This window comes from Rubripirellula obstinata, from assembly GCF_001642955.1.
Classification (GTDB): Bacteria; Planctomycetota; Planctomycetia; order Pirellulales; family Pirellulaceae; genus Rubripirellula; species Rubripirellula obstinata.
The window spans coordinates 1-49375 of record NZ_LWSK01000038.1; the positions used below are offsets into that span (position 1 = coordinate 1).

At 53.9% G+C, this 49375-nt stretch carries 37 protein-coding genes; 16 read left to right on the top strand and 21 right to left on the bottom strand.

Translation table 11 applies throughout. The annotated features are described in order from the left end of the window. Nucleotides 1-693: 693 nt before the first annotated feature. Entirely contained in the window at nt 694-1641 is a 948-nt protein-coding gene (locus RC85_RS11405) for a leucine-rich repeat domain-containing protein (RefSeq protein WP_068262622.1), read from the top strand. Further along, on the top strand, nt 1638-4451 hold the full coding sequence (gene polA, locus RC85_RS11410) for a DNA polymerase I (protein WP_084422576.1): 2814 nt from the start codon (nt 1638-1640) through the stop codon (nt 4449-4451). The genes RC85_RS11405 and polA overlap by 4 nt, the downstream gene beginning before the upstream one ends. 21 nt (nt 4452-4472) lie before the next feature. On the opposite strand, the gene RC85_RS11415 is transcribed toward polA, so the two are convergent. Beyond that, nucleotides 4473-4895 carry an RrF2 family transcriptional regulator gene (locus RC85_RS11415; RefSeq protein WP_068262625.1) on the bottom strand — a complete coding sequence of 141 codons (423 nt, stop codon included), beginning with the start codon at nt 4893-4895 and terminating at the stop codon, nt 4473-4475. Nucleotides 4896-5384: 489 nt separating this feature from the next. Here RC85_RS11415 and RC85_RS11420 point away from each other — a divergent pair, with 489 nt between their 5' ends. After that, nucleotides 5385-6434: an Lpg1974 family pore-forming outer membrane protein gene (locus RC85_RS11420; RefSeq protein WP_235033172.1), complete on the top strand. Its 1050-nt coding sequence runs from the start codon at nt 5385-5387 to the stop codon at nt 6432-6434. A gap of 82 nt (nt 6435-6516) precedes the next feature. Here the strand turns inward: RC85_RS11420 and RC85_RS11425 are convergent, their stop codons facing one another. From RC85_RS11425 to RC85_RS11445, 5 genes are all read right to left on the bottom strand, one after another. Further along, nucleotides 6517-6810 carry a hypothetical protein gene (locus tag RC85_RS11425; protein WP_068262631.1) on the bottom strand — a complete coding sequence of 98 codons (294 nt, stop codon included), beginning with the start codon at nt 6808-6810 and terminating at the stop codon, nt 6517-6519. 291 nt (nt 6811-7101) lie between these two features. Beyond that, entirely contained in the window at nt 7102-7782 is a 681-nt protein-coding gene (locus RC85_RS11430) for a 4Fe-4S dicluster domain-containing protein (RefSeq protein ID WP_068262633.1), read from the bottom strand. 100 nt (nt 7783-7882) lie between these two features. Beyond that, entirely contained in the window at nt 7883-8674 is a 792-nt protein-coding gene (locus RC85_RS11435) for a diheme cytochrome c precursor (protein ID WP_068262636.1), read from the bottom strand. Next, nucleotides 8671-11100 carry a molybdopterin-dependent oxidoreductase gene (locus tag RC85_RS11440; protein ID WP_084422577.1) on the bottom strand — a complete coding sequence of 810 codons (2430 nt, stop codon included), beginning with the start codon at nt 11098-11100 and terminating at the stop codon, nt 8671-8673. The genes RC85_RS11435 and RC85_RS11440 overlap by 4 nt, the downstream gene beginning before the upstream one ends. Next, nucleotides 11097-11381 carry a hypothetical protein gene (locus RC85_RS11445; protein ID WP_235033173.1) on the bottom strand — a complete coding sequence of 95 codons (285 nt, stop codon included), beginning with the start codon at nt 11379-11381 and terminating at the stop codon, nt 11097-11099. The genes RC85_RS11440 and RC85_RS11445 overlap by 4 nt, the downstream gene beginning before the upstream one ends. 134 nt (nt 11382-11515) lie before the next feature. On the opposite strand from RC85_RS11445, the gene RC85_RS11450 reads away from it, so the two are divergent. From RC85_RS11450 to dsrP, 3 genes are all read left to right on the top strand, one after another. After that, nucleotides 11516-12226, top strand: coding sequence for a cytochrome c3 family protein (locus RC85_RS11450; protein WP_068262643.1), 711 nt, complete (start codon nt 11516-11518; stop codon nt 12224-12226). A gap of 70 nt (nt 12227-12296) precedes the next feature. Further along, the gene (locus tag RC85_RS11455; protein ID WP_068262646.1) at nt 12297-13223 is read left to right on the top strand and encodes a 4Fe-4S dicluster domain-containing protein; all 927 of its coding nucleotides are present in this window, start codon (nt 12297-12299) and stop codon (nt 13221-13223) included. Nucleotides 13224-13415: 192 nt separating this feature from the next. Further along, nucleotides 13416-14678, top strand: coding sequence for a sulfate reduction electron transfer complex DsrMKJOP subunit DsrP (gene dsrP / locus RC85_RS11460; RefSeq protein ID WP_068262649.1), 1263 nt, complete (start codon nt 13416-13418; stop codon nt 14676-14678). Between the two features lie 54 nt (nt 14679-14732). Here dsrP and RC85_RS11465 read toward each other — a convergent pair whose 3' ends face one another. The 7 genes from RC85_RS11465 to RC85_RS11500 form a co-directional block, all read right to left on the bottom strand. Continuing rightward, complete coding sequence (locus tag RC85_RS11465; RefSeq protein WP_068262652.1) at nt 14733-16073, bottom strand: hypothetical protein; 1341 nt, start codon at nt 16071-16073, stop codon at nt 14733-14735. A 28-nt stretch (nt 16074-16101) separates the two neighbouring features. Beyond that, nucleotides 16102-16530 carry a hypothetical protein gene (locus RC85_RS11470; RefSeq protein ID WP_084422578.1) on the bottom strand — a complete coding sequence of 143 codons (429 nt, stop codon included), beginning with the start codon at nt 16528-16530 and terminating at the stop codon, nt 16102-16104. After that, nucleotides 16527-17588, bottom strand: a complete 1062-nt coding sequence (locus RC85_RS11475) for a DUF1559 domain-containing protein (RefSeq protein ID WP_068262655.1) — start codon at nt 17586-17588, stop codon at nt 16527-16529. Before RC85_RS11475 ends, RC85_RS11470 begins: the two co-directional genes overlap by 4 nt. 204 nt (nt 17589-17792) lie before the next feature. Continuing rightward, nucleotides 17793-18236 carry a DUF2946 domain-containing protein gene (locus tag RC85_RS11480; RefSeq protein WP_149752599.1) on the bottom strand — a complete coding sequence of 148 codons (444 nt, stop codon included), beginning with the start codon at nt 18234-18236 and terminating at the stop codon, nt 17793-17795. Nucleotides 18237-18486: 250 nt separating this feature from the next. After that, nucleotides 18487-19332 carry a PA4780 family RIO1-like protein kinase gene (locus RC85_RS11490; protein WP_068262664.1) on the bottom strand — a complete coding sequence of 282 codons (846 nt, stop codon included), beginning with the start codon at nt 19330-19332 and terminating at the stop codon, nt 18487-18489. A 130-nt stretch (nt 19333-19462) separates the two neighbouring features. Further along, nucleotides 19463-20962 (bottom strand): endo-1,4-beta-xylanase, encoded by a 1500-nt coding sequence (locus tag RC85_RS11495; protein WP_068262667.1) that lies wholly within the window; start codon nt 20960-20962, stop codon nt 19463-19465. 520 nt (nt 20963-21482) lie between these two features. Next, nucleotides 21483-22916: an IS4 family transposase gene (locus RC85_RS11500; RefSeq protein WP_068262670.1), complete on the bottom strand. Its 1434-nt coding sequence runs from the start codon at nt 22914-22916 to the stop codon at nt 21483-21485. Between the two features lie 392 nt (nt 22917-23308). Here RC85_RS11500 and RC85_RS11505 point away from each other — a divergent pair, with 392 nt between their 5' ends. From RC85_RS11505 to RC85_RS11535, 7 genes are all read left to right on the top strand, one after another. Continuing rightward, the gene (locus RC85_RS11505; protein ID WP_068262673.1) at nt 23309-23794 is read left to right on the top strand and encodes a hypothetical protein; all 486 of its coding nucleotides are present in this window, start codon (nt 23309-23311) and stop codon (nt 23792-23794) included. A gap of 163 nt (nt 23795-23957) precedes the next feature. Continuing rightward, nucleotides 23958-25163, top strand: a complete 1206-nt coding sequence (locus RC85_RS11510; protein WP_235033432.1) for a DUF58 domain-containing protein — start codon at nt 23958-23960, stop codon at nt 25161-25163. Then, nucleotides 25144-27306, top strand: coding sequence for a transglutaminase TgpA family protein (locus RC85_RS11515; RefSeq protein ID WP_068262676.1), 2163 nt, complete (start codon nt 25144-25146; stop codon nt 27304-27306). Before RC85_RS11510 ends, RC85_RS11515 begins: the two co-directional genes overlap by 20 nt. After that, nucleotides 27303-28244 carry an AAA family ATPase gene (locus tag RC85_RS11520; protein WP_068262679.1) on the top strand — a complete coding sequence of 314 codons (942 nt, stop codon included), beginning with the start codon at nt 27303-27305 and terminating at the stop codon, nt 28242-28244. The genes RC85_RS11515 and RC85_RS11520 overlap by 4 nt, the downstream gene beginning before the upstream one ends. Continuing rightward, nucleotides 28244-28810 carry a hypothetical protein gene (locus tag RC85_RS11525; RefSeq protein ID WP_235033430.1) on the top strand — a complete coding sequence of 189 codons (567 nt, stop codon included), beginning with the start codon at nt 28244-28246 and terminating at the stop codon, nt 28808-28810. The genes RC85_RS11520 and RC85_RS11525 overlap by 1 nt, the downstream gene beginning before the upstream one ends. After that, nucleotides 28807-30405 carry a permease gene (locus RC85_RS11530; RefSeq protein ID WP_068262681.1) on the top strand — a complete coding sequence of 533 codons (1599 nt, stop codon included), beginning with the start codon at nt 28807-28809 and terminating at the stop codon, nt 30403-30405. The genes RC85_RS11525 and RC85_RS11530 overlap by 4 nt, the downstream gene beginning before the upstream one ends. Before the next feature lie 130 nt (nt 30406-30535). After that, nucleotides 30536-30964 (top strand): carboxypeptidase-like regulatory domain-containing protein, encoded by a 429-nt coding sequence (locus RC85_RS11535; RefSeq protein ID WP_235033429.1) that lies wholly within the window; start codon nt 30536-30538, stop codon nt 30962-30964. Nucleotides 30965-31355: 391 nt separating this feature from the next. On the opposite strand, the gene RC85_RS11540 is transcribed toward RC85_RS11535, so the two are convergent. The 3 genes from RC85_RS11540 to RC85_RS11550 all read right to left on the bottom strand — a co-directional run bounded on the left by RC85_RS11540 (nt 31356) and on the right by RC85_RS11550 (nt 36663). After that, nucleotides 31356-34541, bottom strand: a complete 3186-nt coding sequence (locus tag RC85_RS11540) for an efflux RND transporter permease subunit (protein ID WP_068262684.1) — start codon at nt 34539-34541, stop codon at nt 31356-31358. Between the two features lie 109 nt (nt 34542-34650). Continuing rightward, entirely contained in the window at nt 34651-35958 is a 1308-nt protein-coding gene (locus RC85_RS11545; RefSeq protein WP_068262686.1) for an efflux RND transporter periplasmic adaptor subunit, read from the bottom strand. 30 nt (nt 35959-35988) lie between these two features. After that, on the bottom strand, nt 35989-36663 hold the full coding sequence (locus RC85_RS11550) for a TetR/AcrR family transcriptional regulator (protein ID WP_200836803.1): 675 nt from the start codon (nt 36661-36663) through the stop codon (nt 35989-35991). An 880-nt stretch (nt 36664-37543) separates the two neighbouring features. Here RC85_RS11550 and RC85_RS11555 point away from each other — a divergent pair. Together RC85_RS11555 and RC85_RS11560 are read left to right on the top strand one after the other, a co-directional pair. Beyond that, complete coding sequence (locus RC85_RS11555) at nt 37544-40723, top strand: LPS-assembly protein LptD (RefSeq protein ID WP_068262692.1); 3180 nt, start codon at nt 37544-37546, stop codon at nt 40721-40723. After that, on the top strand, nt 40716-41135 hold the full coding sequence (locus tag RC85_RS11560) for a diacylglycerol kinase (RefSeq protein WP_068262695.1): 420 nt from the start codon (nt 40716-40718) through the stop codon (nt 41133-41135). The genes RC85_RS11555 and RC85_RS11560 overlap by 8 nt, the downstream gene beginning before the upstream one ends. On the opposite strand, the gene cutA is transcribed toward RC85_RS11560, so the two are convergent. Next, nucleotides 41132-41458 carry a divalent-cation tolerance protein CutA gene (cutA, locus tag RC85_RS11565; protein WP_068262698.1) on the bottom strand — a complete coding sequence of 109 codons (327 nt, stop codon included), beginning with the start codon at nt 41456-41458 and terminating at the stop codon, nt 41132-41134. The genes RC85_RS11560 and cutA overlap by 4 nt on opposite strands. A gap of 129 nt (nt 41459-41587) precedes the next feature. Between cutA and RC85_RS11570 the strand changes: the two genes are divergently transcribed. After that, complete coding sequence (locus tag RC85_RS11570; RefSeq protein ID WP_068262724.1) at nt 41588-42505, top strand: efflux RND transporter periplasmic adaptor subunit; 918 nt, start codon at nt 41588-41590, stop codon at nt 42503-42505. A 921-nt stretch (nt 42506-43426) separates the two neighbouring features. Here the strand turns inward: RC85_RS11570 and RC85_RS26810 are convergent. The 4 genes from RC85_RS26810 to RC85_RS28460 form a co-directional block, all read right to left on the bottom strand. Beyond that, nucleotides 43427-43594 carry a hypothetical protein gene (locus RC85_RS26810; RefSeq protein WP_157593916.1) on the bottom strand — a complete coding sequence of 56 codons (168 nt, stop codon included), beginning with the start codon at nt 43592-43594 and terminating at the stop codon, nt 43427-43429. A gap of 115 nt (nt 43595-43709) precedes the next feature. After that, the gene (locus RC85_RS11580; RefSeq protein WP_149752822.1) at nt 43710-46277 is read right to left on the bottom strand and encodes a ribonuclease E domain-containing protein; all 2568 of its coding nucleotides are present in this window, start codon (nt 46275-46277) and stop codon (nt 43710-43712) included. Nucleotides 46278-46510: 233 nt separating this feature from the next. Next, nucleotides 46511-48763 carry a carboxylesterase family protein gene (locus tag RC85_RS11585; RefSeq protein WP_235033325.1) on the bottom strand — a complete coding sequence of 751 codons (2253 nt, stop codon included), beginning with the start codon at nt 48761-48763 and terminating at the stop codon, nt 46511-46513. Between the two features lie 365 nt (nt 48764-49128). Continuing rightward, a partial coding sequence (locus RC85_RS28460) for a hypothetical protein (RefSeq protein ID WP_238383121.1) occupies nt 49129-49375 on the bottom strand: 247 nt, incomplete at its 5' end.

Consider the following 49375-nt stretch of genomic DNA (forward strand, 5'->3'; position numbering starts at 1 on the left):
GCCGCGAAACCGAGCCAGAGAATTGATGCGGGGCAGCCATCCGGGTGCTCGCGCACCCGGCAGAGAGCTACCGGCCCTCCAGGCCTAACGCCCAGTAACGCAGACATCCGGGTGCTCGCGCACCCGGCAGGGGGCTGCCGGCCCTCCAGGCCTAACGCGCAGTAACGCAGCCATCCAGGTGCTCGCGCACCCGGCAGGGAGCTGCCGGCCCTCCAGGCCTAACGCGCAGTAACGCAGCCATCCGGGTGCTCGCGCACCCGGCAGGGGGCTGCCGGCCCTCCAGGCCTAACGCGCAGTAACGCAGCCATCCGGGTGCTCGCGCACCCGGCAGAGAGCTACCGGCCCTCCAGGCCTAACGCGCAGTAACGCAGCCATCCGGGTGCTCGCGCACCCGGCAGAGAGCTACCGGCCCTCCAGGCATAACGCGCAGTAACACAGCCATCCGGGTGCTCGCGCACCCGGCAGAGAGCTGCCGGCTCTCCGGGCCTAACGCGCAGTAACGTATTTTCCGGACCCAAAACTCTTCGCGGCGTTGGACTTAGCCCCGCAAGATCGTTACATCGAGAAGACCTCGGACACCATCCGAACGATTCAACAGGGAAGATGGCACTGGACTGGTGAGCAACGAACGTCAAACAGTGTAAAAACAACGCATCTCGCAAACTTCCAAACGCTCCGTCCACGATCAACGTCATGCCGCGACCTCAGCAAATTGCACTGCTAGCGATCTGTTTAGCCACTTTCCTAGGAGGCTGTTTTTCACAATCCGATACCGGGCCGACGTCGTACAGTTTACAAACCGACGCGACTGCACCGTTACAGATCGACCAAGTGATTGGAGCGGTCAAAACCGATGACGCTGGTCAATTAATCGAAGTCGATTATCGAAACGTTGCCGCCACCAACGACGACCTGAAACTGATTGCTGGGCAGCGATCGATCAAGGTCATCAAACTGAGCGGCAAGGATGGAAACAGCAAAGTCAATGACAAGGGTGTTGCGGCGCTGAGCGGTTTGCACAATTTGAAAGTGCTTGCACTCGACTTTCTTCCCGTCAGCTCCAACGGAATCGCGGCGATGAAAGCATCGACCGATCTGCGTGAATTGTTGCTCGCCAAGACCGACATTAGCGATCAAGCTTTGGCGACGATCGCGGGGTTTGAAAAGCTGACCAAACTTCGCATTGCGGGAACGGCGATCACGGACAATGGAATTGAAAAGCTTGCGGCGCTGTCCAACTTGAAATCGCTTGATGTCAGTGAATGCCAAGCACTCACCGATGATTCTGCCGCCACGTTTGCGAAACTTACAAACCTACAGCAATTAAACCTATGGCGAGTTCCGATCACCGACGCGGGTCTAAACGAGATTTCAAAACTCAAAAAACTTGAATCGTTGAACTTGGACAACACCAAGGTTACTGACGCTGGCTTGGCATCGATTGGCTCGATGACGAACTTGACGTTTCTGCATCTCGGTTCAACAACGATCACCGACGATGGACTCGTTAATTTGGAATCGCTGGTCAACTTGAAAGATCTGATCGTGACGCGAACCGGGGTGACTGAATCGGGTGTTAAGAAACTGCAATCCAAGCTGCCCGACACCAAGATTCAATTGCAATACGAAGGCGACCAATGAGCACGGCTGAGTTATTTCCTGAAACGCAAAAACTGTTTCTTCTTGATGGCATGGCGTTGTTTTATCGCGCCCACTTTGCGCTGATTCGCAGCCATCGCTACACCAGCGGTGGTCTGTGTACGTCGGGCGTATTCGGCATGACCAACGCCGTGCTGGATATCCTCGCCCGCGAAGATCCAACTCACATCGCCGTCGCCTTTGACACTCGCGAACCGACTCAGCGTCACATCGATTATCCGCAGTACAAGGCACAGCGGGACCAGATGCCCGAGGACATGCAGGCGCAGCAGCCCTTCATCGATCGGTTATTCACCGCGATGCAGATTCCGATCATCAAGATGCCCGGTTACGAAGCCGACGACATCATCGGAACGCTAGCGGTGCAGGCAGCCGACCAGGGATTCCGAACGCTGATGGTGACGCCGGATAAGGATTATCACCAACTGGTTCGTGACGAAGTGTTGATCTACAAACCTGGTCGCAAGGGTGGCGAAGTGGAATTGATCGGCGTTCCGGAGGTGTTGGCGAAGTGGGAAATCGAACGTGTTGATCAGGTGATCGATATTTTGGGCTTGATGGGCGACAGCAGCGATAACATTCCTGGCATTCCCGGTATCGGGCCCAAGACGGCACAAAAACTGATTGCAAAGTACGGGACGATCGAATCGCTGATCGAACATGCGACCGAACTGAAAGGGAAACAACGCGAGCGGGTTGAAGAGAACGTCGAACTGGCGCTGCTGTCCAAAAAACTGGTGACGATCCAGTTGGATGTTCCTCATGATTTGCCGATCGAATCCTTCAAGCGGCAAAAAAATGAAACGAAGGAACTGAAAGAATTGTTCATGGAGTTGGAGTTTGATTCGCTGGGCAAAAAGATGTTTGGCAAATCGTTCTCGTCCGCCACCAACCGAGCTCAGGTGATTCGCGAAAAACGGGAAACCGAAATTCAGGCGACGCTGTTCGATGATCCGGTCGATGAGAAAACGATTGACGACGTCAAGCACGACTACCAAACCGTAACGACGAACGAAGAACGCCAAACGCTGATCGACTTGCTGTTGAAACAAGATTCATTCTGTTTCGATACCGAAACTACTGGGCTGGATCCTCGTGTTGCATCGCCGCTAGGAATTTCGTTCGCGATCAAACCACACGAAGCGTTCTTTGTGGTGATTCCCGAAGATGCCGAACAGTGTGCCGCGATCCTGGATCAGTTTCGTCCGATTTTTGAATCGGAATCGATCAAGAAGATCGGCCACAATTTGAAGTACGACATGTCGTTATTGAAATGGCATGGGATCGATGTGCGTGGCGAATTGTTCGACACAATGTTGGCACATTCGATGAAGGAACCCGAGATGCGGCACGGGTTGGATTATTTATCAACGCTATATTTGAATTACAAGCCGATCGCGACGTCGGACTTGATTGGCCCCAAGCCCAAGACCGCCAAGGATCCGCCGCAGAAAAACATGCGTGATGTGCCGCTGGAAGATCTGGTCAACTACGCGTGCGAAGACGCCGACGTGACCCTGCAAGTCGCCCATGCACTGATTCCTGACATCGAAGAACGCGGCGTCAGCAAGGTTTGCTACGAAGTCGAATGCCCGCTGATTCCTGTCTTGGTCGATATGGAATTTGAAGGAATCCGCTTGGACACTGAAGCGCTCGCGGCATACTCGACCGTTCTAGAAAAGGAGATCGCAGACCTGCAGGCTCGGATTTTTTCAGCCGCGGGCCACGAATTTAACGTCGATTCACCAAAGCAACTTGGCATCGTGCTGTACGACGAATTGCAGCTTGAAGAGAACCCAAAGAAGACAGCGACGGGCCAGTATTCGACTCGTGAAGCCGAATTGGAACGGCTTGCGGGCAAACATCCGGTGATCGCTGATGTTTTGGATTACCGAAACGCACGGAAACTGAAATCAACCTACGTCGATCAATTGCCCCTGGCCGTCAACGAAAAAACAAAGCACGTTCACACTCATTACAGCCAATCTTGGACCGCGACCGGCCGAATGCAGTCGGCTGATCCGAACCTGCAAACGATTCCGGTTCGCAAACAACGTGGTCGCGAAATCCGCGCCGCCTTTGTCCCGCGTGATGATGACCATTTGATCTTGAGTGCTGATTATTCGCAGATTGAATTGCGAGTGATGGCGGAACTGAGCGGTGATCCAGGAATGATGGAAGCGTTCGCCAGCGGCGAAGACATTCACACGGTAACGGCAGCCAAGGTTTACAAAGTTGACGTCGACGAAGTGACTCGCGAAATGCGTGCGAAAGCGAAGACGGTTAACTTTGGAATCATCTACGGAATTTCGGCGTTCGGACTTCAACAACGGCTCAACATTCCGCGTGCGGAAGCGTCTGAATTAATCGCAAACTACTTTGAAAAGTATCCCGGTGTTCAGGACTACATTGACCGCACGATCGCGTTTGCCAAAGAACATGGCTACGTCGCGACTCAAACCGGGCGTCGGCGGTATTTGCGAGACATCAATTCGCGAAGTCGTGGCAGTGTTCAGGCTGCCGAGCGTTTGGCAATGAACAGTCCGATCCAGGGAACCGCTGCTGATATGTTAAAGCTGGCGATGATCCGAGTGCATGAAGCTTTAGCCGACGGAAACTTCAAAACCAAAATGGTGCTAACCGTTCACGATGAAATTGTCTTCGACATGTTGAAGTCCGAACAAGAAACCGTGATGCCAGTGATCGAGCAGGCAATGAAGAATACGCTGGACATGAAAGTTCCCATCGAAATCGAAATGGGCGTCGGCGAGAATTGGTTAGAAGCTCACTAGGACAAGGTTGCGTCGGGCACTTCAATGGCTTTCGCACAGCGGTACGATTGGGCTGGCCGATTCGACCAGGTCTTGAATCGTTACACCGGCAAACGCCTTTTCCGTTGCCTCGTATGCCTTGTCGAGTTCTGCGTGCAGCGGACAAAGGCTACTGTGCGTTTTGAGTCCTAGTGGACACTTCTTAATGCGAGCGATCGGTGCAACAGTGTTGATTACATCCAGTATCGTCACTTTGCTAGTCGCGTGACTCAGCTCATAGCCGCCACCGGGCCCCGGTCGCGATTTTACCATTCCAGCAGCACAGAGATCTTGCAGCACGCGTGTCAGGTAGCGACGCGGAACCTTGGTTTGCTCGGCGAGCAAGTTCGCTGAAACCGGCCGATCAATCTGACTTCCCATGCAAGCAACCGCACGGAGAGCGTATTCAGCGGTTTTGGAAAGCATTCGAGAAAACAGACCAGAAATTCAAGACAAGAAGCAGGACTAAATGAACACCTCACAAAATGCATGCTTGGGTGCAGAACTAAGTTTAGCCCTCAAGGCAAATTTGAGCAATTGCAAACCATTGATAGCGAATCGTAGGTGTGCACTGTGCAGATTTCCGAAATTTCTAATTGAACGTCAAAACCGATTCACCAATTCAGTTTTTCCAGAGCAGCAAATACCTCAGCTAATAATCTACATCTGTGAGTGCAGATAAAGCATTCTGTCGCCCACGATGGGCATCCATTCAGATAGATGGCCAGGGAGGGCCTTATGAACTGTTTCAGGATGATATTTGCGTTTGCTTTGGTCTCCGCGAGCCAAAACCTTTGTTTCTCACAGTCGTGCAATTGTGAATCGCCTTCCCAGTGGCACAACTGTCAGCCGAGAACTGATGTGCGATATGGCCCAACAACTTCCGTTTGGCAGGGTTACCGGGGCGGGCACACGATGCAGCCGGCAGTTCCCTATCAAGGCTACGCAAACTGTTCTGAACCGGAAGATGGCTACTCCACTTGGACGACGCCACCGACATCGGGCTCAGCCCCCATCTGTGCTGATCCAAGTGTCGTCGTCGGCGGCTACGGTTCTGTGATCGACAGTTCGCCAATCTTTACACTCGATACATTTGCCGATTCACTAGGTGGATTCTTTGGCGGAATCGATTTCCTTTGGATGCGAGCGAACTTTGACCAAAACGTCGCGATGATCGTTGACCCGCCGGTCGGAAACACGCTTGTTCCGTTTGACTATGACTATGAACTTTCGCCGCGAGCGTGGCTCGGTTGGCAGTCGTGCAGTGGAACTGGATTTCGTGCAACGTATTTTCGATTTGATCAATCTGCAAACACCGAAGCAGTCACCGCCGTGGCCGGAGCGACTCCGGTGTATCTGTTTGTTTACGGTGCCGGTGGAAACCTGTCCCGCAACGCCAACGCCAACGTCGGCCAGACACTCGTTTCCGATCATTCGTTAACCCTCAATTCGCTCGACTTCGAAGCGACTCAAGTTGTTCGCTGGAAACGCTCTCGCGCCCTGTTCGGACTGGGCGTTCGTATCGCCGACATGCACCAAACTTCTCGAGGCGATGTGTTTAACCCAGACGGATCGCTCGAAGAAACCGTTCGCAATGAATTGAAGTTCCAAGGTGCCGGGCCAACCGCATCCGCACAACTGACCCGTGGAATAGGATCGAGTCCGTTTGGAATCTTTGCAACGACACGTGGATCGTTGCTGGTCAGCGACACGGAACAGCGGATCTACGAAATGAAGGGAGCGTTCACGACTGAATTAGAAGACATCGCGATCCAGCGAGAAGTTCTTGGTAACGTCGAATTTGGAATCGGCGTTCAGTATGGCCAGTCCATCGGCCGCTCGGCTGGAATGTTCTTCCGAGCTGGCTACGAATGCCAACTTTGGCTCGACGCCGGCGGCCCCGTCGATTCCCACAGCACCATCGGCCTGGATGGAATCACCTTCGCAACGGGAGTTCAGTTCTGACGGACGATTTCAATCGAGAACAATCGGTCGAGCGATGATAAAAGCAATTTGTCTTGGAACGATTTGCCACGGTTTCGTTGCGTCATTCGTTTAGAACACTCGGTAACCGGTTGCGAATGATCTTGGTGGTGGGATCGCCGGGCATGATCGTGTCGCACCACATTTCGTTCTCGAACAGGTATCGAATTTGGATCGCGATCGCTTCTTTGGCGGCGAACGCATCGCGTGCTTCGGCGAGTGTGACGGTGGCATCGGTCCGAGTCGATTTCAGTTGCACATGCTTCACATCGGCCCCGTCTCGCAAATCGGCAAACAATTGCAGGACCTGATCGGAAGCCCATTCAGCTTGAAGAATTTCGGGAAGTTCGTCGTTCATGATGTTGCAAAAAAGAAGGTGACGCTGAGTCCCAAGAGGCAGGGGGACGCAGAGAAAAGTGACAGAGATTTCAATGCAAAGACGGATTCTTGAGATTTACTTCATGTTACCAATATCGCAAAACCTCTACGGCTTCGCGTCTATTGCGGCTCTGCGTCAACTTCTCTGCCCACCCACCCCGGGCCGTAAAGAGTTTTCTAACTGTTTAACCGTGTGGGCATCGCCCCGCGCGTCCACGCGGGGCGAAACGCGCGGGGCGATGCCCACGCGGTTAAACGATTTTGGAACCCTTCACGGCGTTCCACCCACCCCGGGCCTCTCAAACGCAGGCATCAGCAGGATCGCATTTTCAGGTGCTGGGCAAACGTAGCGGCAGACGCCACATCCGGTGCAAGTGTCTTCGATGATCGTTGGCTTGCCGTTGGCAACCACAATCGCACCATCGACTGGGCAACGTTCGCTGCAAACGGTACAAGTCGTTGAGTGGTGAGCAAGGCATAGATGCTCGGTCACTTTCGCCGTGCCCATGATCGGCGGAACAGAATCAACCAGCACTCTGGGTTCGCAGGATGCGATGCAGGGAAAGTCTTCGCACATCATGCACGCGGACGTATCGGCATCGATGATGGGCGTCCCCGCGACGTTGCCGAGTCGCTCGGGTGCTTTACGGATCGCGTCGTACGGACATGCCGTGATGCAGTCACCGCACCGAGTGCAGCCAGCAAGAAATTGTGACTCGGCGATCGCACCGGGAGGCCGATGGACGGGAATGGTTCGTGATGGATTCTGGGACAGGTCCGTCGTGCGAACTGGTTCAATCGAAATTCCCTGTATCGCTTTCGCCGGAGTCGCTTTGGTCGGTTCAGGCTTTGGGTAGCGTTTGACGAGCGGAACGATCTTCGAGCCACCGATCAGCTTCCAAAACCGCCCTTGAAGTAGGTCGCGGCGATTGATGGTTGGGCGATCGTTCACAGAACTAATTTATTTGGCAGAAAGATTGGAGGTAGAAAAATAGGGGACTGATTTTGAGCTGAAATGTTTCTACCTTCAATCTTTCTACCAAAAACTCGCATCAGCGACGCACCACATCCAGCGGCGGCAGCATGGGTACGATTTCGGCCTCGGGCATTTGATCGAGAGTCGCCGACGGCGCGTGGCACTGCGTGCAATTGGTTCGCCATGGATGGGTTGATTCCAAGCCAGCCCAACCGTTGGGGCCGCCGTGACAAGCGTTACAGTTTTCTCGCATCCACTGCGAATGCGGAATCGTTGGCGGAGCACCTTGAAAGGCTCGCTTGCCTTGCGTCGGTGCGGGCAGGCCGACAAAGCTAGTTTCGACACTCGCATCGACATCTTGAAACGGTACCGGTGCCATCGGAGCATGACACTGGACACAATTTCCCAGAAACTTGTGCGACATCACGCTAGCTTTCAAACCGGCCATCTGAACACCATTGGAATGGCACGCATAACAAGCCGCGTCGGTTGTGTTTTCGACCGGGTGAGGAATGATGGGTGGCGCGCCGTTGAACGAGCGGCGGGATGCTCGCAGCTTTCCCGATGCTTCCTTCTCTGCTTCGCTCGGTTCAATCTTTGTGTAAAGATCGTAATCCCCACCGGGCAAGGCTTGCGGTTTTGCTTGCCATGACTTTGTCGGGCCCATCGGTGTGCTGGAAATCTCTGAATAACTGACCGCGGGGATCAGCTTTACGTCATTGGCTGCCGCTTGAGACAAATCGCGATCGACCAATGATGACTCGTAAAACCCATCCGGCTGTGGGACGCCATCACCGATGCCGACGAAGTATCCGATCACGGCGACTGCGATCACCAGCGAAAGGAAAACGGTTGTCAATCGATTCATGACTTCACCTTAGCCGCAGCCTTCTTCACAACTCGGGCAGCACATTTTTTGTAGTCAGGCTGTTTTGAGATCGGACAATGTTCGTCCAAAGTGACGTCATTGATCAGCTTGGTTTCGTCAAAGAAGGGAACAAAGATCGAACCGCGCGGTGGACGTCCGCGACCGTCAATCCAAACGGGCAATTCACAAGAGCCACGGCGAGATTCAACGATGACCACTTCGCCCTGACGGATGTTCGCGGCCCTCGCATCTTCCATGTGCATTTCGACGTAACCAGTCGGCATCGCTCGATTGAGTGGTTCCAAGCGCCGCGTCATGGTGCCAGTGTGCCAATGCTCCAGCACTCGGCCCGTACATAGCCACATCGGATATTCATCGTCGGGAATTTCCGGTGGTGGTTCGTATTCGTGGAACCAAATCTGAGCTCGACCATCTTTGCTGGACGAGTGGTAGAAATCAAACTCTTCACCTTCCGCAACAAACGGATCGTCAAACCCTGAAAAACGAAAACGGGTTTCTCGCCATGAACCGTCTTCTTGTTCGACCACTGGCCAACGCAATCCGCGGGCTTTGACGTATTCATCATACGGAGCCAGATTCTTGTGCTTCATCGTTGTGAACTGTCGGTACTCTTCGAACAAATGTTTGTCGACATTGGTGTCGTAGTAGTTATCGAAGTTCCAAATTGGAATTTCCTTGCCCGCATCATCCTTGACCGCAAAGATAAATTCGCCGTCCTTGTCCTTCATTCCCTCGTAACCCATCTCGAACAACTTGTGCGCGATCGCGATCGTCATCCACGTGTCGTCACGAGCCTCGCCGGGTGGATCGACCATCTTGAACCATTGCTGCGTCCGACGTTCGCTGTTGCCATAGACACCGTTTTTTTCAACCCACATTGCGGCCGGCAAAATCAAATCGGCCAATTCGGTGGTCGCCGTTGGATACACCTCGCTAACAATTAAGAACTTGTCATCAAGCGGTTCCTTGTCGTTGAACAGTTTGTTTAGGTTTGGCAGTGTTTGCCCGGGGTTGGTCACTTGAACAAACATCGTCGTGATGTCACCACCATCCGATGTTGGCTTGGTGAACTGATCAAACATTTTCACCGTGTGATATCCAGGCACCGCGTTCACGCTGCCTTCGCGGACGTTCCAGAATTCTTCTGATTGCTTGCGGTGTTCTGGCTTGGCGACGATTCGACCACCGGGCAACGCGTGCGCCAAAGTGCCGACTTCGCGAACGGTACCGCATGCCGACGGTTGACCGGTCAAGCTGGTCGGCGCATCACCTGGTTTCCCAAAGTGACCTGACAACAAGTGGACGCCGTGGACCAGCGTGTTAACAGCCGTGCCCATCGTGTGCTGGTTCATTCCCATGCACCACAACGACGTGATGCGAATGTCAGGATTGGCGAACAGATCGGCCAGCATGCGAAGATCGTCTACCGAAATTCCGGAAAGCTCTTCTACGTGTTCCGGTGTGTACTTGGCGATTCGTTTTCGGAATTCATCTTCGCTAATCGCTTCACCAAACAAAGACTTGCCGCTTTCGGGATGAGCACGAAAGTTGCAATGCTGTTCGACGAACGATCGATCGTAATTGCCGTTTTCGATCAGCAAGTGCATGATCCCCAACGCGATCGGAACGTCGCCGTGAGGTTTCATTTCCAGATAAACATTCGCAGCGTCGGTGGTTCGTGTTCGACGCGTTCCAATGTCGATCAAGCGAACATTTTCGCCACGCGATCGACGATCGGTCACACGAGAAAACAAAACTGGGTGCATTTCCGCTGGATTGTTGCCCCAAGTAATGACCACATCGCACTCGTCCAAATCGTCGTAACACCCGGCCGGTTCATCGACGCCGTAGGTCCCCAAGAATCCGGTCACCGCGGATGCCATGCACAAGCGAGCGTTGGGGTCGATATGGTTGTTGCCCAGCCCGCCCTTCATGAATTTCTGAGCCGCGTAGCCTTCAGGAATCGTCCATTGACCGCTGCCATAAATCGCAAACGTTTCCGGCGAATCGTAGATCCGCTTGGCAACGATCTCGATCGCTTCGTCCCATTCAATTTCCGTTAACTTGCCATCTTTGCGAAGCAAAGGTTTGGTCAGGCGATCTTTGCCGTAAAGAATTCCGCCGACGTGATAACCTTTGACGCACAGAAGGCCTTTGTTGACGTCCGCCGCCTTGTCGCCCGCGATTGCGACGACGCGACCATCCTCGACACCGACTTGGACATGGCAACCCGTACCGCAAAACCGGCATGGTGCTTTGTTCCAGGACAGCCCATCACCATCGGGCAAATCAGCGACACCTTGATCGGCGTAAACGACGGGAAGCGACGCATTGCTCGCGACCATCGAACTGGCCGCTGCCATCGCGGTGGACTTCAAAAAAGTTCGACGCTTAGAGTCCATCATGATTGATCCCTGGTTCGATCGTTCTTGCCGTTTGTTTTTTCGTCGTCAGGGTTGCTACCTATGGGTAGTTCACCATCGAACGCGACCATGGCGACAGCCAAGTCGGTAACGCCAGGCAACTGTTGTAACGTGTTCCATATCTGTTGGTCGCGACGTTTCGTTGCTGAATCGATCATGATCGCTAACTTGCTGCCAGCAGCATCACCCAATTCAATCTCCGGAATGTCCCCAATCGCCTTGATCGTATCCGAGTGTTCCATCACGGAAGATCGAAAAGTCACGACAAGACCGCTGATTGGCACCGAGATACATTCCGAAAAAGAAGTTGTGTTGATCAAAACAGGTGTATCGCTAACCCGCACCTGAATGTATACATTAAACGTCGTCAGTGAAACCTCTCTTTGGAACAGAATTCATGCCACGGATCGCTAACCTGATTTTCGCGGGAATCTTGTGCGTGATTGCTTCCATGATTGTCGCAGCCGTCTTGCAATCAGGCTTTAGAGCGGATTCGCACACCGGGCGTGCCGATGCGTCTCAGTTTATTCAGGAGGGCATCGAGACCCAACGCAATCTTAGGCTTGCAGCGGAGGGAACGGAGTCTCAAGAAACCCCTTTTCCCGTTATCGTTCGCAAGCCGATTGGGCCGCCGCGAATTGAACTGGCCGGTACCGACCCGCAAGGCCGCACCGGCAGTGTCGCTTGTTCGACTTGCCACAGCGTCCGTAAGCCGAACCTTGAAAACAAAACTGTTGCAACGCTGGATGAATTTCACCAGGGCATGGAATTCAGCCACGGCAAAGTCGCGTGCTATGCATGTCACAATCCAAAAGATTCCGACTCGCTACGTTTAGCCGATGGAACATCCGTCGCCTATCAAGATGTGATGACGATGTGTGCCCAATGCCATAGCAAGCAAGCTGAATCCTTTGCCAATGGGGCTCATGGCGGGATGAACGGACACTGGGATTTGAGTCGCGGCCCGCAGATGAAAAACAACTGCATCGATTGCCATGATCCGCATGCACCGAGCTATCCCAAGATGATCGTCGGCTTCAAACCCAAAGACCGCTTTAACGCACCCGTCGAAGATCACCATGACGAAAAGTTGGAGGTAAAAAAATGAGGAACAACCTGGCCCTGAAAGTTTACTACCTCCGATCTTTCTACCAAAACCTCCGCGAGAGTCGCCCTACATGACCAACCATCCCTCGCTACCGATCATCGAAAACTTTTCGCGACGAGCGGCTGTCAAAGGAGCCTTTGCCACGCTTGGCGCTGGTGCATTCGTCGCGGCAATCTCGCCACTCCGACAAGCCGCCAAGAACACGACGGCGGCGGAGTTCATGCAGCAGCATTACACCGAGCTATCGCCCGAGCAAAAGGACGAAGTGATCGCCCGTCTGGAAGCAGAAACGAAAGAGAAATACGGTGCCGATGTAACGATCGGTGACGACCGCCCGATCCCAGGCACAAAGTTTGTCTATGCGATTAATTTAAGCGTTTGCAACGGTAACGGTAAATGCGTGGAAGCCTGCCACCAGGAAAACAATCACGACCGCGCGACGAATCAGTCCTACATTCGTGTTTTGGAAATGCCCAAAGGTACGATGGATATGGAACAAGGTTCCACGACCTATTCAGGCGTGGTGCCCAAGGACGACAAATTCTATTTACCCGTTCAATGCCAACAGTGCGACGAACCACCATGCGTTGACGTTTGCCCGGTCAAAGCGACTTGGAAAGAAGAAGATGGCATCGTGGTCGTTGATTACAACTGGTGCATCGGATGCCGATACTGCGAAGCTGCGTGTCCGTATCACGCGCGGCGTTTCAATTGGAAGGAACCAGAAGTTCCAGCCAAAGAAGTGAATCCCGACCAGAGCTATCTGAGTAATCGGATTCGTCCGGTCGGCGTTGTTGAAAAGTGTACGTACTGCCTGCATCGAACTCGTCGCGGAAAACTGCCCGCATGCTTGGAAGCCTGTCCAACCGGTGCTCGCGTCTTCGGCAATATCCTGGACAAGGATTCCAACATTCGTTGGATCCTGCAAAACAAACGTGTCTATATCCTCAAAGAAGAACTCGGGACCAAGCCAGCGTTTTTCTATTACTTCGATTAAGGGAGAGGAAGTTGACGCAGAGACGCTAGAGGCGGAAAGACGCAGAGGAGAAGAGCGACTGGAGCAACGCAGAGATGCCTGCCTAAGCTAGTGTCTTTTCTTTGCGATGATACCGCCCCACAACCTCTGCGTCTCCGCGTCTCCCCGCCTTTGCGTTAAATCATTCTGCGTCAAATACTCCTGAAAACAACCATGAGCAGCATTCCAGCATCGCCGATCGAAAACGAAACGCACATCACCAGCTATCCGAAATTCATCGGGCGTTCGCTGTGGCTTGCCACCGAAGGGTCGTTCGCGTTTTATGCGTGGATGACAGCCTTGACCGCAGTGTTCTTGGTCGGTGCAAATGCGTGGGCGAACCAAGTTGCCGGCGGAATGATCGGCACCAACATGACCGACCAGGTTTCTTGGGGACTGTACATCGCGAACTTCACGTTCATGGTTGGCCTAGCCGCCGGTGGAGTCATGATGGTGATCCCGGCTTACTTGTATCACGATCGCAAGATGCATGACGTCGTCATCATTGGTGAACTGTTAGCGATCGCCGCAATCGCGATGTGTTTGATGTTCGTGATGGCTGACCTAGGCCGCCCTGATCGGTTTTGGCACATGGTGCCGGGCATCGGAAAGTTTAATTGGCCGATTTCGATGCTGACCTGGGACGTGATCGTCCTGAATGGTTACCTGCTGATCAACATGCATATTTGCGGCTACCTGCTCTACATGAGATTCCTTGGTCGCAAGCCCAACCCAGTCTGGTACGTGCCGTTTGTCATGCTGTCGATTGTTTGGGCGATCTCAATTCACACCGTGACAGCGTTCTTGTATTGTGGCCTTGGTGGACGACCGTTTTGGAACACTGCCCTGCTTGCGCCGCGTTTCTTAGCGTCCGCGTTTGTTTCCGGCCCAGCGTTCATCATCGTTGCGATGATCTTTATTAAGAAACTGACAGGAGTTGGTGGACTTGATCAGCCGATCGGGACGCTAACGAAGATCATTCGCGTAACAATCCTGATCAACTTACTAATGGTTGCATCTGAGCTTTTCACCGAATTTTACACCGGCGGTTCTCATGTCAGTGCAGCGAAGTATCTGTTCTTTGGTTTGCATGGAAAGACCGCGCTGGTGCCGTGGACTTGGACCGCGATCGCGATGAATTTGATCGCGGCGTTATTGTTTCTATGGCCAGGCGTGTTGATGTTTAAGTGGAGACCCGTATTGGTCACCGCTTGTGTGATGGCGTTCGTCGGAGCATGGATCGAAAAGGGCATGGGCCTGATTGTGCCGGGGTTTATCCCCAGCACGTTGCACGAGATTGTCGAATACGTGCCTAGCCAATTGGAATGGAAAGTCACGGTCGGAATCTGGGCATTCGGCCTGATGATTTTTACCATCGCAATCAAAACGGCCTTGCCAACGTTGAAACGCACGGACTTTATCGACAACCAGGACTGATGATCCGTTTCGATATCAAGACGTAGAACGGAATCCATCCCGTTCAATCTTGCCTTATCCACCGATCGCCAACAGTCGCGTTGGTGTTCCGCTTATCGACAATTTCGCTTGCACTGAAAAGTCCGCCAGCGACACAATCCAGATGCTTTGGTCACCTGGATTGGTAATCGCGATCCGGCGTCCGTCGGGTAGCAAAACCGCGTCATGATGACCCGCGTGAGGTCTAATGTCATTGCGTCCGACCGCAATGGTGGTTTTGATAACGGCGTCAGAAAAATCGCCATCGCGATTGGGATCCAAGGCGACCACGATCAACTCGTCGGTTTCCGGCTTCTCTTTGGATTCAGCAAACATGCAAGCCAGCGGGCCGTGGGATCTCGTCTGCATCGGGATCGGAGACATCACTGATTGGCCTTCGGGCAGATCCAGGCTGACTTCGATCAGAGCAGGAATCTGATCGGCCGCATTCAATACGCAAAGCTTCGCTTGATCGCCTTTGCCCGACGTAAAGATCACATGACTTTTCAGATTTGCAAACGCTCCTGTGCGAAGCGGCTTGTCATCGGCGTCTTTTCCAAGCGAAAGATGGTTAACGGTTACCGTTTCTGAATTCGCAGACATTTCACGATCGGCTTCCACCCAACACACACCCTCCGACGGAGCAAAAAATGCTTTGCCGCTGTTGATCGTTGCCCCATGCAGGCCGCCAGTCGGACAAGCAATCGTGTATCGCTGTCCCGAATTTTCACCCAAGCCGATGACGTCGATTCGCCCAGCGTTCTCGCCGACCGGTGCGATCCAGGTCGCATAGGCGACTCGGTCTTCTTCCACCGCCAACGTAATGTGACCGCTACCGCCATCGAAGAACGCTGCAGCCTGCTCAGCCGTTTTCGCTTGGCGAATCGAATCGGCGGATGCAATCGTGAATCCGTTGTTCTTGTCGATGGCTAGCACGAACGATTTTCCGTAGCGGTAGACGTGCGCGGGATTGCCTTGCGTTTCATCGATGATCTGCTGAGCGACCGACGGAGCCTCATTGAACTTCCAATGCGAGTGGTCGCCATGTGGTTCTTCGATTGCACCGCTTTCGATCGCGACCCAACCACTGCCGAATGTTCCTTCGTTATTGTCGTGAACGCCGACGATGATCAAACCGTCGTCGTGTCTCATTTGGACCAACGATTGTTCATCCGGATCCAGTTCTGGAAACTGATCGATGGTTGCCGGGGCCAAGTGAAAGCCTTCTGCGTTCTTCTTTAGATCGCCCCATTGAAGGCTGGCACTGGAATCGTCCTGCCAAAAAAGACGGGCTAAGGTTCTGCCTTGCGCCTCGGCGCTGGTCGCGGTGAAAAGTGCCCCAAACCAAAGGGACAACGTGACTACGGTTTTGAACATGATTAAATCTTTTGTTGAATTTTTGAGACTAAAGTGGCTTCACGGAGCCCGATGGAAGCTCGATTTCTTGAACGAGCTGGCTGCTAAACGGCGGCAGTTCCAACTTGGTTCTGCTGCGTTTGATGACACGCGAATCTAAGATCCATCCACCGTCGCTGACCGATTCCAGAGTCACGAAATACGGACTTGGTTCCGGTGACGGCAGGTCGCGAAAAACAGCTTGGCCGTTGTCATCGGTGATTGCTTGCGATAACACTGGTCCATTGCGATCGCCGTGCAAACCAACTCGAACGTCGGCAAGCGGTCTTCCCTGATAGCGAATGACGACCCTTTCGGATTCGACGTCGCTTTCTTCAGGGATCGGTTCACAACCTGCGATCAAGCAGGGCAACAAAATTCCGATTGCCGCGACCATCATTCCATGGCTGGCTTTGCGAATGTGCGGTTGGAAGATCATGGCAGCGTCACAACCTCGCGTCCGTCTCGTGAAAAGATTGCGTGATACAGGTCACGATCAATCGAATCAGTTAAGAAATGAACGCTGCCGTCGAGCATCGCATGGTGGCTTCCGCCGTTGTGATACGAGCGTGACGAATAGAAACCGCGTCCATGGATTCCGATATCCGGGATTCGCGAGTTCGGTGTCATGTATCCGTTGATGACGGTCGCATACGGGACGCCGCGAATCCAAGATTCGCCTCGGTTACCTCGATAGGATGTAATTCTTGCTGGAAAGATGGTGTCCAGGTCAGGATTCTCGATCAGTGTTCCGCCGTCCAGAAAACCTGGGTTTGGCGCGACGTTTCCTGACGTGCCGCCCCAATTAGCGACGCGGCGATGCGGCCCGGAAGGTGATGGTTCGTTCAATCCACTGGTTTGATCGCCGAGCACTGTTTCGGCCAGCAACACGGTATGGCTAGTTCCATCGAGACAATCCTCGAATCCGGCCCACGAGTCCGTCCACACCATTCCGTCGGTGCGATACCGATCGTCGTAGTGCGTGTCAGTACCGCTGCCGTAGCTGAACATGTAACTGAGCCCGCCCGAGGTTCCCGGTGTACCATCGTTGAAGGTGGTGGAGAAGTTTGGATCCCCGACATCGCTGGGACAAAGGAACGTCGGCACGACCGATTCGACAGCGTTGCGAAGGTCCGGGTTAAAGCGTGCCATCCAGGCCGGGCCAAGCAAAAGCGGTGCATCGTAGTCAATCAAATCGTTCAATCCGGCTTGTTCGATGAACGGCAAAATTCGGGCCTGCACCGAATAGCTGCTCGATCCCGTCATCGCGGGAATCTTCTTGAATGCACTTTCGTAGTTGTGCGTTGCCAAAGCGATTTGCTTCAAGTTATTGCCGCACGACATTCGTCGCGCGGCCTCGCGGGCTGCCTGGACGGCCGGCAGCAGCAGTCCAACCAGAATGCCGATGATGGCAATTACGACCAGCAATTCGACGAGGGTAAAGCCGTCACGGCGTGTTCGATACTTTGTTTTAAGTGTCATGAATTTAAGTGTCATGGGTTTGATAATTCTTAAAGGTGCTTGAGCGCGGAGTGGTAGAAGAGCCCCGCGCATGACGTACGAATCGCTTGACACGGCTTTGGTCGGACCGGTTGTCGAACGACCGCGCACGCACACGCGGGGCAAAGGATGCAGATCGCCATAGAACGGAATGAATTCCGTTTTAAGTTGGGAGTCTGCTACCGAGAAAACTACAGCGGATTAGGCAACAACTGCTGGCGGCCCACGAGAAGGCGGCAATGAAAGAAGGCTTGCGATACCATCCAGACGAGTCGCCAGCACGATACGCTGGCAAGCAGGTTCAGAAATCGGCAGCGTGAAAGAAGCATCGCCGAAAGCACATGGCGTCGCGAGCGACAAACAGATCGAGCAGGAATCTGAATCGTGTGGCGGGCCCGGTTGTTGGGACTGATCGCCTTCGATTGGATTCGCTTCAGCGTTGTCATCCGCTGGTCCACCGTGATGGTGCGAGTGACCGCAACACGCGTGATCGCTAACGACAGTCCGGCAAGCCGTCGCCTTGCATGCGATATCACCGCACGCACCATCTTTGCAAGTTGCAACGTGCAGCCAAGCAAACGCGTGCCCAAGTACCAGCAAGGCACATAGCGACGAAACGAGAAGCTTTTGGCGTAATGAAGCCACGAATCACACAAACGGGAAAAGTTTTCAAACGTTAAAATTGTCCGACCAAAGACTCGCAAATGCAATACGTTTGCAAATGGAACTCAGTTCGTCAATCGCATGACATTCCAAAAAATTTACAAGCGATCAGCGACGAAATGCCATTCACGGTCGAACGTCCCCAAAAAGCTCCCCAAAAGCGAAGTTCACTCGGTCGCGTTTCATGCTTGTATAGAAATTGCACCTTCAAAACTTACGTTTCGGAATGCGATTAACCGTTTTCCATTCGGTCTTGTCTCGCCAACTCTTCTTCGTAGGCGAAATCGATCATGTCCAAGACGGAATCGACGTCGGCGGCTTTGGTTGAGAATTTGAATTTTCCGGTCAGTTTTAAGTCCGGTGTCAGTTCGCTTTTTTCGTGGAGCTCCCACATTTCATCGGCGTAGTGAGTGTTCGCTAAATGCGGTGCAAACTGCGCGTAGTATTGCGTGATGTTGCGAACGTCGCGTTGCAACATTGCTTTCGCATTATTGTTGCCCGATGCATTGACGACCTGCGGAAAGTCGATGATCACTGGACCGGATTCGTCTTGCAGAACATTGAATTCCGACAAGTCGCCGTGAACCAAACCGACACACAGCATCCGCAGCACATAATTCATGACGGTCGCGTGATCCCTGACGGCCTGCTCGGCTGACATGGAAATATCATTCAGCCGTGGTGCCACGTCGCCGTCCCCGTCGGTGATCAGTTCCATCAGCAACACGCCATCAAAGAAACCGTACGCCTTTGGCACTCGCACACCGGAATCGGCTAACTTGTACAACGCATCGACTTCGGCTCGTTGCCACACATCTTCTTGTTGATCGCGACCAAACTTAGAACGCTTATCGATCGCCCTCTGGCGGCGACTGTTTCGGATCTTCCGACCTTCCTGATACTGAACCGCGTTTTTGAAGCTTCGCTTGACCACATCCTTGTAAACCTTGGCGCAGCGAATTTCTTCGCCGCAACGGACCAAAAAGACTTGCGCCTCTTTGCCGCTCATCAACGAGCCCAAAACCTTATCGACAAGGCCATCTTCGATAAGAGGTTTAATGCGCTGAGGGACTTTCAAAATGCTACCGATTCAAGAAGGATCAAAGCTTCTGTAGGAAGGTGAAAAAGATCGTTGCAAAACAACAAGAGAACGCAAGCGGTTGATCGGGGTTTCGTTCTCGGCATCAGACCGGGCGTTGTTTTGAGCTCTATGTCAGAAACTCTTTTCGGACACGAGTCAGGTAGTCGAGCAGTGGTCGCGTGTTGCCTTGTTGGTCGATCAAACCACCATGAGTCATAACATGCGGTTCGGCGTCGCTCCAACTATCCCAAACGATTCCGTGAACGATGTGCTTCGCCAACAAGGTGCGTATCATCGCGCTGGCGACACGTAGTTGTTGAGCCGATGGATCTTCGCTGCTATCCAGATAATTCAATACTTCTGTTGGCGCTGTCGCTTCGCTGTCCGGGCCAATCGCTGCGGGGGCAACCAATTGGACCAACAACGGCATCCCCAATGTCGCCCAGCGGTCGATCATGTGGCCAAAATCGACCGGCGACCGCGGCTGAGTCGCGTTTTCGGCGTAATGCACTCGGCATTCAAGCCCAATACCCGCCATCCCCAATCCGCTGCGGACCATCGCGTCGGCAAATTGCAGTGGCGAAATCCCGTCGCGATCCTTCGCAAGGTATTCACCGAACGGTTGATCGAACGACATGATCGCCGGAGTATTCGGATCCGTTCGCCTGACTGCTTGTAAAATCCCAATCGCCAAACGCATCGCTTGTTCATCATCAAGCGGAAGTGGGCCAGGAGTGTTCAATCCTGTCGCGCAGTTCCAAAGCTGGACCTTGCCACGGAACTTAGCAACCGTCGTTTCGACAAAGTGGACCGCGGCTTTCAACAACGATTCAAAGTCTTCATCAAACAAATACAACCAATGCGGCATCATCCGGGTGCGGAAATCGATCAGCGGGCCACCAACGACGCGCATCCCTTGATTGGTGAAGTACTGGATCGTTTGTTCCGCGTCATCGAAATGAAAACTGCCCGAGTCGGTTTCAATCTCAGACCAACTCAACCGCACCGCAGCGGTGTTGAACGCGGATACGAATGCGTCGGCGTGAGGCGAATCGATGGGCGACGGCGGAATCACTGTGGCCGCCATCAAGGTTCCAATTTGTGGTTCACGTTGTTTGCGATAGGCAATCGACTGCACGCTGTAAGATTCACCAAGATCATTGATCGCGGATTCCAACAACGTGATCGCCCGGATCGCGGCAATCGCACTTCGGTTGGGATCGCCGCGTAATCCGGCAGCCTCCAAAAAGGCGCTGGTGCCCCGTTCAACCAGATCGTCAAATTGGTCAGAAATCGTCAGCCCGGCACGTTGCCATGTGTCCGCCTGGATCCGAGCTCGGTAACACGATCCGCGAGCAAATTCTAGCGGCAATTGGTGCGGTTCATCTGGCAAACATCGCAAGCTGCAGGTGCTGAGCACTCGATTGCCGATCCCTGGAACCGGGCAAGTCATGTGCAGTTTTCCCGAGTTTGAAATCTCGCGAGAAATCGTCAACTGCGATCCGTCGAACTGGTTGCGAGACTGAAAGGGCACCCCTTCGATTCCACAAATGTACGCATCTTTCCACAGCGACCGTTCCACAAAGTCGCGTGCTTCTTCGGGGACATCGAACTTAAACTGCCCCATAGGTCGGTGGCTTGGGTGGATAGCGTGTTGCGTGGCGAAAATGAACGAATTTCGGTCTCTTCAGGTTCCCCTTAGAATAATCGCTGAACCTGTTGGACGCGACCGGTCAGAATACTCGGAGGCTGTCGGCCCTCCGGGCCTATTCGTTTTTCGTTGTACTAACCGGTGGCTTCGCCACCGGCAAAGGGCTGCCGCCACTCCGTGGCTTGGGGCGCCGACCAGGCCCAGAGGGCCGACAGCACGGTGCCGGTGGCGCAGCCACCGGTGTCCTGATACTGGTTGTCGACCAGGCCCAGAGGGCCGAAAGCCCTTTGCCGGTGGCGCAGCCACCGGTATCCTGCTACTCTTTGCCCATAGTCCCGGGAGGGACGACAGCTCGGTGCGCATGCTCAGTACAGCCGGTGTTGAGTACGACGCGCGACATTTGTGGGATGGATGCTCGGATGCTGTCGGCCCTCCGGGCCTATTCGTTTTTCGTTGTACTAACCGGTGGCTTCGCCCTCGTTGTTATACACAAATCTTATGTCACCAACGGCTGGGATTTTGGGCCGAAACTAATCCAGCACGCACTGATATCATGTAGGCGTTCCATTCCTCGCATGGTTGTGTCGGGACCTGGTTCATCATCACGAGCTCGATCGATGTAGCCACCAAGCCGGGCGATCAAGCGAATCATGATCCGCAGCTTCGGTGGTTCGGCAGGTGGATCTTCCTTCATCACCAATTGGTAGACGGGTTGCCATTCATTTGCGCTGAAAACGCTTTCGCAACTAACATCAGGAAACTCTCGACCGATTCGCGTCGTGTACAGCGTCCGCCATGCGACAATCATCGATACCGCCAAGCATCGCTCAAATCTTTCCAGAGTTTCAAATCGACGTGCTTCAATCCGAGCACCTGACTTTAGGGTTCTGAAAAATATCTCAATCATCCAGCGGATGCAGTAATATGACAGGATCAATTCAATTTCTTCTTTCGTTGACACCGGCATGTTGGTCAGCAACATCCAATCGACCGGAACGTCGCCATCGGGGGCGTTGATTTCGTGCGCCCAAACGACGTTGACGGTTGTATCGCTCAGCTTTCGGTCGGGGCGGTGTGGGCTGCGAAGAGTCACGCTTTGAGCGCGAACTTCCACTTCACACTGCCGAGACTCTCGCGGTTGATTTCGTGCTCGCTTATCGCAGTCGAGTTTCTTTTCACGACCGCGAATCGCAATCGTTTTAGTGTACCGGACGTCGCTTTGGCTTAGTTTTTCTCGCAACAGAATCGACTCAGGGTCGTCATCTTCTATCGTCGCGCGGTCGTAACAACCGCGAATGATCCACTGGAAGTTCTCCGGTGAATCCTTATCAGCGTCGATCACTTCAAAAATGTCCGCCTCACTATCGGCGACCGCGACGATCTTGGTTTCGGGATACTGTTCTGCTATCTCTTGAGCGTGCCGGTGGGTTTCGAGCCAACGCAGAGACTCCTTCTCTTCGATGGGAAGTTGCTTGCGGTCTTTGGCTTTAGACGGGCCGCTTTCTCGTGTCCAAAGCTCCGCACAGAGGGTGCCCAGTGGCGTCCCGTTGGGTGTGAAGGCGACCAACGGGTGAAGCAACTCTCCGAAGCGAGCGTTTCCATCGAGTGGCCCGGCTCCTTCGACCTGAACCTTTGGACGTGTCAGGTCGAGTTCGGACGTGTCATGGCCGAGGATCGCTACTTCTTCTTGGCTCAGCCGCTTGTAGGTGGAATCAATATGCGGCTCAAGAATGTTCTCGAATCCCATTCGGTCGTTATCGAACAGACGGTAAGCGGCAGTCGTTTCGTTGTGCCCACCATTGGCCGATGCTGGGATGCTCTTGCTTGGCGTTGCGGCCATCATCGAGAGTACTTCTCGAAGTCGATCATTCAACCGCTTGTCTCCCACATCAGTAGACTCCAATTCCTCGACCACCCAATCGCTGACCATCGCATCGCTCCATCGCGCGTTCTCTGTTGGTAACTTTCACGTCAGCAACAGCTTAGGTGATCGCAGGCCAAACCACAGCCGCAATTCCCGCACGCCAGATTTGTGTATAACAACGAGGGCGTCAGCCACCGGTCCACGGAAAAAGCGAATCCAATAGCCCAGAGGGCGGCAGATTGCCTTCGTTGTGTCGCCCTCTGGGCTAGCGGTTCTTGTCTCAATCATTCCGGTGGCTGATCCCGCCAACCTGTGCTAAAGCCGCATTTCGCTCCACTCAATGCAGCACAACGATTCGCGTTCGTTCCGGTGGCGAACAAAAACAATTGACACGGCGTAAGCAAGCATGGACAATCAGTTTATCCCTGGTCGGACCGCTAAACCTTAACTTGCACGTCATGCGTGAGCGGGATCCGTTCAATAACGCTGGAAACCGACCGTTGAAGTCGTCTCGAATCCTAACCGTTTACATCATTCTGGCTGCGTTGTTATTTGGCAATGTCGCGGGCTGGGTTCACGTCGGATGCTCGGGACATCACTCTGGATGCTGTGCAACCAAGCTGGACAATGCTTGCGCGGAAACTTCCAGCAGTCGTTCTTGCTGCAAGCACGATCATCGTGATGCTTGCTGTTCAAAAGAATCGGAACAGGCCGAAAATCAGGCCAATGATCCGGCCTCGGAACTGCCCGCCCCGCAGCACGATGCTGACCGGTGTGCGATCTGCCAAAACTTCTTTGCTTCGCGCGAAGCGATCATGCTCGAGTACGTTATTACTCAGATCGAGCCGCTGACGATTTGCGATGAAGTGGCTTTCGCAGACGACGTTTTCACGTCGAACCATCTTTCCAGCAGCCAAACGGTACGGGGACCGCCGCGAGTTTGAGCCGAGTGGCCGATCAGTTCTTCCTTTGTAGTGGATCTTGCTAAAGACCTCTGCTGCCGTGGTCTTTTTCAAGATCCAACGTGGATTTTTCTGAGCGGCCAATCGCCCAACTCTCGCGATGTTTCTGACCCCTGTTTTGTTCTCGTACCTAAGGTGCGCTATCATGGCGACAGCCCATGAAGTGCCCAGTTCGGCAAGTTGGTTGTCTCGTTTGATGACGACCGACTTTTGCCCCTGGGCGAATCGTTTTGTGTATTGGTTGAAAGAACCGATTGGTTGGTTCGTTCTTGCGACGGCAGTCAGCGTTCTGATTGGTTTGTACTTTAGCCCGATTGGTTGGACGTTGGCCGCATCGCTGACCGCGATCATGGTTGTGGGCATGGCGTGGCCATTGATCGCGATTCACGTCACGACTTGCCAACTGCATCCCGAAATCGATTGCGTTCACGAAGATGACGCGTGTCGGATGTTGGTGTCGGTTCGCAATCGTGTTCCCGTTCCCGTTTGGGGTTTGGCTGTCGAAGGCTATCTCGATTGCGACAACGACGACGCGATACCGACCGTCGGTTTAGCGTGCGTGCCACCGCTTTGCACCAGCGATTTTGGAATCACGGTCAATCCTTCGCTTCGAGGTCGTTACCCGATTCAAACGCCCCACGTTTCTTGTTCATTCCCGTTTGGAATCTGGACGGCGCGGCGAAACCTAACCACGACCAAGTCGCTAACGGTTTGGCCGAAGGTGTTTCCGATCAGTGGAACTTGCCCGATCGTTGGCGTTGCCAATGCTGAACAGGGCGAAGGAAGCCGCGGTGGCCGGAGCGGCGATTTCGTTGGCGTGCGAGCGTACCGACGCGGCGATTCGGCCAAGCACATCAACTGGGTCGCCTCGGCACGAGTCGATTCGTTGGTGGTCACCGAACGCGGCGGTCCGCAATGCGTCGAATTGGATGTCTTGGTCGATACGTTTTGCCGAGGCACACGAGATCAATTGGCCGACCGAATTCGTGTCGCCGCCAGTGTGCTGGTCAATCTGCATCAGTCGAACGTTCCCATGCGAGTGACGATTGGTTCGCAGCGGTTGCGATTGTCATCCGGCAGCAAAGGCCGCCGGCAGATCCTGGATGCGTTGGCGGACGTTCCGGCCGATGGAAGTGAAAAACCGATCGAGCGGGCCGCGATCGGCCGCCATGCAGTGATCGAGTTTTCGTCGAACGATTCAGGCCAGGAAATCGTACGCATGATCGACCCGCGTGGAGGTCGTCGAGCCGGTGGCCGTTTGCTGACGAAGCAAATTCGTTCAGGCGAAACGTTGGGAACCCAAGTGCGAGAATTCTGGACGGAGGTGCGAGATGCCGATGTCGCCGCGTAAACGAAACGAAACAATTCTGATGGCCATCCTGGCAATCGTCTCGGTCGTTCCGCTGCGGTTCTTCGTTGAATCGCGAAGTTGGTTTTTGGCGGAAATGGGAATGCTGATTGCGTTACTTGCCGTTGCGGAAGTCGTCAAGACTTTCGGCTCACCCGGTAACGCAAAACCGAAACTCCTGACGAGTTCCGCGATAACACTACTCGCCCTCACCCCCGTCCTATTCGCCGTTCTCGCTCGTGCATTTGGATCGCCAATTGCCTTTGAGATGTCAGCATTGACCACGTTCGGATCGACCTCGCTAGCCATCGCATTGTCCGCGACTAGCGATCGCACCCGAGCGATGTCACTGGTGATCAGCGGATTTCTGGTTCTATTCACGACTTCGATTTCTGACGATCCCCGCGCGGTTTGGTTGGCCATTGCGTGGATGACCGTTTGCGTTTGGCACCTGGTGGCAAATCACTGGGAAAGACTCGACCTCTGCTTGCCCGATTCGGTTCGACCCACCATCGGTGTGCGACCGGCCAGCGTCATGTTTGCAGTCGTCTTGTGCATCGTTGGCGGCTTGGTCGTTCGCGATCGTTTTAGCCAATCTAATCGTCTTGCCTTCGGATTCATGCCCAGTAGTGGCGGATCAAAATGGTCCGACCCAGCGGCTCGATCGGGCATCGGAACCGGCGATGCGGCGATCGCAGCGAAAGACCATGCGGAATCGTTTGGCGCGGTCGAATCAGAGATCTTTCTCGAATCCACCGAGTCAACATTATTCGACATGTTTAACGACACGATCGGCGAACCCAAAAAGAAGAACAAATGGGAACGTCGACAAGCGATGAACAACGACAACTTCATTCCGTCGCACGAACAGGCGTCGAAAAGCGAGAAGGGCGGATCGTCGTTTAGCACCGATCGAATGCCGCCAAAGAAGCATCACCATTTTGACGATGCCGTCGAAGCCGCGGTCGTTCAGTGGGACGGTCCAACAGGAATTCGGTTGGCGATGGAACGTTTTGATACGTTCGATGGCGTGGACTGGACGAACACGGCGAACCTAGCCGATGCAACCTTGCAGCGAACCGAAATCGACGACGCGGTTTGGTTCTTTGATCGAAGACTGCAGTCCGCGGTGTTTGAAAACAGCGATGCAGTGCAAGTCAATCTGCTGAAGGTTCTGCGTCTTGATACGACTCGCCTGCCAGCGCCGATGATGACTGCCGGTCTGCACATCAAAGACGTCGATCGTCAAGACTTCTTTGGAATCGATGACGACGGTTCGCTGTTCATGCCCGGTCGCGAAAAAGTGCCTCCGCTGACGGTGGCACACTTGGCTTCGCTTTGCGTGATGGAAGATGAACTGATCGACGGCGCGGCAGACTACGAAGGCTTGAAATCAATCATTCAAGATCTTCGCACCAACTTTACGCTCGACCGAAACAGTTCTACGAACACCGACGATCCTGTCGCCGAGTTTCTTCGCACTCGTCGTGGCGGCGATCATTTGTTTGCGACCGTCGCGGCATTGAAGGCTCGCGAGATCGGGTTCCAGTCACGAATCGTGACTGGTTTCTACGTGCGGCCAAATTCGTTTGACATTGCTGCGGGGCACTCCAACGTGACGCCGGACGACGTTCATGTTTGGGCCGAAATCCGGCTCGAAGATGGTCGTTGGTTCGAGGTTGAACCGACGCCGGGATATCGCGAACCGGTCTACACGCCGTCGATGTGGTTGGTCGCTAAACGCTTTGCTGCCGAGCATTGGACGCACGGCTTAGCGATCGCCGGCGTGTTTGCATTTCTGTTCTTTACCCGCTTGATTTGGATCGAATGGTTGCTGTCACTGGGTTGGTCGTTGTCATGGCCGCTCGGTCGTCAGCGCCAGCTTCGTATCGCGATGGGGATCGTGGAAACGCGAGCGAAACTGATCGGCCAGCAGCGTCCCGCCGGTACTCCCCAACGAGACTGGATGGAGTCATTGGTCGCTTCGGACATTCACCTTCGCGATCGTGTGCGAGAGTTCTGTAATGACGCCGACAAAAGCATTTTCGGTGGCAGTGGTACGATCGACCGCGATCGTTTGAGCGGTGTGGTTCGAGGTTTGAATTCGCGACAGATGAAACAAGTAGTGAATGGTGCAAAGGCATGAGTGTAGTAATGGAAAACGAAACGCAAGCAGCACTGACAACCTTGCGTGAGCAACTTGGTCGTGTCTTGCTAGGTAAGGCCGAACCAATCGAGTTGGTGATCGCGTGTTTGCTGGCCCAAGGACACTTGTTGCTGGACGATCTGCCGGGAACCGGGAAGACGACACTGGCAAAGGCACTGGCCGAATGTTTGGGCGGTCGTTTGTCGCGTGTCCAATGTACGCCGGACTTACTGCCCACTGATGTGACAGGCTTCAACCTATTCAACCAGAAGACTCGCGAGTTCGAGTTCCATGCCGGCCCTGTATTCGCCGACGTTTTGTTGGCTGACGAATTGAACCGCACGACGCCGCGGACGCAGAGTGCGCTTCTGGAAGCGATGGCGGAACGACAGGTGACGATCGATGCCGTTCCGCACCGTTTGTCAGAAACCTTTTTTGTCATTGCGACTCAAAACCCAATCGATTCGCACGGAGCGTATCCGTTGCCTGAGGCTCAATTGGATCGGTTCACGATCAAGCTGCAACTCGGTTACCCCGATCGTGACGCGCAGCTTGGGATTTTGGAAAACGCTTCGCAACCGGACCGAAACAGCGATGAACCGCACAACATTTTGTCGCTTCCGGATTTGCGAAAGATCCAACAACAAGTGCAGTCGATCACGGTTCATCCGCGAGTCCGCGAGTACCTTGTCGATCTGGTCGAGGCGACGCGGAATGACGCATCAATCCAATTGGGCGTCAGTCCACGTGGCATGTTGCATTGGCAACGAATCGCTCAAGCGTGGGCGGTGCTGCAAGGTCGCGACTTTGTCACACCAAGCGACGTGGCCAAAGTCGCCCACCCAGTGTTGTCGGTCCGTTTGCTGACCACGACCGATGACGTTGATTCGGTGATTGATCGAATCATGCAACAGATCCCTGCACCGGAGTACAAGTGATGAAATCTTCTCGTAGCGTAAGTCGCCAAGACTTTCGGATATCAGCCGCGCACTCGATGCCGAAACTCTTGGCGAGTTCCGCTACGTTGTTGGTGGGGCTTATTTTCGGCTGCGGGCCGCAAGACGACGCCCCCAAAGCATCGCACTTCGAGCACGACCATATCGTCGCGTCACACTGGCCGAGCGACCTAGCCGACGCGGCAGTGAAGATTCGCGAGCGTCTCGTTTGGATCGACACTGGCGAGGTGCCTGAACATCATGCAGAAGATGACGACGATCACCATGACCATGACGAACATGATCATGATGAAAAACATGATCCAGAAACCGAGATCTTCGATCTAGTTTCTTGGGTTCCAGAAGTCGCCGCCGATACGAACCTTTCTGAAGCGGATTGGTTGCCGCTGTATCACGCTGCGGAATCGTTGATGGTCAATCTGCGTGCGGCCAATGAGGGCCTGAGCAGCGAGAATCGATCACAACTCGAATCGTTCTGCCAATTGATTGATGAGACCTCGAAGAAAATTCCCGAACGTATCGCTAGCTTGCAGGTGACGTCGCCATGAGTCAATCAATTTCAGTGATGTTGCTTGGTGGCTTGATTCGCATGCTGCAAGGCTTCGCTGCAGCCGCGCCGACGTTGCTGGTCGGTTTGCTGATCGCGTCGATCCTTCGCTATTATCTTGGCAGCACCGGGACGCGGCGGTTGTTTGGTGGCGAGAGTTTGCGTTCGCTGCCGCAGTCATGGTTGGTCGGCATGTTGTTGCCCGTTTGCTCGATCGGCGTGTTGCCGATCCTGTTTGAAATGCGACGGGCCAAGGTCAAACCTGGTGCCATGTCGGCGTTCGCATTATCGGCACCCTTGTTCAATCCGCTGTCGCTGTTGTACGGCCTGACACTCAGCCGTCCGCTAGTGATCATCCTGTTTGCACTGGGGTCATTGGTGGTGGTGACGACGCTGGGTCTGATTTGGGATGCGTTGTCAAAAATGGCCGAGCAAAAAACGCTGGTCACGGACGAGGAAGAAACAAATCCAGATCATCTGATCGGGCTGCGTCGTGTCTTTGCAACGGTCGTCCATTTCGCTCGCGAAACCACGGGCACCACGATGCTAATCACGGTGGCTGCGTTGTCGGGACTGGCATTGCTGGCTGCCGTATTGCCCTACGGTGCGATGCAACATGAAGTCGAACGTGACGATTGGTGGGCACCGCTGAAGATGTTGTTCGTTGCGGTACCGGTCTATGCCACGCCGATGTTGGCGATGAGCCAAATGGGCATGATGTTTCAACACGCCAATTCGCCTGGAGCGTCGTTCACGCTATTGATTTTGGGTGCGGGGATGAACTTCGCTACGCCGGTTTGGTTCGGACGGAATTACGGATGGAAAGCCGCATCGTTGTGGTTGGCATCGCTATTGGTGATCGTGTTGGGTTTGTCCTACGCGATCAATAAACCGCTAGTCCCGCCGGGCGTCGAACCGGCTGGGCACACGCATGCGTTTGATATCTATGCGAATCCATTGTCGGACTATCATTCGCTGAATCTGCAAACCGTTCGGGACACGGTTAGCAAAGAATTGGACGTCAGCGTCGTCGCGTCGCTGGTTGTGTTGGGGATCGTTGTCGCCGCAGGCCTGGTGTTTCGGCTGTTGAAGATCAACGAAACGTCACTGATACAAAATGCGAAAGCGGGCTCGTTCGCGTCTTCGCTGCAAAACGAAGATGCGAAGCCTCGTAGCGGTTTGGATGTCGTCGTTCCACCGGGTGTGATCGGTGCGACGATGCTGGCGGGACTGGTCGCGCTTAGTGTCGTTGCGTGCTACGCGTACTATCCTTCGCCGAGTGAATGCCTGGAAGAAATTGGCGCGGCACGGGCGGAATGTCTGTCAGCCGCCAATAGCGGGCAGGTTGAACATGCTTTGTTTTGGCTGCCGATTTGGGAGGATTGGAGCCGGCGGTTGGAAGTCGGCACGTTCCTGCGGACCGGTCAGGTTCGTCCGTACCAGCGAATGCAGGGCTACCTGATTCGGAAGAAATTAGAAAATCTGGAGCACGAACTTGAGCATGATCCGTTCGAACCGGACGAAACCAAGCGGGTTGTGCGGGATATTCTGGCGACAAATTCCCGTTGGGTCAGCTCATTTCGGGCTTCAAAGTGACCGACGATCCTGAGGCAACTAGAATCGTGATTGGTTGCACTCCTTCGTAGAATACTCGGTTTATGTTGAATCTAAAAAAACGTCATTCACGCAGTTGCAGGTTGATTGAATTTCTGGTGGAGCGAGTGCATTGAAAGATTGCCTTCCTCTAAAGACGATCTTCGGAATCGCCATTGCGCTGACCATTCTGGTTAGCGGTTGCGGAAGTCCCGTCGGTACCTACGAAGGCCGCGTTCTCTTTGACGACGGCAGTCCAGTGCAATCGGGAAGCGTTGAATTCAGATCGCTCGCCGACGGTTCGCGTTACGCCAGTCGCATCGCGGCCGATGGCAAATTTGCGTTGACCGACCAAGACGGTGATGTCGGTTGCCCACCGGGCGACTATGAAGTCGTGGTGGTCCAGATCGTTCTCACCGAAGACTTGGCCGCCGAAGCCCACGATCACGGCCACACCGTCCCACGCCGCTACGCCGACTACTACACCAGCGGCCTGCGAGTCACCAATGCCAAAGATTCCGAGTTGCCTTTATCGATCACGTTGGAAACAAGCGACGGCTGATTGCCTAACAAGCAGAGCGAGGACAAAGGAGCGTGGATAAAGGTTAGGGGGTAGTTTTCAGGATTGAAACTCACAACGGCTAACAAAACCGATGCATCGCCCCCTTCTCTTTTTCCTAGCCCAAGAATTGAAGGTGAATACTCTAATGAATCGTCGCTGGAAACGGTGAGGGGAAATTGGGCAAAACGATGGAGGGGCAAAACGATGGTGCGCGTTCATCAAACTCAGTTGAGCTAGCAGGCCGCGCACCATCGTTTTGCCCCTCCATCGTTTTGCCCAAATGACAAGAGGCACGGAAAAAGGGAAGAGAGTTCAGAATTGAAACTCACATCGGCTTACAGAACCGATGATTTTCCCGTTCACTTATTTATCGCTTAAGCTCGACGAAGTTCTATTCCAAAGCTTCGGCGTACGGTCTTGTCAGTAAAATGTACATCGCCGGAATGATGGCGAGCGATAGGATGGTTGAGGCAATCAGGCCGAAGATGATTGCGAAGCAAAGCGGTTCCCACATTGCGTCGCTAAGCGCGAGTGGGATCAGGCCGATGATCGTTGTGATGCTGGTGCTCAAAATCGGTCGCACTCGATCGGATCCGCCTCGCGCCGCTGCGTCGATGACTTCGTAGCCGCGACGAAGGTAACCGTTCATCGTTTCCACCATCACGATCGCATCGTTAACGACAATGCCAATCAACGAGACGACGCCGATCACGGCGGTGAACGAGAACGGCATCTTCAGCAGATAAAAACCGACGAAGGTTCCGGTAAGTGCCAGCGGGATCGTTAACAGGATGATAAACGGCTGAGCGAACGAGCCGAACAGCATGACGAGCAGTGCGAACACAAGAAATAACGCGATCACCATCGCGTATCCCGCGCTGCCAAATGCTTCGGCAGACTCTTCCGCTTCACCACCAAATTTGTATCGGTATCCGCTTGGCCAATTCGCGGCAAGCGAATCGAGTTTGGGGGTCACGTCGCCGATAATTTCCGATGGCAACCGAATTTGATTCTTCGCCGAAACGATAATGCTGCGTTGGCCGTCTTGCCGGGTGATGGAAATCGGACTGGTGCCGACGTTGGAATCCAGTACCGCCATCGCGGGCACGGTGTTGCCGTCTTTCTGAAAAACGCGAACCGACACAAGCTCACTTAGTCGAGTTGGTCCGCCGAGCGATCCGTCGCGACTTGGCCAAGCCAATCCCATTCTGATTTCTAAGTCATCATCGTTGTTGCCAACGACAAACTTGCCGATTTCTTGATCGCCCATCGCGTAACGCACTTGAGAAGCAAGTTCATCATGTGAGATGTCGTAGAAGTCGAGTGCTTCGCGTTTGGGTTTCAATTGAATGTCCACTTGGACGTTGCCAAGATTGTCGCGAACGTCGACCGCACCGGGTGTTTCGCGAAGTACGTTTTGTGCCTGTTTGGAAAGCTCACGCAACGTCTCCATTGAATCACCGATGATCTCAATTTGAATCGGGTCGCCTGCCGACGGTTCCCCAGTTTCGGCTTGCAGGATGACATTCGCACCAGCAAACTTGGCATTGATGGCTTCGACCAGTTCAGCACGCAGACCGTCCACGTAGTCGTACGCGGGAAAGTCTCGCTGATCGCGTGGCAGAAATCGGCAAGAGAACCCGATCAAGTAATCAGCCGTTGTTGGTGCGAGTGCATCACCGAGTGAACCCTGGACCATCGGGCTTTTGCTGCCGACTAGTTTGACAACGTTTTCGAGATACGGTTTTCCTCGAAGTACTTCGCCGACCAGATCGGCGGCTCGTTGGGATTTGTCCAGCGTGGTGCCGGCCGGTAGTTCGACGGTGACGCCAAGATTACGCCCGTCGCGTTTGGAGTACATGGTCGATGGCAGTGTCGAGAAAGCGATGCCGCCGATGACGAACAATCCGAGAGCGAGCACGGTGCTGAGCCCCGCCGTCCAGCGATTCCGCAGAGTCCATCGCTTGCTCCATTGAGCCAACCAGCTTGAAACGTGCATCGACAACCGATCGACCAAGCTATGTTCGTCGCCTTGGTTTTTACTTCGACGCAGCAAGTATCGTGACAATGGCAAGTCAATCGCGATGGCGACGATGAAGCTGCAAATCAAGCACGCGATGGTGGTGATCGGCAAGATACGAATGAACTTTCCCGACGTTCCCGAAATCATGATCAGCGGTGCCAGCGCCAGGATCGTTGTCATCTGGCCGGCGAAAGCGGGCAATGCAAACCGGCGGACCGTCCACATCGCCGATCGCGAAAACGACAGTTTTTCAACATAGACGCCTTCGTGCATGCCTTCCATCATCAAGATAAACACATCGACTAACAACCCAAGTGCCAACACCATCCCGATCAAAACCATTTCATTGAGCGTGTAGCCGAACATCCAAATGAGTGTTAGTGCGCCCATGAAAGCTACGGGAATCGACAGCCCGGCAATCAGTGCTTCTCGCCACGAAAGCATCAGCAGCAGGACGAAGAACACGCACAGCATCGCTTGCCAACCATTGTTGAACACTCGCAACAACGATTCCCAAATCTGTTCGGACTGGTCGGTGGTGAAGCGTACTTCCAAACCAAACGGCCAGTCAGTCGCTGTTTGTGCATCGGCGATGGCGGCCTTGGCATTTTCGATGGCAATCAATGCGTCAGCGGCGGGAACTTTGGTGAGCGAAATCTCGATGCTCCGGCGAAACGGTTCGCCTTGGTCGCTGAGGAATGCCCGCGTTTGTTCACGTTCCAAATCGCGGCGAACATCCGCGACTTCGGCCAGTCGAATGACACGGCCGGATTGCCCAAGTCGATCGACTGGCAGCCTTCGAAGCTCTTCAATATCGCGAAAACGCCCGACCATGCGAAGCGCTCCACCGAGCTGATCGCTTTCAATTTCACCCCAAGGCATATCGCGGTTGGCGGACTGGATTCGATCGCGGACCTGAGTCGGCGAGATGCCCAGGGCAATCAAACGTTCGGGCAGCAACTGAACTCGGATTGCTTCTTTGCGAAGTCCGCCAATTTTGACTTCGTTGACGCCCGCAACCTTTTCCAAGCGGTCTTCCAGGTCAGTGGCGGTGCGACTGAGGATTGCGGAATCGACGTCGCCATACAGAACCAACGTCAACATGGGACGATCGTCAACCGAGATTTGATTGACGGTCGGTTTTTCTGCGTCACGAGGAAGTTCCGCCTCGGCGTCGTTGATCTTGGATCGCAGTCGTTGCATCGAGTCATTGATATCGGCCGTAGCAACGAACTCAACGGCAATCAACGAATAAGAATCGAACGAGGCGCTACTGTACTTTTTAAGTCCCTTCAAGCTGGAGAGCTCATTCTCGATCTTCTCCGTGACCTCCTGTTCAATCGTCTGCGGATCCGCTCCTGGCCAAAATGTCGAAATGGTGGCTTGAGGAATTGCAAGGTCAGGCAACGACTCTTTGACTAGCGACATGTAAGCAAACACACCACCGACCACAAACAAGACCAGCAGCAATAGTCCAACGACCGGACGCAGGATAAAGAATCGTTCCAGGCCAGTCGCTTCGCTGACGGTGGGAATGTGTTGTTGAGTTGTCATCGACTGATCCAGTGATCTCGAAGGTAGCGAAAGTCGCCAAGACTTTCGGCCACGGCAATGGGCGAAACCGAAACGCTTGACGCGTTCCGCTACGGGACAAAATCTGCGGTTAATCTGCCCCACTGATCACAGAAACGGGAGTTCCATCGACCAACTTGTAGCGACCGTCTGTGACGATCATTTCATCCGCCTTTACACCACTGGCGACTTCATAGCGAGACAGACCGCGTATGCCGAACGTCACGCTGCGTCGCTCAACCGATTGCAAACTGGGTTGATACACAAACACATACGGACGATTTTCTTCGTACAAGAACGCATCAAGCGGAGCGATGATCGCGTCGTCCGATTCCTCCGTCGCGATCCAGCAGGTAACGAACATGCCATCACGCAGGCTTTCCACGTTCCCCGTGGTGCGGATCTTTACTTGCACACTGCGGCCGCCTGGATTGATGGCCGGATTGACCGAATAGACTTCCGCGGACGCCTGCCACGCCGCTTCGGTATTGGTCGCCCCGTTCGTCTTGCCTTCCAGCGTTCCCAGGATCGTTTGGTCGGCGGTTCCACCGGGAAGCACGATCACCTTTTGACCGACTTTGATTCTCTCGGCGTCAAACGAGGGTACATCAACGATCACCTCGTACTGCGACGGGTCGATGACAACAAACGGAATCGTTGACAACGCTTCAGATTCGCTTGAAGTCTTGACAAAGTTCTGCGTGAAATAGAATCCTTCCTCGATGTTCATGTAGGCCACGATGCCGTCGATCGGGGAAACGATTTGAGCGTTTTCAAGATAGATTTGAGCCTGTTTTAATTTGGCTTCCGCGACAGCGATGTTGGCACTGAGCGAACGAGCACGGGCTTTGGCCGATTGCACTGCCGACTCGGCATTTTCCATCGCTGCTTTGGCTTCTTCGAGTTCTTGTTTTGACGATGCGTTTTGCCGATAGAGTTGTTGAGCACGTTCGTATTGCCGACGCTGCAAGGTTGATGATGTCTTCGCTTGATCAGCATCGGCCAAAGAGGCTTCGACTTGGGTTTTCGCGTCTTGGATCGTCGCCATCGCGGCGTCCACATCGGCTGCAAAAGTTCGTTTGTCGAGTTCCGCAAGAATGTCGCCCTTCTTGACTGGGGTGCCCGGTTTTTCAGGCGTGACTTTTGTAACCCGGCCAGTTGCCTCGAAGGTCAGGTATTCGCGTTGGGCGCTTCGCGCGGTGCCTTCGGCAAACACCCAAGCTTGGATAGGCCCGCGAGTGGCGGGAACAACTTTGACGGATAATCGCGAAGGCGAAACGTCAACTGCAACCGGTGAAGGATCACTGGCGGATTCGCTCTGCTGTGAATACCAGAAAACGACACCGCCGGTTGCTGCGACGAACGCGAGGATGGTGATCGATTTAAGGATGCGTTTCAAGGATTTTGTCCGGTGATGAGACTCTGTGATTTAACTGTTTCGTGGCTTTCGTTTTGACTTCGAATTTTCCGGCGTTAGCCCTGCCAAAAAAATCTCCATCGCCGCATCCACGCGCGCGACCAACTTTGATTTGCCACCTTCCAGGCATCCGCTGATGACACTGCCGTAGATCAAGTCGGAGTAAGCGTTGGTTGCAATGGTCGGATCAACGACTCGGATTTCACCACCGTCGATCGCGGCTTTGATCAGTTCGTCGACGCCCGCCCGGTTCTCGGCGCGGTGCATCAGGTGCGATGGGAAAACGGTCTCACGAAACTCGGCCCGCTCTTGGATCATGATTTCAACGGCTTGCGGTGTGCGTTGATAGAACAGCGCGACCGCCGAGGCGATTTGGCGAAGCGTTTCAATCGCACCATGCTGCTGCACCAGTTGCTGAGACGCCTGTTCGCCCCCCAGTTCCTTCAAAACAAATTGCCCCAGCATTTCGAGACAGTGCTTGGCCGTTGCTAAAAACAATTGCTCTTTGTTGCCAAAATGCCGATAAACGGTGCCTTTGCCGACACCCGCCAAGTCCGCGATCACCTGAACGTCGGTGCCCCCAAAACCCTCCTTGGCAAAGACCCTCATCGAATTGCCCAATATATTGTTCCTCTTCTTTTGGGCCTTCGCAGACAGTGCTTTCAATTCGTTTTCGGTCTTCTTCACGCTCATTTTCCAAATCAACACGACACAACAAACAAAACGGACTTGTCCGTCCGTTTACCCAGCTTAGCATCGGCGAAGATCGAGTCAATGCTGAACCCCTTTTTTCGAAAGACGCTTTGCCAGCACAGAGATTGCCGCCCTGGATTTCGGTAGCCACTGTGTTCCCCATGTCGCTGTGTTCCCCAGGTCGCTGTGTTCTAGGCACTGCGATCGATCACCAAGCAACTTTCACTCAAGCGCAACTTAGTTTCGTACCTTAACTTCTTACGACGCATTTGCCGTTTGGGAACTATCCCGAAATGACTTCCCGATTTTCCCGTAGCTAGCAGGCTGTCGATATAATCAGTTTGAGGCCACGTTTCGTTTAACAGTCAGCCGAAGGCGTACTCGAAGGGTGGATAGTACGCCTTCGGCTGACTGTTAAACGATTAAATCGACAGCCTGCTAGCCCGCCAGGGTTCAGTCCATCAGGAGCTGTAACCGACTGAACCCTGGCGGGCCCAGCTACGAAAGATTTCGACAAACCGAAAAGTTGTTTCGTGGCAGTTCCTAAATGGATACCCACTCTTGGGACCGACTCAAACAAACTAACTGACAGCAATTGTGTGCTTACCCTTCTTCCTTTGCTGCTTCGCTCGGCATGAAGGGTTGTTTGTTCTTGTGAAGTTTGGCAAGGGCGTGAAACTCGGCGAGCTAGACTTCCTAGAGTGCCTCGTCTTCCTTGGCTTTGGAATTTATTGCAGGCATCCGCTTGAGAATCAGGGTTGCGGCTGTTTTCGACGTTGTGAGCAGGGGAATCCAATCCGTACACTCCGGCGGAATCTACTGCGTGGGTACGCAGTCACCAAATCCCCGAAACAGGAGGAAATGTCGAGGCTTGGTGAATTGGCTCAGCACGATCGCTCTCTTTCGCAACCGCTTGAAACGTTCACAATGTGTTCAAGCGTTCGCTGCTGCGCGGTTTGTTAAAGTCGTCTTTCGCTCCGCGAAAGTAACGGTCCACGCAACTTTCGCGGAGCGAAAGGCGACATTCGTTTGCCGCTCCAGCCCAGTTCAAACGCTGATCGCTTTCGCGTTGCTGTTTGCCATGATGAACAGCTTCAATTCTTCTGTGGCGTTGTCGCAGAATCCAGAAATTGCAGAAGCCGAAGTTAGTGCGCAACCCATTCAGGTTAGTGGTAACACTGTCTGGCGTTGGCAGGTTGATGGTGCTGATGCATCGATGCTGCAAGGCGATTGTTATTTACAGCACGAAGGCCGATCCATTTCTGCGGAACGGATTTTGATCTTGGTGGATGGGCCGATTGGAAATGTGCGACATCGAATCGCGGCCGAAGGTGTCGAGGGATCCGAAGAATCGCCGGTCATTTGGACGACCACGACCATGGCCGACCCATTGGTCCAGGCCCCGCATTTTCGCGGCTCGCCCGATTCAGCCCCGGCACTCTTGCAGACATTGATCGCTTCGACAGCAGCCACAACTGCGAACGCCGCGACAGATCAAATTCAACAGGTTCAGTTCTCTGAGCCAATTCAAAACGGATTCCCCGATTCCTCTTTGCAGCCACCAGCCGAGAACGTTCCCGAGAGTCCACGTTTCTACGTCGGTGGCGGGACACAGTCGATTGAAATTCGCGGACGCAGTGCTTCGTCGGCAATCACATCGCGAACCATTGATCGACCTGAAACCGGCGAGACGATCATTGCGGCACAGGGCGGCGTTACCGTCTTGGTCAGAGATGTGAGCGCGACGCTGACCGATGGACAGATGATCGAATTGGGCACCATCTCGCTGTCCGCCGATCGCATCATCTTCTGGTCTCCAAGATTCGTTGACGTTTTCAACGGGTCACAAGACTTGTCGTCGGGCGATGGCGAACTTTACTTGGAAGGCGATATCGTTTTTCGGCAAGGCGAACGAATCATCTACGCTCAATCGATGTACTACAACGTGGCGCAGCAGCGTGGCATGGTGTTGGACGCTGAAGCGATCACGACTGTTCCCGATTATCAGGGCATCGTGCGATTAAAAGCAAAGGTGTTGCAACAAGTCAGCGCGGGCAACTTCCAAGCGTTCGATGCAGCCGTCACGACTAGTCGCATGGGCGTGCCGAGGTATTGGCTACAGAGTCAACGATTGCAGTTGACCGATCGGCAAAACTTGACCACCGATCCGACCACGGGCGTGCAGCGTTTGGATCGCGACCCGTTCATCGAAAGCAACAATAACTTTGTCTACGTTGCCGGCGTTCCGGTTTTCTATTGGCCAACGCTGGCAACCAGTTTGCAGGAACCGTCGTACTTTGTTTCCGGAGTGGATGTCGGCAGCGACAGCATTTTCGGAACTCAGGTCATGCTTGATTTCAATCTGTTTCAACTTTTTGGAATCGCGAACGCTCCGCCGGGCGTCCAATGGGAATTATCGACCGACTACTTCAGCGACCGTGGTCCGGCGCTGGGCACCTCGCTTCGATACGACCTGCCAGGACTGTTTGGTGTTCCCGGTAACGCACGCGGCAATTTCGATGCGTGGGGAATCTACGACACGGGCTTGGATAACCTTGGTTCCGACCGACGCGACCTTGACCCTGAATCGACACTGCGAGGACGCGGTTTGCTGAGGCATCGACAATTCTTGTCCAACGACTACGAATTGATCGCCGAAGTTGGGTACCTGAGTGATCGCAACTTCTTGGAACAGTACCTGGAAAACGAGTGGGACCAAGACGTTGATCATCAAACAGGTCTGCGGCTGCGGAAGTATCTGGGCAGTAATCTGATTGACCTGTCCGCTCAGGTGCAAACCAATGATTTCTACACTCAAACCGAACGGCTTCCTCAGTTAGACCATTACCTGCTTGGCGGATCGCTGTTCGCCGACCGGTTTACCTATTCAGCTCATAACCAGGTTGGTTACAGTCGTTTAAATGCAGCAGAATTACCGACCAATGCGGCTGAGGCTGCCGAATACTCTCCTGTTCCCGGCGATATCGATGCGCAGGGAATCATCGCGTCAACGAAACACGAAATCGCATTGCCGTTCGAGTTGGGGGCATTAAAACTGGTTCCCAACGTCGCGGGCGAGGCAACCCATTACGGCGAGGCGGTCGATGGCGACTCATTGACACGACTGGTCGGGCAAGCCGGCATCCGAGCTAATTTGCCGATGTGGCGAGTCGATCCGACCATTCAAAGCAGCCTGTTGAATGTTCGCGGTCTGGCCCACAAGGTGGATTGGACGGCGGAGTATTTCTTTGCCGACAGCGATACCGGTCGCGACGAAGTTCCGTACTACGATCCGTTGGATGACAACGCGCAAGAACAGTTTCGCCGTCGTTTTATCGGCGATGTTTTCGGCGGAGTTCTACCCGATCGATTTGACCCACGAACTTACGCTTTCCGAAACGGAATTCAGCGAGGTGTAACCAGTCCCAGCGACGTGATCGTGGATGACCTGCAACAAATTCGTCTGGGAGTCCATCAGCGTTTCCAAACTAAGCGAGGTTTGCCAGGCCGCGAACGGATCACGGATCTGTTTCAGTTTGATGTCGATACGATCTTGTTCCCCGAAGCGGATCGCGACAACTTTGGTGAAAACGTGGGGCCGACAACTTATGACATGCGTTACCACGTTGGCGATCGCGTCACGTTGCTGAGCGATGGGTACATCGACTTCTTTGACGACGGCCTGCGTTCGATCAGTGCAGGGATTCGCAGCAGCCGACCGGGTGTTGGCGACGTTTACGTTGGGTTGTTGTCCATCGAAGGACCGGTCAGCAGTACCGTTTTGCGAAGCACGTTGGATTATCGACTCAATGAAAAATGGATCGCTTCGGCTGGCAACACTTATGACTTTGGTGAGATCGGAAACGTCGGTCAATCGCTTGCGTTGACTCGCATCGGCGAATCGTTCTTGGTACGTTTGGGAGTCAACGTGGACTCGGGGCGTGACAATGTTGGGTTTGGTTTTTCGATCGAGCCACGGTTCTTTCCACGTCCGAAACTTGGCCGCGTTGGCGGTCAGCTCATTCCACCACCAGGAGTCGAAGGTCTTGAGTGATCCGCTTGACCCCAATCATCGCGTCACGGGAGTCCAGTGGCGAAACAAATTCGGTTACGCCTTCGCCGGCATTCGCGATAGTTTTCTAACTCAAGCCAGCTTTTGGGTTCACCTGCCGGCTGCGGTGGTTGTGATCGCGTTGGCTGCTTTCTTACAACTTGAATCTTGGCGCTGGGCGGTTTTGATCCTGTGCATCGCGATCGTCATCGCTGCAGAATTGTTTAACACGGCGATGGAACAAGTCGTTGTCGTTCTGCACCCGGTTCGCGACCCAAGAATTGCCAGGGCGCTGGATGCCGCGGCTGCGTCGGTATTAGTGGTGGCTGTCGCGTCGGTCGCCGTGGGATTGATCGTGCTTGGTCCACCGCTTCTGGAATGGCTCGGTGTGCTTGGAAACGATGGTGATCTTTAAGTGGTTTGATCCACGACCCAAGTACGGTAACCGTCGCTTGCATCGTCGATTGCGACATAGATGATTTCCGGTTCGTCGTAGGGGTGTAGTTTGGCAAGCTTTGCTTTCAGGCCTGGCCAAGCTTTGCAGGACGTTTTGATCATCAAGCGGAACTCGGTGGACTTCTGCACTTCGCCGGCCCAGCGGTAATAACTGGTGACCGGACCCGCGATTTGCACGCACGCTGCCAAGCATTGATCAACGAGACTTTGCGCCAGTCGATCTGCGTCTTTCTCGTTAGCGACCGTGGTCATTACCATCGCAAGCTGACCTGAATCGTCCATCGCAGTGAACCCTCAAACATGTTGATTGAAAATTTGGAAACCGGCGTCTTGGCATTAGTATCGACACCCGCTTTCAAAACGAGTTTACTTAGTTCAAACGACACTCCCCACTGTTTTGGCCGAATCAACATGCTCAAAACCCGAAAAAAGCTACCTTTCCGTCAGAAAGCCGGGCACTTTCGCTTCGCTGGAATCGCGATCGTCGCCTTGGCACCGATCGTGGCATTGGCCGCCGACGGCGACACCGTCATCACGATCCCGGAGGCTCAGCTTTCCCTGATTCAGAACACCTTGATCGCGGCACCCATGGCGGGCGTCGTCGATGAGGTGATGGTAACCGAAGGTGATCGCGTCACGCCGGGGCAGAACATGGTTCAGCTAAATGCCGATCAGGTCACCACCGAACTGCGAGCCGCGGAAGCCGCATCCCAGGCGGCGCAACTGGAAGCCGGCAACGATGTTGATGCTCGTTATGCGGCGCGAACGTTGGAAGTTCGTCAGAGAGAACTTCAACAGAACATCGAAGCCAACGAAGGGTTTGCCGGTGCGATCAGTGACACTGAAATTGAAAAATTGAAGTTGGTGGTCGATCAATCGCAACTCGCGATCGAGCAAGCCAAACATGATCTGCAAGTCGCCGCGGCCGCTGCGAGAGAAAAATCCGCCGCTGCTGAAATCGTGAAAGCTCGCTTAGAAAAACACTCGATCAAGGCACCCATCGAATCACAAGTGGTCGAAATTGATGTGCAACCCGGACAATGGGTGGAAGCTGGCAAACCGGTGGTGCGACTGATTTCATTGGACCCGATCCGCGCCGAGTGTTTCGTCGATGGTCGCAAGCATGGGGACGATCTAGTCGGTCGCCAAGTCGAGTTCACGATGGCAGAAACAGTTGGAACATCACCGACGCAAACGCTGGTTGGCGAAGTTGTCTTTGTATCACCCGAAGTTCATCCGGTGACCGGTCAGGCACGGTTGTGGGCAACGCTGAAGAACCCAAGTAACAAAGGCCGCGCGGGAATGCGCGGTGCGCTAACGATCAAGTGACTTCACTTTTTCCGCGTAGCTGGTACCGCCAGTGTTCAGTCCAACGCCGTGAAGAGTTTTTGTCCCGGAAAAATCGTGTTAGTTCGTTTAGCCGCGTGGGCATCGCCCCGCGCGTTTGGGCCAGCACAGCGCGCGGAGCGATGCCTGGACCGCTAAATCTTTTGTATTGACATAGTATTTTGAAATTCAGAATTTGTTCTGCTTTCAGTCCAATGCGGCCATTCGAATCGTCGGAGGCAACTCGATCAATTTCCGTCCGGGCTTGTCCCGAATGGCGTGGACTTAAGGAAAATAGAGTTGGTTTCACAGAGCCCGCTTTCCTGCTTCCGTCCCGGCTTGTCCGGGCGGGGCGTGCAAGTGGCAGCTACCTCTAGCGACCACGCGCTCGTTCACCCCACTCCCACGAATCGCCAGAGGCGATTCGTGGGAGTGGGGTGAAATTTGTTTTGGAATTCCGTTGTAGCTTCCAGTTGTTATCCCCGCCGAGACAAGCTCGACGGAAGAAGGTTTCACGCATTGAATTCCTTAAGTCCACGCCATTCGGGGCAAGCCCGGCGGAAGCAGTCACCATCGCGATGAGAATAAAACCTGCGCAAACGAGAACTGCTGCAACCCCAAACTTTGAGCGGACCAGGCTAAGCTCGCTTGCACGGATTTCTCATCCGGCTCACTAACCTCAGTGGATTGCTCTTTCGCGATCTCGTACAACCGTCTCGCGGATTCCAATTGCTGTTCTCGTAAAACTTGAAGCATGGATGCCTTCTTCTTCTCAATCTCCAGATCCGCAGCGGTTGGGTCGGGTTCTAGTTGTTTCGATAGAACATGGGATTGCCTGATTGGGTTGGGTGTAAAAGTAGGCCGTAGCGAGCGGAGCGAGTTACGGCGTTGCGTCATGCCGTAACTCGCTCCGCTCGCTACGGCCTACTGAAGCAAATCTTCGATTTCAATTTCAACATCTTTCAACATTGACTCGATTTCGCTTTCAGTCGGCACGCCAACGGCACGCGAATTCTGATCCGACACAAACCAAACCAAACCGGCGATCAACATCGTCTTAAGCTGACCGCGGAGGTTGCCAGCGACCTGCACGTAGCTGATCCCGCCAGGGTTCAGTCGAGCTTGATCCGATCGTGGACTGAACCCTGGTGGGATCAGCTACGGAAATTAGCGGTGAATCCGCTCCGCGGGTGACGGCCTGCGTTTTTCAGTCAGCGCTGCGCATCACAGACACGGTCAGGTCGCCGGTCGATGCGGCATCGGCTTGTTTAGGCGATGTGATGAGCATCAATCGTTGGCCTGTGCGTGCATCTCTCAAAGAACAAGCCAATGCTGTTTCGACGTCCGTTAGTAGAATTTGCCAACGCAACGAATGTTTGCCTGCGCGAATCAGCAAGCGAGTTGAATTGCTGATCTGATCCAGTTCAAGCGGTTCCCCATCGAGTAGCGCCGCTTCACGAATTGTTTCAGACGGTGGCGATAAGGCCAGAACCACCCATTGATCGTCGTCGCAGCTAAATTCGCCTTCAAATTCGATCAAGGCATCTTTCAACGGTCGTCGAAGCTGCTTTGCGATCGAATGGAGCATCGCTGGTGTGATGCCAACGTCAAGTTGATAACGAATGCGAACGCCTAAATCTTCGCCATCAACTTTGATCCGTCCGACCAACCAATCGTTGGTTGTTTCGGTGCTGGTTGTTTCGGTGCTGGCTGCAGAATCGGGAGCCTGCTTTGGCATCTCGCTTGATGGCGGCTTGGTTTCTGCGATTGCAGAGACCGATACCACGTTGCTTGGATTGGCGCGTTGCTGGTTCAGCTTCAAATGCAACGGTAGTTCCTGCAAGATCGTTTCGGTTCTCTGCTTTGCGTCTGACTGGGCGACCGCCGCGGCCCGAACAGATGATTGTTCCAGCAATTCGATGGCGTGCAGTCGTAGCTGATTGGCTGAGCGACCCGACAAACGATTGGCTGCGTCGTTCCAGCGGTCAGCTAGATCCGCCCAAGCGATCGGATCCGAAAGAAAGGCATCGCTTGTGTGCATTTCCAATTCCGACTTGGCTAGAGCAGCCAATCGCGGGTCCGAAGTTTCTGCGAGGAAGCGTAGCCCTTGGCACCAATCGCCGAGCACCAAACAGTAGTATCGGCCCAGCGAACTGCCGCCGCTGACATCGGTTGGAATGGATTCGACTTGTCCGTGAAGTCGCATCACTCTTTGGGCAGTCGTCGAGAGACGTTCAGCGTACTTGAGCGATTTTTGGTAGCTGGCAATCAGCGATACGATATCGTTCACGTCGGAATCATTGCCTTCGACTTGGTCAATAGCAAACAAATCAGATCGCTGCTGGATCGATGCTAGTACTTCGCCGGCCTGGTCGAGTGCTTCGCGTTTGATCAGGGATTCGATCAAACCGAACCCGGCAAAAAAGAACTGGTTCAAGTCTTCCGGCAAAGTCACGTGCTCAGAAGCATCGATGTAGGACTGTTTCCAGACGTCAGCTTCGTCAATCTTGTAAGCAGCCAATCGCGACGTGACGCTGGCTAGTGATACAGGGTTTGAACCTGATTCCAACCATTCAAAACTACCCAACATTGATGCAGCGGTGAAATGATCGACTGATCCCGGTGAAAAATCGGCTTGAGCGTCAATGATCCAATCGCGAATCGTTTTGAAGTTGACGCTACTGATGCTTGCGCCGCCAGCGTTGATCGATTGCAGGATCCTTCGCCGAGCGATTGCAATGTCCTCGGGATGCGGAACAGGAAACAGTTCCTGCGATACGCTTGGCGATGGTTCGACAACTTCATCGGAGGCGATTGCCGTCACTTCGGGTGATGCTGAATCCGTCGATTCCAAGTCCATTGCTTCGGCGTCGTTCGATTCCAATGCAACCGCTTCTGGATCGATGGCAAGGTGTTCGGCGACTTTGGGGATCGAAGCGATTGCAAATTCGGGTTCGACGATTGTGTCTTCGATGACCTCCACTGGGACCTCCACTGGATTGGGAAGTGGAGACGCTGGAATGCTCGATTGCGTTTGTACTGGTGGGCTGCGGTCTTGCTTGATCGATGCGACTGCGGTCGTTGTCTGGGGCAAAGTTTTTGGCAAAGTGCTGGGCAAAGTGCTCGGCAGGGACTTCCATCCCAACACCGAACCCACCAGGATTCCCATCGCGGCCATGGACGACCCAATCCAGACGCTTCGGTTTGAGTTGTTCCGTTGTCGTCGAATTCGAGTGCCCGATGCTAAGTCGCGATCATCGAGACTTAGTTGCCAGATTTCGGCGTCATTGAGTTGCGTTGTCGGTGTCTCAAAAGCGTCATTGCTGATGTTCGGATTGCTGAAAGCACTTGAAACTGGCGGTGGAACAGGCTCGGCAGCCTCCAATCGTTGTGTCGATAGCTCTGGTTTGGTGGCATCGAAACGGGTTGCCCCCGCCGCGGTCAAAGCGAGCGGAAGGATTCGCCCGATGTAGGCTCGCTGGTGAGCGTTGGGTCGCAACCTTGGATCCAACAGCCGATAAGTCGACGTCACCACTCGCGAGAGCTGCAACCAAGAATCGTTCCAATTTGCATCTTCACCGAATGCCCGGATTTCGTTTTCTTCGCTGTCGCTTAGCTCGTTAAACGACGACGCCAACAATTCATTCGCCAAGGGCAATGCGTTACGAGATGCCGCGCCACGAATGACGCTCAAGCGAACCTCGTTTGGACGCACTCCTAAACGCCGAAAATCTTCGACATTCAAATCTCTCGATATTGCGGTTTGACGTGACATGGTTTGCGAATCGAATCGCGGCTTTACTCAACACTTTCAATAGGAACTGGAATACCGGTTCGGCAATCCGAACCCCGATATTATCGCATGGTCGAGCTACCTAAACTGATTTTGTTTGGCGTGAAAATGGAGATTGATCGGGATAATGGACTCGGTTCGCTAGGATGCCCCTAAATCGCGTCTAAGGGGACTGAAATTGAACCAAGTCACCGCCTGGAATGCCGGGAAACTGGCTAAGGGAGGTCGATTTGCATCCAAAACGCTCGTTTTCGGTCGGCTCGACGGCGAGCGTCCTCCAGCATCGTCTTTAGATCGCCGTCAAAGTCATGGTAGGACGGTCGGGTGCCGTATCGGACGACAATTTGCTGCGACATGTCGATGATCCCTTTCATCGGCCTCAGTCCCAAGCGAATTCGGTCGCTGGGTGCTTTGCTGACTCGAACCTGGTTTCCCGTTCCAATCGATCCAGCGACGGTGCCCGAGCGGATTCGCGATGCCTGATCCCACAGGATCGGATTTATGTCGACGCCAGGCTTCAGTTCGCCAAGTTCCAGCCACCAAAAAAACTGATCGCCGCGTCGCATCGTGTTGACTTCAAATTCTTGCGGCATCGGTCGACGCTGGTGCTGCTTCGTTTTCATCCACTCGAAGAGCCGCGGGATTTCATCGTAGAAAAATTCGCGTCCGCGGCCTCGGTACATGATCACCAACGCATCGTGATGGAACGACATGTAATCGTCCAAAATCGCACTCGCGCCCGCGTCAACGTTGCCATCCAATTCACCCATCAACAAGTACATCGGAACGAACCGAGCATTGGGTTCGTAATGATGAATGGTTTTGTCAGGATTCGCGCTGATCGAAATCATGCCAGCCCAAAGGTCAGGGTGCGCTAACGCGATGTCCCATGCCGCGGTCGCTCCCTCGCCGTGACCGGCAATAAAGATCCGGTCCGAATCGATGCTGCACCGCCGCATCGCGTCTCGCATTGCCACCAAGACGCGTTCGTGTTCGGCGGGTGTGTATTCATAAGTCCGCTGAGTATCGCGGCTCCACAACGGCGCGACCACTACGAAACCATTTCTGGCCGCGTGCCCCAACCGAGCTTTGGATTCGCTGTTGTAGATTCCTGACCACCAATCAATCTGGTCTTTGGGGTCGCCGCCGGCCGCGTGAAGAGCGACGACGCACGGATAGGATCGCAGCGGGTTGTATTCGGGCGGAAGTTGCACCAGGTATCGGGCTCGTTCGGTCTCGACGCGAAAGTAGCCTTCGATTTCTTCGCTCTTGGATTCATCCGGCCAGGGAAGTGTTGGTTTTAACAGTGGCAACATTCGGTCAACGTATTCCGGTAACGCGCCTTCCAGGTTTTTTAAAGCAACCAAGATTGATTCCCGACGCGCCGCATCGACACAACTTAAATACTCAGCAACCAGATCACGAACTTGGCCGAGCGAAGCGGCGATGGCTAGGTTTTGAACACCGGAACCTGAACCGAGCAACCAGCCGCTGATGGCAAGTGCCACGCGATCTTCGATTGCAATCGTTTCGGCATCTTTTAGCCGCGTGTAGTCGCTAAGCCTGACAAGCGTATCGGCCGACAGTTCCTTTTCGATTTCATCGACGATGCTGGCAATCTTGGCGGCTTGGCCATCGGGCAATTGCTTGACCTGCTTGCGAAGCTGGACGACAAGATCTTTGCAGTCTTGTTCTTTTTGATTCAAGTCAGCAATCGCGTCTTGAACCTTTAGCCGAGTGATACGGCCAACATCATCGGTGGGGAAGTTCTTTAGAATTCCCTTGGCGAGTTGATATTGCCCCGCCTCGGCTCGCAGCTCCGCTTCATCGAGTAGTTGTGATGCTTGTCGCTGCGTTAAACCAATCAATTGTTTTTCGAGAGACTCTTCTTCGGGGAAGTCGCGGATTGTTTCTTTGAGTGCATCCTTTGCGTCGCTAAAACGACCGGCGGCGATGTAGAAACGAACGACTTCAAGTCGCCCATTCAAGTCCGTTCGGTCGATTCGGTTGGCAAAGACTTGGTTCAGTGACGATGACGGCAATGAACTGGTTGCAACACGCATGTCCCACAGCAACGTGGGTTGTCCCTGTGCTGGTTTGAGTGCGATCAGTCGTGCGTATCGAGGATTGATTTCTCGGATTCCTTGAATCACATGAACCGGCCCCTTGGGGCCACTCATTCGCAATTCGCGTCGGCCAAATTCATTGAATGGGGAAATCGCCAGAATGTTGCCCAGACCCGCGACCAACTTTCCGCCCAGCGGTTTGGGTTGCCAGATTTCAATCGACTGGGCGAGGTTGGGTTGTTGGACCGGCGGCGCGATGACCATCGATTTGCCGTGGATGTATTGGCGTCGCAGTCCATCGTCGATCAACCAGATCGGTCGCACGTTGACTTGGTTGGCCGCGGCGGCACCAAAGCCCTCTTTGAGAGACGCAATTTCCGCCTTGGATCCACGCAAAACCATGCCGTTGCGAAGCTGAAAGACTTGTTCGGCAAAAGCGGTTTGTGTGATCAGGCAGATTGCAAAGATGGCTAGCAGGAAAGCCCGCTGGGCTAGGGAGAACGTCCGGCTTAGGACCGTGTTTTGCGAACTCTCTCGTAGCTGGGCCCGCCAGGGTTCAGTCGGGTAGAGCTGCTGATGGACTGAACCCTGGCGGGCCCAGCTACGGGAAAACTGGGAAGTTATTTCGGAACAGTTCCTTAGGACCGTCGGAACAAGAAGTGACGGGACACTTGGTAGCGAAAGTCGCCAAGACTTTTGGTTTGTGGAGTTGCCGAAACTCTTGGCGAGTTTCGTTAGGCCATTTATTGTTCCGACGATCCTTAGGATCAAGTACGACGACAGGCCAGTATCTTCAGGTCCAGTATCTTCAGGTCCGGTATCTTCAGGTCCGGTATCTTCAGGTCCGGTATCTTCAGTTCTGGAGGGCAGAAAGCTGGGTGCCGGTGGTGTTCGCCACCGGAAACATGGCGATCGGAACGGTTGTGAATAGTCCCGGCGGGACGGAAGCCCTCTGCCGGGGATGCAAATCCCCGGATGGCGGCGCTGAATCTCCCCCATTCTCTGGCTCGGTTA

Coding starts and splice junctions, on each gene's coding strand:
- RC85_RS11405 (WP_068262622.1), top strand. CDS start 694: ATGCCGCGACCTCAGCAAATTGCACTGCTAGCGATCTGTTTAGCCACT.
- polA (WP_084422576.1), top strand. CDS start 1,638: ATGAGCACGGCTGAGTTATTTCCTGAAACGCAAAAACTGTTTCTTCTT.
- RC85_RS11415 (WP_068262625.1), bottom strand. CDS start 4,895: ATGCTTTCCAAAACCGCTGAATACGCTCTCCGTGCGGTTGCTTGCATG.
- RC85_RS11420 (WP_235033172.1), top strand. CDS start 5,385: ATGCAGCCGGCAGTTCCCTATCAAGGCTACGCAAACTGTTCTGAACCG.
- RC85_RS11425 (WP_068262631.1), bottom strand. CDS start 6,810: ATGAACGACGAACTTCCCGAAATTCTTCAAGCTGAATGGGCTTCCGAT.
- RC85_RS11435 (WP_068262636.1), bottom strand. CDS start 8,674: ATGAATCGATTGACAACCGTTTTCCTTTCGCTGGTGATCGCAGTCGCC.
- RC85_RS11440 (WP_084422577.1), bottom strand. CDS start 11,100: ATGATGGACTCTAAGCGTCGAACTTTTTTGAAGTCCACCGCGATGGCA.
- RC85_RS11450 (WP_068262643.1), top strand. CDS start 11,516: ATGCCACGGATCGCTAACCTGATTTTCGCGGGAATCTTGTGCGTGATT.
- RC85_RS11455 (WP_068262646.1), top strand. CDS start 12,297: ATGACCAACCATCCCTCGCTACCGATCATCGAAAACTTTTCGCGACGA.
- dsrP (WP_068262649.1), top strand. CDS start 13,416: ATGAGCAGCATTCCAGCATCGCCGATCGAAAACGAAACGCACATCACC.
- RC85_RS11465 (WP_068262652.1), bottom strand. CDS start 16,073: ATGTTCAAAACCGTAGTCACGTTGTCCCTTTGGTTTGGGGCACTTTTC.
- RC85_RS11470 (WP_084422578.1), bottom strand. CDS start 16,530: ATGATCTTCCAACCGCACATTCGCAAAGCCAGCCATGGAATGATGGTC.
- RC85_RS11475 (WP_068262655.1), bottom strand. CDS start 17,588: ATGACACTTAAATTCATGACACTTAAAACAAAGTATCGAACACGCCGT.
- RC85_RS11495 (WP_068262667.1), bottom strand. CDS start 20,962: ATGGGGCAGTTTAAGTTCGATGTCCCCGAAGAAGCACGCGACTTTGTG.
- RC85_RS11500 (WP_068262670.1), bottom strand. CDS start 22,916: ATGGTCAGCGATTGGGTGGTCGAGGAATTGGAGTCTACTGATGTGGGA.
- RC85_RS11505 (WP_068262673.1), top strand. CDS start 23,309: ATGCGTGAGCGGGATCCGTTCAATAACGCTGGAAACCGACCGTTGAAG.
- RC85_RS11510 (WP_235033432.1), top strand. CDS start 23,958: ATGGCGACAGCCCATGAAGTGCCCAGTTCGGCAAGTTGGTTGTCTCGT.
- RC85_RS11515 (WP_068262676.1), top strand. CDS start 25,144: ATGCCGATGTCGCCGCGTAAACGAAACGAAACAATTCTGATGGCCATC.
- RC85_RS11520 (WP_068262679.1), top strand. CDS start 27,303: ATGAGTGTAGTAATGGAAAACGAAACGCAAGCAGCACTGACAACCTTG.
- RC85_RS11525 (WP_235033430.1), top strand. CDS start 28,244: ATGAAATCTTCTCGTAGCGTAAGTCGCCAAGACTTTCGGATATCAGCC.
- RC85_RS11530 (WP_068262681.1), top strand. CDS start 28,807: ATGAGTCAATCAATTTCAGTGATGTTGCTTGGTGGCTTGATTCGCATG.
- RC85_RS11540 (WP_068262684.1), bottom strand. CDS start 34,541: ATGACAACTCAACAACACATTCCCACCGTCAGCGAAGCGACTGGCCTG.
- cutA (WP_068262698.1), bottom strand. CDS start 41,458: ATGGACGATTCAGGTCAGCTTGCGATGGTAATGACCACGGTCGCTAAC.
- RC85_RS11570 (WP_068262724.1), top strand. CDS start 41,588: ATGCTCAAAACCCGAAAAAAGCTACCTTTCCGTCAGAAAGCCGGGCAC.
- RC85_RS11580 (WP_149752822.1), bottom strand. CDS start 46,277: ATGTCACGTCAAACCGCAATATCGAGAGATTTGAATGTCGAAGATTTT.
- RC85_RS11585 (WP_235033325.1), bottom strand. CDS start 48,763: ATGGTTTTGCGTGGATCCAAGGCGGAAATTGCGTCTCTCAAAGAGGGC.